The organism is Paenibacillus sp. sgz302115 (assembly GCF_056120445.1).
In genome coordinates, this window is sequence record NZ_JBVYOK010000018.1 from 1 (window position 1) to 57,671 (window position 57,671).

Here is a 57,671-nt window from a genome sequence, read left to right on the forward strand (position 1 = left end):
GATTGATGGTAACAGTCAATCAGCCTGGATAGCTATAGGCTCTGATCCAGGACGAGCTAATGAGCTAGCTCTTGACTTAGCAGTCTGCACAAAACAGAAATGGCTTGCGTGCGTTAACTAGCTAGGAATCCCACGGCTTTTGCCGTATTGGAGGCTCAATACTGCTATGTTCGATCGCATCCGATTGATACATGGAATAGTCCAACTGCAATCCTTTACGGCTCAGACGATAACCTGTGCGAGTTTGACGTAGTCTCTGCTTTCACGGACCGGTTCCATAGTGAACTGAACGTGATGGAGCATGGCGAACATTATTTTCACACCGAAGAGCAGCTGCAATTTTTTCAGGGAGTGGCTGCAGGAGCATATCATCTCAAATTAGGCAGAACGGGAAGCCGTGAGTCATCAGCTCACTGCTTCCCGTTCTTATATATAGTCCATAAGATATTCCCCGTAGTTTCATTTCTCTCATTTTGAATTTTTTCAACAAAATTGTATATATGAATTGACTTTTCCCTATACTAAAGCATATATTGTAACTGTAATTTGCAGTAAAACTGCAAAATGGAGGTGTAATTATGCTACTTGAGTTTAGAACTAAAAACTTTAAATCCTTTCAAGATACGCTTGTCTTCTCCATGACCCCTGCACCGAAGCAAAAAGGCTTGGATTACAGCTTGTTAAAGGAGAAAATCGGAACAAAAGAATACAAAGGATTGAGCTCGGCGGTTATTTATGGGCCCAATGCATCAGGCAAAACAAACATCATTGGCGCAATGGATGTCCTAAAAAATATTATTCTAAGAGGACATATCCGAAATGAGGATAAAAAGTCAAAATCCAATGCGGCAGCAAGTACACTGGAACTGATCCCCAATAATGAAGATAAGAATAATACTCCGGTCGATTTTGGTATTAAGTTTACTGACCGCGGGCTTGTGTTTGAGTATAAACTATCCCTCGATTTAGGGAGTTTCTTGGACGAAAACTATGTTCGTAAAGTACTGAGCGAAGTATTACTTGTAAACGAAAAGCTGATTTTTTCCAGAAATCCCTCCTTGGAATTAGGCGATACAAACCTTATCAGGAAGTATGCGATCAACGGGTTTGAGGAAAATGAAAATAGTCTGAGAAATTTAGCCAAAAAGAACTTAATCAATGACGAACTATTCTTAATGAACGGGTTCAAAGCCATGTTTAGTTCAAAGCTGGTCAACCTCATAACAGATTGGCTTGAGAATAAATTCATGGTTTTCTGCAGGGCGGACGCTCTTCAAGCAAGACCATCAACTTCTAAGAAAGACACGATTTACATCAACACAACCATCAACGATGCAGCCCACATTTTTGGAATCAATTCCAACGCTCTTGGCTATCATTCGTCGGATGAAGATTCAGAGCCGAAGTTATATTCGATTATGGATAAAAAAGGAATTGTTCAAGCGGACTCCTTTGAGTCCTTTGGGACCATTCGTTTTGTAAACATGTTCCCTGTTGTCATTGATGCCCTACTCAGCGGAGGTACATTGGTTATTGATGAATTCGACGCTTCCCTGCACCCCATGGCGTTAATGAGTATTGTCAACATATTCCATAATGATGACCTGAACAAAAAAAATGCACAGCTTATCTTTAACACACATAATCCTATTTTTCTTAATTCGAACCTGTTTCGACGTGATGAGATCAAGTTTGTGGAGCGCGATGAAGAAATGTTCAGCAGCACCCATTACTCCTTATCTGATTTTGGAACTTCTGGAGAAAAGGCCGTACGTCAGGGTGGGGATTATATGAAAAATTATTTCATTAGCCAGTATGGCGCTATCAAGGATGTAGACTTTACCCCTGTGTTTGAAAAATTACTGGAGGCCAGAGGGGAGCTGTAACTGAATGGCTGCTAGGAAGATCAATAAAAAGTACTATTTCACTGTAGAAGGAGAGACGGAAAAATGGTATTTAGATTGGATAAAGCAGTTAATTAATAGCGATTCCACAGCCATGCACACTGTGTCCATTGACAGCAAAAAAGAAAAAGATCCTATAAAACGCGCAAAGTCCTTAACTGTTCTCAGTGAAACAGTCATCACACATTGGTTTGATTATGAGAGTAGTGAAGCGGTTCATACAAAACAATTTAAAGAAACGTTAGATGCACTCAAAAAAACATCAACCTTTAAGAAACATATTAAATATAAATTGGGATACAGTAATTTCACTTTCGAGCTTTGGATGATCTTGCACAAAAGAGATTGTAATGCAGCACTTGCCCATAGGCGGCAATATCTTCAATGGGTAAACAGTGCTTTTGAAGAAAACTTTGCGGAACTCTCAGATTATAAAGAAGAAGCAAACTTCAAAAGAGTCCTCAGAAAAATATCATTAGATGATGTAAGAACGGCAATTGCCCGGGCTAATAGCATCATGCGGAGAAATGAAGAAGCTGGATTAACCTTGCATGAGTACAAAGGATATAGATATTACAAAGAGAATCCTTCGCTTCTTGTTCATGAATCTATTGAAAAAATACTGAAAGACTGTGGACTACTCTAACGATCCACTTAAATAAAGACGCCGGGGAACAATTCCCGCGCGTCTTTTTGGATTTCTACTTACTTTCCTTTTTTACATATATCCGAACAAATCAAAGCATACACCACCAAATCAACCACTCCCTTACCCTGCCAATACTGTGATTGCCGCATGATTCCTTCCTTAATGAAGCTGTTTTTCTGTAATACCTTTTGGGATTTCTCATTAGCTGGCATTACGAATGCTTGTATGCGGTTGATTCCAGCGGTGTTACAAAGATAATCTACCATTGCGCGGACTGCCTCCGTCGCAATCCCTTTGCCCCAATAGCGTTCGCTAAGCCGATAGCCTATTGTGATCATATTTACTTTAGCGTCATATTCAAACATTTCTGCTACGCCAACAATTTCATTTGGCGCTTCGGCTGAGCAAATTCCTAGAAATATTGCTTTTCTTTTAATAAAATCTCTTTCAAAATGACCTATCATATTACGTACAGTGTCTCTATTCTTCTTAATATCTCCGGGGATGTAAGTAAATACATTCTCATTGTTGTAGATCTCAAACAGCCCATCAATATCAGTTTCTACGATTCTTCGCAAAATAACTTTATCGGTAACTATGTGTGGGAACTCGGCATAAGGATCGCCCATCTCAAATCCCCCCCTGTTATATTTTTCTGCATGGCATATGCCAGTCAAGAATAACCTGCTGAGCGCCATTTTCAAGAGGATTGCAGAATCTGCTGACAGTGTAAACCTCCAGCCAGTAGAAATTGTCATAATCAAGTGTATAGCCGTTTTTCTCCACCATACTGGATATGAGAATATATGCGTTGTTGATAATTTCATCAAGATTCTTTGCACCAATCTGCGCCTTGGCAATGGTTCCACCCTTGATCATTCTGCCTGTCATGCCATCCGGGACCGGAGTGTTTACTCTAAAATACTTGCCAACAATATAGGTGTCCCCAAGACCGTTGTCATTAGTGAAGTCAGTCATGTAGCCGAGCCCAATACAGTCCTCCATCCCCATCTGATGCTCTTCAAGCTCTGCAAGCTTTTGGTCAAAACCCTGCCCCCAAAAAACATCCCACAGCTTGTTGGTTGTAACTCCATAGTCTTTACTACTAATGCCAATAAGAAGCATATCCTCTGTATTCTCATATTCGAGTTTCACAAGATCCGCCATAATTCTTCTTCCTTTCAAAACATAATATGAATCCTGATCTGTTAAGGAAAGCGGGAGGAACGCTTTTTCATGATAAATATCCTTTGTAATCAATGCGGGCGGGACAGAAAACTGCTCCTTGAACGCTCTTGAAAAAGATGAACTGCTCTCATAGCCGCATTCCATTGCTATTTCGGTTACATTTTTACTTCCCAACAGAAGCATTTCCGCAGACGAGGTAAGCTTTCTTTTTCGTACATATCCGGCTAAGGAAATATCACAGATATACGTGAAAATACGCTGATAGAGCCCCAACGGGATGCCTGTCAGTTTTTCGATTTTTTGATAATCTACGTTCATAATGTCCGCTTCAAGCGTATCAATAACCTGCTGTGTTTGATCGAGCGCCTCCATGCTCATCTCTCCTTTCAATTGTATTATGCAGCATATGATGTGATTCTGCTTTGCATTTTCTGTACAATTACGGCACAGTGAAGCTCCTTTGACAAAATGCACTCCACCTAACTATAATGTACTTATACGATAAGTACACCACAACACAATATAAAGGAGGGGTCATGTGGAAATCATCATCAGCAGTAATACGAGCAAGCCGATATATGAACAGATCACCTCACAGATTAAGGCAATGATTATGAGCGGAGAATTACAGACAGGTGACCCGATTCCGTCCATGCGTGCATTGGCCAAATCCATTCATGTGAGCGTCATTACCGTTCAAAAGGCTTACGAGGATTTGCAGCGGGATGGCTTTATTGAAACAACGGTTGGGCGGGGCAGCTTTGTATCGACGCAGAACAAGGATTTTTTCCAGGAAGAACAACAGCGGAAAGCAGAAGGACATTTGCAGGAGGCCGCAGATATTGCGCGAACTAGCGGCATACCACTCAGCAAGCTGGTTGAGCTTTTGACTATGTTTTACCAAGAGGAGGAATAACGATGGAGCCTATTTTGCAGGTGGAGAACCTGACCAAACAATATCCCGGTTTCAAGCTGGATCATGTTTCCTTTTCTATCCCGAGAGGCACGATTATGGGGCTGATTGGCGAGAATGGCGCCGGGAAAAGCACCACGATTAACGCCATTCTTGATCTCATCCGAAAGGATGGGGGTATCGTCACATTTTGGGGACAGGAGCTATCCTCTAACCCGAAGCAACTCAAAGAGGAAATAGGCGTTGTGTTTGACGGCATCAACTTCTATGAGACCCTCACCCCGGCCAAGGTTGGCAAAATTTCGGCGTCTGCCTATAAGCAGTGGGACGACGCCGTTTACAACGGTTATTTACATAAATTCCAGCTCCCTTCCGACAAGGAAATCAAAACATTTTCCAAAGGTATGAAGATGAAGCTTTGTATTGCTGTAGCGCTCTCCCATAAGCCAAAGCTCTTGATCCTGGACGAAGCGACCAGCGGACTTGATCCTATCATGCGTGACGATATGCTGGATGTTTTTCTGGATTTTATCCAGGACGAAAACCATTCTATCCTGATGTCTTCCCACATCACAACGGATTTGGAGAAAGTGGCTGATAACATCACCTTTATTCACAAGGGAAAGGTTCTGTTCTGCAAGGCAAAGGACGAACTGCGTTACAACTACGGCATTATTCGCTGCGGGGCGGCACTGTTTGAGGCGATTGATAAATCGGAGATCCTTGCCTACCGGAAATTCGACTATCAGTGGGATGTGCTGGTTGCCGATAAGGAAAAAGCGCGCCGCAAGTATAAGACGGCAGTAGTAGACGACGCTTCTATCGACGATATTCTTCTTCTCTATGTAAAGGGGGAACAGGTACAATGAAGAGCTTGATTCTAAAAGATTTGTATAACATTGGACACAACGCAAAATCCATGGTGTTTACGCTGTTGGTTTTCGCCGTGATTTTCATCCCTTTCAGCGGACCGGAAGCCTATATTATTGCAAGTGGAGTTCTATGCAGCATGATGGTTATGACTACGTTCAATTTTGACGACAACTCCAAGTGGATGAAATATGCTATGGTTACCCCGGTTACCAAAAAAGAATTGGTGGCCAGCAAATTTATCGTTCTGCTGATTTTCTCGGTTATCGGTGCTGTCAGCGGTCTAGTGATTGGTTGCATTGGCGGCATCATCGTCCGCAAAATTGATTACAGCAACATGAGCGAGGTCCTCACTCTGCCGGTTGTCGCTGTGGTTGGTTTAGTAATTGCGGAAATCTTGGGAAGTATGTCCATCCCGCTCTTATTTAAGTTCGGTACAGAAAAAGCCCGCACGTTATCACTTGTTTCCTTTATAGTTCCTGCTTTGATCTGCTTTGGTATCTATGAGCTTCTGATCTTCTTTGGTGTTTCTTTTACAGATCAGCTTATGGTTATCCTGCTGTGCTGCTCCCCGGTGATAGCGCTGGTGTGGAACCTGGTGATGTACAAAATCAGCTATGTGATTTTCTCAAAGAAGGAGCTTTTGTATTAAGTGGCTGCATTGAAGGCGGGGAATGGCTGCAATGTCTCTCATAATTTCGGGAAGCTATTCCCCGCCGACGTCAAAACTTGTTAACACACGATATTAGCATAGTATATTGACAATTATAAAAATAAGTTCATAATAATGATCGGGTGATTATTAATGCAGGTACTTAAAGAAGAACTTAGAACCTTGATTTTGAAAAAGGCAGAACAGGAATTTCTACAAAAAAAATTCGAGCATGCTTCCTTACGTAACATTGCAAAAGAAAGCGGCACGACCATCGGCAATATCTATCGCTACTTTTCAAACAAAGAAGCACTTTTTGATGAACTTGTCAAAAATGAATATAACGCTTTTCTTTATTTGATGGAGCATCATGAAAATGAAGAGATGCTAGATATCAATCACCAAAATGATAATAGTATCAACTGGCGTGATTATTTTCAGACTTATCTCACAAAGTTTATGCCCATCTTTACTAAACGTTTTCTACTACTCATTGATAGGAGTGAGAATACACAGTACCAATCTGCAAGGAGTATTGTTTTAAAGACCCTTGAGCAGCATTCCGATAAGCATTTTACTGAGTATGGTATTAGTACAACGCCAGGATTTACCCGTATTTTAGCTGAACAAATTCTCGCGGGTTTGCTTTTTATTATTGAGACCTGTGATGACAATGAAAGAAAACAACAACTCATCAGTGACATGTTTGCCTTTTTTATTGAGGGAACCTTGCATTTTTCATAGCTTTATTTTTTTGCCGAAATAATGATCATCCGATCATTATTATAAAAAACAGAAGGGAAATGTTTTTTGTATGGAAAATCTCAAAAAATTACCTCTTTGGAGATCCATCGTTCTATTTGCTTTCCCCAGCGCTTATTTCATTGCGTTAACAAAGTACTTCACGCCCTTTTTACATGAAAATCTGGGCTTACATCCTTCGCTGAGCTGGTACATAACAGGCCTTCTTGTGTTTATCCCACTGTTTGTTAGTGCTCTTTTATTCGTAAAAAGAGAAACAGGAACTCTCAATCTCCAAATATTACTTAGAAGATTGAGGTTGAAAAAACTGACAAAAAAAGATGTGATTTGGACGCTTTGCGCTACATTGTTGTCATTTACAGCCATGGGGCTCGTATGGTGGATTTCCACTCTGCTTACTCAATATTTTTCTGTTTCTCCACTGCAAACCACACCTGATTTTATGAGTTCACAGCCTCTGGAGGGCTTTCAAAAATTGTATTTGCTCGTCTGGTTGCCCATGTTTTTCTTTAATATTGTGGGGGAACAAATGCTGTGGCACGGCTATATTTTACCACGGCAGGAGCTAACCCATGGCAAATCGGCTTGGCTTGTTAACGCCTTCTGCTGGCTGCTATTTCACATTTGCTTTGGTGCCGATTTAATCATTCTTTTGCTGCCGTTGCTATTTATTGTACCTTACACAATACAAAAAACTAAGAACACCATGACCGGACTTATTGTTCATGCAATTGTAAATGGACCGATGGCAGTAGTCATCGCTTTAGGATTTTTAAAGTGAGATAGTGGTTCTAGAATTTGCTTATTGTATTGAATTCATTAACTCATAAAAATATTCAGATTCGTGAGTTTCATAGAGCTTATACCAAGCATCCAGTGTTTTTGGCGAGAATACATCCAGAGCTTTCAAGACATGTGCAGCAAATTCCAATGGAGCTACCCCCGAAGCCGTAATTAATTTTCCATCAGTAACAGCAGGCTCATTTTTGAAATACTCTTCACCCTTATAACCGGAACACACCATTTTGAGGTATCCCAAGTCATTGCTTGTATGCCAGCTTGAATCCAGCAATCCATTCTGAGCAAGCCTTATTGTAGCGCCACATATCGCTGCGACAACAATGTTCTCCTGTATACACTGCTCTGCCTTTTTTACTATTGGTTCGTGAATTGCTTCCATCCATGTATCTCCACCCGGTAAAATTAATGCATCCGTGCTCTCAATGCTGCACTCATCCAGTTTGATGTCAGGCAGTATTTTCAGTCCGCCCATTGTAGTTACAGGAGCCTTTTCAATTCCCACAGTAACTACTTTTGACGGGGCCAGCCCCTTTTTATAATATCTTCCTGAGTTCAATTCGGCAGTCAAATAGCCTATTTCCCAATCTGCCATTGTATCAAATACATAAAGATATACCGTACTGTTCATTCAAAATTCCTCCTAATTGATCAATCTTTATCACTATAATAAAACAGCTTCACTGACATCTACTGTCAGTGAAGCTGTTTTATTTGACAATATGCCCGGAAACTAGAAATCGTCTTAGCCTCGATTTGGAAATTTTCCTTGGACTATCATGCTGGCGATATCAAAAAATGAATCAATCCGGTCTCCACCTTCTGCTCCGTTCTGGATATGTTTATAGGCTTTTGCAATGGGAAAGACCACATTATTCTCTTTCTGCAGTCCAAATCCATGCTCCGTACTCTCCCACTTAAAATCACTAGCGTAATTTTTTCGAAGCACTTCTCCTACATAGATTCCGAAAATTGCTGAGTAGGTGCTGATACGCTCATGCATCTCTCCATCGCTTGTCTCATTAACATAAATCTCATGATAGTTATCTAATATGTCGCTAACCATCTTTATCGTTTCAGGCGTAAAATCTAAGTTATACTTATATGATTTATCCCCAATATTTATTGCTGCATTGCAATAATCGTTTATCGTCTTATCAATATCCATATACATCCATCCTTCTGTATTTATAGAGAATGCATCAATCCTTATACGGATCTAGCTCATCCGCTCCAGCCATGCAAACACCTATCGGTTTCAACACATGCATGACTTCAATTGTTTCAGCATGCGCATCCAGCACTTCCTGGAGCTTCCGATAAACGAAGGGGCTCTCATCCGTGCCTGCTCCGCGCAGTTCCACACCGAAATCCCGAACAGCCTTCATCATTTGTTCTGTGCTAATTTGACCGCCGCTGCGGGTACGGGTCTTCCAGTTCATTTTCCCTGCTGCTTGGGTCCGGCTCATGATTCGTCCCGCTCCATGAACGGTGCTGTAGTAAGAATCCCTGTTCTCTATGCTGTTCTTCCCTTTTACGATAACGGATATATCCCCCATACTGCCGCCGATGAAACCAACCTGTCCGGGTGCGGACGGGGTCGCTCCTTTACGGACGACAACGACCTCTTTCCTGTTGTGCGTCTCTTTCCAGGCATAGTTATGATGGTTATGCACTTCGAGGTCCGCTTCCGTTCCCAGAATAGCCAACACTTGCCGGATCACATAGTCCCTTCCGGCATAGGCGTAACGTCCGGCCAGCTTCATCGTTAGGTAATACATGTCGCCAAGCTCACTGCTCAGGTCAAGCAGTATAGGCGGCTGATCCATCTTCTCTCCGGGAGCGTTCGCGAGAAACTCTCTGCCGGCAGCCAAGTTAATAAAGCCGCTTGCTGTTTTATGTCCAAAGCCCCGGCTCCCGAAATGATTGGCGACCCATAAACGGCCGGTTCCCGCTTCTTCAAACAAATCCACGAAGTGATTGCCGCTGCCGACAGTGCCGAGCTGACTTTGCGCTAACGCCTTCAGCTTGTCGTGCTCTTGCTTGCCAACCGCCTTGTAAACAGCCCAATCGGGATCATCGAAAAGATCATGGTCGACCTTTTCATTATTAACCCGGCCTACCCCGAAGGAGATTTTGCGGGCGATCTCATCCATAATCTTCGCCAATCCTGGCTTTATGTCTTGGGCAAACAAATTGGTTCGCACTGCTTTATTCCCGCATGCAATATCATAACCAACGCCGGAAGGAGAGATTTGCCCGTCATATACTACCACCCCACCGATCGGTTGACTGTAGCCTTTATGGTGATCCGCCATCAGCAGGGTTTGAACCACATTGCCGGTTTCCGCGCACGTTTTTGCTTGAGCAAGCGCCCCATTGTCAGGACTTCCCCAGACACGCACGCCATCTATATTTTGATAAGCCATAAGATTATTCCACTCCTACATAAATGAATACATTTCCCGGGATTAGAGCCCTTTTGCTTCCCGCAGCTTATGAATCCGTTCTTTTACCGAGTCGTCAGGTTCAATCTGTGATAAATGAATAACTGCTTTGGCAAGCTGATCACCCCATGAGGTAATGTTCCAGCCCTCTAGCGCCTTAATCGCCATGTTCCGATTTCGAATCACAGGACTGTTCAGACCGGTGAGGATCAATTCCATACCCATTCCCTCATACTGATCCAGACTCTGCAAAATGGTATCCAAATTCCTATGTGCAGCATATTCTTTGCCAAGCCCCATCTCATTGCCGGGACCCGCAGCGATTTGCTGTAAAGGAAGCTGTTCGGTCGCAAATTGAACCAATTTTCGGATTCGGTTTGGATCATTTGATTTCATGAGCTGATAGAAATGAAAATTCTCCATCGGGTTGTCGGCAAGCTGATCATAGAGAGTATCCCAGATATCAATGCCGAGCTTTTCGGCACAAAATACGCCATAATAACGGTCCGACGAATCACCAGTACTAACAGCATCCATAACAATGCTTCCCCACTTGACGTCGGCAATAATCGATTGACAAGCATCTCTATTATCAGTTCTTAGCTGCCCGGTCCATCCGGCCGACATTCGGCCTGCCCACTCCTCCTCATCCTGAGACAAAAAGTTGAGAATATTAAATACGGCAGACAGGTGCTTTGCTGTTGAGCCCATCTCCCGGGTCAGCCTCATGTAATCGGATATTACCTGTGGACCATGCTCATAATCATCTATGTCCTCAGCCGGCCCGCCATTCAATAACGCTTCGATGATATCGGTCGCCCCATCAAACAATTCGCTATCTACCCGATCAGTCGAAAGCGCCTCCCGCAAATTACCATTTCTCGCACAAATACAAGCTAAATATTCGTTCATGACGCTGTTTAGGCACCCTTGGCGTAGCAACCAGTCTTTTATCTCCTGACTAGACGGCTCGAGTCTCTCAACGATATGAATTTTCCCCCAACCATGAACTTGCTTAGCTAATTCAAATAGTACCTGGTTACCGTCTTCCATTCCATTATAAATCGCAATCATAGCATATAGCGTAAATTCCTCATGTCTCCCTAGTGTCAGAAGCAGTTCTTTCACTTGCTCATTCTGAAAAAGGCCCAGTAGCGCAATTCCGAATTTGACGACATTTCGGTGTGCCGCATTCTCCACCATCCATGTCGCCTCATGGAATATTGCATCTGGTTGTATATTGGGGTGTTTGCGCACCTCATCCAAGCTTGCGTCAATCACACCGCTTATATCCGTCTTCACAAGCTTTGCATAAAGAGCCTTTCTTATTGAATTCTTCGGCTTCCTGGATTGCTTCGCCAGAAGCTGGACTAGCTCCTGTGCCTCATCCGCCATCTTACCGGGCGTCGCATGGTGTCCAAATGCTCCATCCAAACCGCCCGCTACCCACCTCATTGTACTGCCGGACCAGAATTCTTCGTCATCCGGCAGGGAACCGTCCACGGATTCGCCTTGCTTCTGAATATATGAATAAATGGAGGACTTGCCTTCCCAAAGAGGCCGTACAGCTTTATTGAAGAAAATAACCATCGTTTTCATCACCTTTTTCCCAAATTTCCTTCACCCGCTCTACCAACTGAGCTATTCCTCCACTGGGAGGAAGTTGGACCGTCACTTTATCGCGTCGGCCTTCTGTATCTATAATCGCTTATTTTTGGAGCAGCGAACATGGTGAAAGTATTACGACCGGTCATAAACTTTTCCATTTCACCCAATTCTCTCCCCTGTTACAATGTAAGAAGCTGTTTCATTTGAACGGGGGATTACTTTGGCTAAAGAAAGCTTCGATAAGGAAATTCAATTCCTGCGTATGCTCGTACTGACAAGCGGTGCCTTCAGCAGACAGCAGTTCGCAGAGCGGCTTGGCATTTCCGTACACACCTTTGATAAAACAATCCGGCGGCTCAAAGAAGTTGTGAGCTCCATGCACCAGCATTTGCCACAGGAACAAAGCAAGGAACTCTCTGAGACCATTCGGTTCAGCTATTACGATTCCACCGATCCTCTGCTCCTGTTTCTGTTCCGCGCCAAATCCGTCAAGGAATCCGAAAGCCAAAGAATCTCGCTGCTTTTAGCCGCGATGAATGAGCAGGCTTTGACTGCGATGGAACTACTCGATTTATGCTGCAGCAGTCTGTCTTCCGGGCTGCCTCTGCCTGACGAGAAAACCATTCGGTCGGACCTCAAGTATTTGGAGGAGGTTGGCGTCATTAAGAAGGAGCCAGGTCCCCGTCCCTACCGGTATCGCATTCAAGATGATTTGGTCCGAAGCTTATCGGATGAAGAACTTTTCGATTTGTATGATTTTGTGGATGTGATGGCGAACACTCAAGTCCCTTCCGTACAAGGCTATCTGCTGCGCGATGGACTCAAGAAGCAGCTTTTGCGCAATCAAGCCCGGCAGCATGCCGTCGAACCATTTTTATATAAATATCACTATTATTCGCGGATCTTGGATGAGGCGCATCTATTCACACTCCTTCATGCCATCCGTCACCACCGCAAAGTCCGTTTTCTGTACTTCTCTCCGAAGTCTGAAAAAAGCTACGCCTCCAAAAACACCAATCCCTTGTTTGAACGGGATACGGAGGGCAAAACTCAGAAGACACTACCGCTCAAGATCGTCTATGATCATCAATATGGCAGATGGTATCTGCTTTCCCACGGCCGGGAGGGGATTCGAAAATACCGCATGGAAGGAATCACGCAAATTGAAGAGGATGAATCCGTTGACGAGGTATGGTATGAGAACAAGAAAAGCGAGCTTGCCGAGAAAATACGGTACAGTTGGCTGATTGATACTGGTCAGCCAGTGACGGTGCGTGCCCGATTTTATACTCCTGAAAGATCTGAACGTAACTTCGTCAAAGAGCGGGTAATGCTGCAGGGGCAGTGGGGAGAGATTGTGTCCGAAGATGAACATTCATTTATTTACGAGATCACTGTAAACGGGACTACCGAAATCAAGCCGTGGCTGCGGAGTTTCGGTTCCAGTTGTGAGGTTCTCGAGCCGCTTCGGCTGCGCCGGGAAATGATTGCCGAATGGAAGGAGATTGCGTCTTACTATGAATCTGTTTGAGAAAATATTCAATCACCAGATCATCTCCCGGCTCGAGGATTCCGGTACCTTCATGGTCACTTCGCACGAACGGGCGTGGCTGAAAACAATGCTGGAACATCCCGCGGCGGCAGATGCCTTCAATGCGGACACTTTGGATAAGCTGCGGTCAGCCCTCGAGACGGATCAGGTTATGGATATATCCCTCCACTTGATTGAAAAAGCCCGTACGATGGAAAAGCAGGCCTACCACCCGCTCCTGCGGCCTTTGCGCAGGTACATCATGAATAAGACTGGCATCCGTATAACTTACGAGATTAAGAGCGGACGTGTGAACATGGAACAGTCTGGATTTCCGTATAAGCTGGAGTACTCCATGGTCAAACGGGAGTGGTATTTGCTCTGGTATCACACCCGGCGTCATGCCTTCATGAGCACCAGGCTGAATAATATCCATTCTGTCATGTCAGAACCTATCGAGCCATCAGTAGCGGAAAGCATCCTGAAGAAAATCGCACAAACTCTTGAATCGGGTAAAACTGAAGTGGTCATTGAAATTATCCGTGTTTATAACGAAGAGTTCTCCCGTATCCTGTACGCCTTTTCCAGCTTCGAAAAAAATGTGGAGTACGATTCGGAGAATGATACCTACCGAGTCAGGGTCTCTCTGCTTGGGGATGAAATGGAGTATTTGCTTTCCAAGATCCGTTTTCTCGGGAAGCGGGTTCGGGTAGCCCACGGCGATTATTTAAAAAGGCGCATGCTGGAAGCATCGACGAAGGCTTTGGAGCGATATGGGGTCATTACGGAAGATGAGGAATTGACATCATAGTAATAAAATTTGCCTTTGGAGGAGTAGTATGGAGGACAGTATAAAGGTCAATCAAACAATCATTTCCTTGCTTAAAGGAGACATTACGAAAATAACGGCCGACGTGATCGTTAATGCCGCGAATACAAGCTTATTAGGCGGCGGTGGCGTGGATGGTGCAATTCATAAAGCCGGCTGAAACAGCACTTGAGGCAGTATTAAATTATTTGAACTCTGAAAGTGCCGGGCAGGGGACGATAGAACAGATTTATTTTGTCTGCTTCGATGACGAGAATTTTGATATATATCGTAGTAAGCTCATTAAGCATTGAAAAAGAATCGTTTATCGAAGGAAGTGACCACCTTGTACAAGTATATAGGTGATATATATACGAAAGTTATTTTTATTTTTCGGGTAGAAAAATATCTTTTGGATTTAATTGATAGAATGTCGGCTGTTGATAATGCCAGAAGTTCGGATGAGTCCATAAGCTTCAAAGCCTACAGAGAAGCTGAAGCGCTAAACAATAAAAAATTTATTCCGTTACTCATTGAAATAATCAAAAGCCACCATGAATCAGACGATAAACACATTAGAAAGGGATCCTATTTTATCCTTTCAAAATTATTACAAAAACATGGTGATTTAAATGCACTACAATTCCTCATTAACCAATTACATCAAGAATCTGATAAATACGCTATCAGTCATTTACTTGATCAGATTTCGGATGTTGAGAAACCCAACATAATAGATGTTGAACCGATTTTTCGATATATTGAAAACCCTTCATGGAGTATACGTCATTCTTCAATAAGAGCACTCAAACACTCTTATAATCCAAGAGCTAGACAAGTGATATTGAATCTATTAAGTAATGCCATTAAAAACATTAAAAAAAATCAATATGACATTGTATATGCCGTATCTACGTTATCCGATATTGGAAATCCAACTGATTTGTTTGTACTAGAGGAATTAACTAAAGCTAAAATTCGTGATATAAGAGAGGCAGCAACATATGCAATTGATCGAATAAACGAACGAAATTAATAATCGTTGTAATATTGACTATTTTTTCTAAAACACTCTCGTCTAAGTTCATAGAAAACCTTTACCAACGGATGTTCATCATCATTTAGGGTTATTCCTTCAAATTTCCGTCTCCCTAGCCTTCTATCTATTAATGAAAATGCCTTATATATGGGATTATTTGAAGTCAGACTTTCTGAAAATGACGTATTAATATAATTATCCAGATTGATGAGTATATGACTTGTTTCATGAATCCCGTATCGCATTATTTCTTCAATATTTTTGGATTCAATATTTACCTTATAAAAATCATTGTGAAATCCATGTTGAAGTTGGAATGAGTTCAATAGTTCATTGGGAACAGGTGTCATATACCAATGATAATACCCGCCACCAAAAATCTTTTTTCCGTCTAATGTAATCCATATTTCACCATAACCATCGTGTGCATCATGATATCGAGTTAAATGTATATCAATTCTATTTCTTAGCTCTTCGGTAATAAAACTCTTTATTTTCACCCTTAATTTTGACCACATAATAAGAGCCCCTTTCTATTTAGTTACTAAGTACAGGAGTTGATTTGGGCGATGAAGAACATTAAAGTGCCCTCAAATACCGAAAAACTCCGCCGCTGTCTCTGTCGTTACTCTAGCGACCTCTTCTGCGGGTCTGCCGATACATCGTGCTACAGTTTGCAGGATATGCGGCAGGAAAGCAGGCTCGTTCCGTCCATCCGCTGGCTTTTCCTTTAAGTCCCGCGGAGTCAAGAACGGTGCGTCCGTCTCGATCATAAGCCGATTGGGCGGAATCATTCGCACAAGGTCCCTCAGATGTTTGCCTCTTCGTTCATCGCAAATCCAGCCGGTGATCCCGATGTGGAATCCCATTTCAAGGTATGCCTTAAGCTCAGAGTGAGTCCCTGTAAAACAATGGACCACCGCTTTTTGAACCGCATGTTCCTTAAGAATCGCAATAAAATCTGAAAATGCCTCCCGCTCATGCAGAAATAGCGGCATGTTTAGTTCAAGTGCCAATCGAATTTGCTCAGTGAACCATTTACGCTGCACGTCCCGCGGCGAGAAATCCCGGTTAAAGTCTAGACCGCATTCCCCGATGGCTACCACCTGTGGCCGTGCCGCCAATTCTTTTAGCTTCGTGATCGTCTCTTCGCTGCAGTTCTTCGCATCATGGGGATGTACTCCCGCAGTAGCATACAGCTTCCCCTCGTAACGTCCGGCATAGCGGGCAGCTTCTAGGCTGTTCCTCAAGCTTGTCCCTGTAATGATAAGGGGTGCAACATGGTTTGCAATTGCTCTTTCGACGACCTGCTCACGATCCTGGTGAAAGGAACGATGCATCAGATTGACGCCGATATCAACGATTGTGTGATTCATGATTCGAGTACTCCTTTTCCTTGTTCGTCCCATGATAGGGAATGGCCGGAGCATATTGAACTTGATCGAATTTTGGACCACCTGCTCAATATCTTCCGGTTTCACCCACGGCCACCTTATCAAAGGTTACAGACGCGGATCAATCTCCTGCTCCTGTGCCACCTCAAACAGCAGATTAGCCACGATCTCTTTATAGGCCTCATGCTCAGGCGCAATCTCATCAAATGGCACCGCCAGCATTTGCATCCCAAGCTGGTACTCCTTAAGCGAGGTACGAAGCTTTTGATTAACATTCTTTTGCTTGAGCAGCTTGCGGTATTTATGTGGAAACTTGTAATCATATCCGTAAATGATGGACAAATAATCGGGATTTCGCACCTTCATATAAGGCACCGTTTTTCCGTTCCATAGTTCCGGTTTAATTACGATTCCCTCCATATGTTTCTCCAGCGTAAGCTTAGAGAAGTAACGCTCAGCTTTCTCCAGGCAGTCTGGTTCGGACAGATCCAGCATAAGTGCCTCATCCTCCGACAGAAAAGCGTACATCTCTGAGGTCTTCCATTCCGCAACTTGTTCCTTCCCGTCCTCATACACAATTTTCAGAACGGTAAAAGGCTTATACTCCATGACCTCGTCTTCCGCATACAACTCTAGCTGTCTTCTGTACGTTTGATAGGCCTCTATGTGTTCAGATAAAGGACTATAGGTTTCCCGGATCTCATGGACATACTTATAGTTTTGGTACACACTGGGACCGTACTTGTCGCTCAAAGCAGATTTTGCGATATGATGCTGGTCTTTTTCGAACCCGCTCGCTTCATATTCGGCAATAAGCTTATTGCGGGCTTCTTCAAAACCTTTTTGCTGCAGAAACGCAAGCTCTGTCCCCAGCGCTTTTTCAATAGGCTTAAACTGCCTTTCGATCAGCCCATCGCCCAGCGCTTTCCACGGAAGAAGCTCACCATCCAGAATCAGCATGGCAATCTTCTGTTCTTGCATATAACCACCGAATTTCTTCAACAGCTTGTCGTAAATCCCCGTTAAGTCCACATGATTGATCTTATAGCCGTTGCGGCTGACTGCAAAGCACTGTTCCAGATCCTGATGCAAATAAACGTTGCACCTTGAGCCCATATACTTGGGCTGCAGAACAACCTGCTGAACACCACGTTCCTTGAAATATTCGAGACCGCGCTTCAACGACTCCAGTTCATTCGTCTCATCATTCTTGTCCGCCGGTGACATGGTACCTGAGATGAAATTGATTTTTTTTCGCGAGCAGTAGTGGAGTCTGCGAATGTCATCCTCCCCAAGGTCTTGAATGGATACCTTTCGTTCGGCCTTGAATAAGGTCTTCAGGTCCTCAGTGATTACCGCTTGGCGGGACTTCCGGGACTTCATAAACGGTCTATACGAGATACTGACGGATGTCAACAGGTTGCCGTGTACGCAGCCCGTGTCAATATGAATCTTATTCCCGATCCGGAAAGACTCCTTGGCCGCGACGTGCCCGAACACGTGGTATGGATGATTTTTGACCGCTTCCTCCTGCAGAAAAGCAAGCTGCCCCTCTAGCGGAGCTTCCCGGTCGATCCGGAAATTCCTTTGATGCCGAACAGAATTCGAATCCAGCTTGCCAATGTATTTATTCCGGCACGGGGCGTGAGTGATATAGAAAGACGACCCCCTAGCCCCCACATACCGCAAAAATGGTTTCGAAATCGAGACCAGGTGGCGAAATATCCCCAGCAGTTCTTGATCGTTCATTAAAACTTGAGTCGAGTCAAAATACGTATGTAGCAGCTCCTGATCTACACCGTTAATTTCACCCTTGATATACTTATCAATGAAATTTTCATGATTTCCAAGCACAAAGTAAAAGTGCTCCTGATTATCGTACAGAAACTGAACGATATCCTTCGTTTGTTTCCCCTTGTCAATCCAGTCTCCGACCAATATTAGCTTGGTTTGCTTCAGCTTATCTGTCACAACAAGCTTTCCCGCTTCGATCCTGTAGCCGTAATCGAGCAGCAGCCCCTTCAAATCGTCCACACATTCGTGTACGTCCCCGATAATGATGTACTGTTGATCCTGAGAGAGAATGGTCGCCAAGTAGGCATCCAAATCCTCAACTATTATCTTATAATCAGGATTCCCCATTCCCGCGTCCGCCACATAAAAATCTTTTGCACGCACTTTATGGATCTTGCCGTATCCCTCGCGGGGCAGCGTGCCGAGAACCTCCTTTTTCAGCCGGTTTATGTGAGTCGTGATCAGCTTCTTCGAACGGTCCGACGCGTAGTAATCTTCCCGCTTCCGGTAATCGAAGACGATGACCTCGAGATTGTAGTTGTTTTGAAACGCAATCTCCTTCACCTTGGCCCGAAAATCCTCGGATAACCCGGTTGTATCGACAACTACAAACTCCGCATTGACCGGAAAAGAAGTCACCATCTTCAATCTTTCAAACAGCAGGTGAAAAGCTTGCCCGCTGGACTCGAGCATCACCTGATCATACTTGTCGTATTCATATCCGAGGACCTCTTGGCGGATCTGATCGGAGGACAAATATTGAACGTTAGCCCTGACATTCCGGCTGGCATCCTCAAAACGCAGCCCGGGAATTAACACTTCCTTGGCAAACGTCGTTTTGCCGCATTCCGTAGACCCGATTAGCATAAAAATCGTGTGAACCTTCGTTTGGATATCCATTGTTACGCCCCCCTTTTCTTAAGAATGACGCCCTGCGTAGTCTGGATATTGTTAACGCCGTCTCCGACAGCTACGAATTCGGCTTGCAGATTCGTTTCCTTAATTACATCATGCATCCAACGTCGAAACGCTTCTTCCCCCATCTCCCACTTATGATCGTCATGCCGGAAATCGCTCAGCTCGTAGTAGTGGTTAAAGTCGGCGTTGGGTGTTGTAATGATGAGGTTGTCAAAATCGACATGTGTGCAAATTTGAAGAATCAGTTGCTTGGCCTCATCCTGACTCATATGCTCAATGACCTCTGTCAAAATCACATCAACCTGCTCCCCATTGTAGCTTTCCAGGAACTGATTAATCGAGCCGAATGTGGCGATGTTGTCGATCTCTTTGGACTCCGCTTTACGCAATACCTTCTCCAGCACCTCTTCATTGATGTCGACAGCATAGTAGCTGCCTTCGACCTTTCCCGCAAAAGAAATCGCATAAAAACCTTCTCCGCATCCCACATCCAAAATCGACTTGTCGAAGGCCAGAACGCTTCCGATATAATTTCTCCGCTGGAGAGCCGTGCCCCCGTAGGCGAATTTAATATCGTAGCGGTCAGTTTTCTCAAGCTCCGCTTTGTATTTTTGAAAACGGCCCTTGGTGGACAAGAAATTTCGCACAAAGAGGCTGCGAATATAAAACGGCGCATCAATCACATTCATGCTCTTGATGTACTTATCCAGTACGCTGTCCGAGATATCAATATATTCGTTTCCGAACATCGAGAGGAATAAGCACAATACACTAACGGCATGTAACAGATGATACAGGCTCCTCTGTGTCGTAACTGTTAGAGAGTAGCTCTTATGGGCTTGATGGGTGACTTCGAAAGTAAAATCCTTCAGGTGCTTCTCAAAAAACTCGATATACCGGACCAGCTCGATATGTATCATATTAATGAACAAGGTATGCTCGTAACCGTCAGTGTCCCGTTCGTCCTGGGCCTTAAGCGGCGTAGAGAAAAATTCGTTAATCGCATTCAGCGGAAATAAGGGCGTGTTGTACCTTGATACATTCAAATATTCGAAGTTCTCATTTTCGTGCTGTTTATAAGAGATCTCATTATCCGCATCTTTAAAATACACATTAAAGGTCTGCTCATCCGTATACCAGCCGTATGCCATGCCCCTGCGGATCGAGCGAAGCATCATGCCGGAGTTCGGATTTTTCTTAATTAAAAACGAAAACTGCGGGTTGGTGGATCTGACTTGAACGATTGCCATCTTCATCTACTCCTAAATTACAAATTGGGACCTTGAGCGGGTAACCATCCATGAGCCTCGATGATCACGACCTCTGATCATATTTTCGCTTACTTATATGCAATCGAACAGGGTAAAAGTATTACGAGCAGGGAATAGAAAAAGCCGCTCCTGCTGACACAGAAGACGGCTCGTTGTCTCTGATGGTACAGGAAGCGGCACAACTTCATTATGTATTAAAATCCAGTATGTAAAAGTATTATTACTTTTTCTTGGAAGGTCTCCATTTGAAGCCGCAGTTCATACAGCCGTTGATAATCTCACTTCTCCCCACGAGCCCGACTAAAATGCTAACTGGTAGTGCTAGAAAAAATGAAATCCCCCCCAAAGCAATGAAAATTTCGAGAAATGCTCTTGGAACATCGCCTACACTGTACGTTAAGGCAAGGCTGGTCAAGCCAACAGCCAATACGCCAATAAGAATCATAATAACAAGAGTTTTGAACATGTTAGCAAAGCTGTAACCTTTCTTGTTAGCTACTACTTGCTGTGACTTGCATTTGCGGCAAACAACCGCATTTACATTTTTTACAGTGTTCGATTGGCTTCCCGTTCCCCTTGCTTGACTGACAGTCCTGTTTGCTTGGGGACTAGCCGCCCTAGATTGACCGCTACCAGCCCTGTTAGCTTGGGCGGGCGTAGACCTATTGGCCTGATTGGATGTAGTTCTAGAATCACGTTGCACTTTTTTCGATTCCCTCCTGATAAATGTATATAGGTATGAAGAACTGTTCGACAAAGTTTTCCAAAATCCTCCTTACAACCTTTAAATTGTTTTTCGCACCTTATCCCTTTCTTTATTCTCCACGAACCTGGTATTTGAACCAATCAAAGCTGGCAGGATGCTCAGCTTTTTTTCCATTTCCTGTAGCATACAGGCCAAAATAAACTCCTGTAAACCCTCCTGCCACTTCAGTAGCCAGCAGGCTGCTTTCTGCATACCCCAAAGAGATCAACTGCTCTTCTTGCGAGTTACGATAAGAAAATATATATCCTTTCCGGGCAGCGCGGATTTCCAATATTATACTTCCCCCATCATAAGCTCGTTGATCTGCCACCATCCAAACAGAGCCTACTCTTTTACGAAATAAAACAGAACGCTGTCCATCAATATTCGTGAGTGCAATCTCATAATGATGGCGTTCATTCATATACACGGTAAGCCCTGCCTCCTCATTCCATCCGGGGTCAAATTCAAGCAAGGCCGAGATGGTGCAAGCAAAATGCTGTTGACGGCAGGCTACTAATGCCGGAGAGTCTATATCATTTAACGTTACTGCAGATCCATTCAATGTCAGCCATCCTGGACGTGACTGAAGAGACCAGTCCGAAGGATTGGGATTACGCAAGAAATTCCAGCGATCATGCAAATTTGGAGCAGTAAAATGATCAAACCTATCTCTATCAGGAAGCGATCCCGAATAAAAATCAGGGCCTTCCATTTCAGTCTGAAGCTGTGCATCTATCCCGATAACCGGCCAACCCTCTTGTGACCAGGTTACTTGCGCCAGACAGGTCTCTCTCCCCAGATGATGTCTTCTTGATACCGGGCGAATCCCCAGCATAACCGCCCACCAGCTTCCGTCATGAGCCTGTACCAAATCTGCATGTCCTGTTGCCTGGATCAGATGCCCGGTGCTGCGATGACTCAAAATGGGATTGTTAGGAGCACTTTCAAAAGGGCCAAACGGGTTGCTGCTGCGTGCAATAGTAACCATATGCCCATACTCCGTACCGCCTTCAGCAAGCATCAAATAGTAGCTGCCATTAATCCGGTATAAATGCGGGCCTTCCGGGGACTTCCCTCCTGTCCCTTTCCAGATCAATTGACGATAAGATAATAACTCCCCCGACTTCAAATCAATTTCCGCTTGATAAATACCTGCTTCTTCACTTGAAAACTCATTGGTTCCTGTTACATATACGCGCCCATCTTCATCAAAAAACAATGAAGGATCAATGCCCGGCCAATTCAGCAAGACAGGATCAGACCATGGTCCAGACGGATCACTCGCACGCACATAGAAATTTTGAATACCCCCGCCAGCCGTTCCATGAACAAGTGACGTAATCATATAAAAATAACCATCATGATAGCGGATCGTTGGGGCAAAAATCCCCATGGAGCTATCCAGCTTAGAGAGCTGCAGCTGCTCGGGACGTGTTAAGCAATGTCCGATCTGCCGCCAGTTCACCAAGTCACGGCTGTGAAAAACAGGAACACCGGGGAAGTAATGAAATGTGCTATTTACCAGATAATAATCTGCCCCCACTCTACAAATACTAGGATCAGGATAAAAACCCGGAATAATGGGATTCTCAAATTTCATAAAGACTCTCCTTGTTAGTAAGGCATCACCTGTAGTGCCTCTGCAAATTGATAACAAATAGAATAACCGAAAACGCAAAAATAAAAAACAGTGAAATGGTCAATGAAATGAAGGGATTTGGTCATTATGAAAACGTAATCATACCGCTACAATCTAAACTATCAATAGTTATTGATCTTGCAAACGTAGGGGGAAACAACATGACAACCAAACAAAATATAAAGGATTACAATAACCTTGCCAGAACGATTCTGGACAAAGTTGGTGGAGAGGAAAATATACAATCCCTGACCCACTGCATGACCAGACTTCGTTTTGTACTAAAAGATGAAGCAGTAGCAGAAACAGAACAGCTAAAGCAAACAGAAGGCGTTATCAATGTGTTGCAGGCCGGAGGACAATATCAGGTCGTTATTGGAACTCATGTAGAGCATGTTTTCAATGCTGTTGAGACGGTAAGGGAACACAACCACAAAACAGAAGAAACTGGGGAACAGAAGAGCGAGAAAAAAGGGCTGTCCTTAATCCTTGATACAATATCCAGCATCTTCCTTCCTGTTATGGCAGGTATGATGGGAACCGGTATCCTAAAGGGGATATTGGTGATGTGCACGACATTAGGCTGGATGTCAACCGAGGGTGGTACTTATGCTGTTTTATATGCCGCGGCAGATGCATTCTTTTATTTCCTGCCACTGATTTTAGCAGTTACCTCTGCCAGAAGATTTGGCGCAAACCAGTTTGTGGCAATGGCCGTTGCAGGTTCATTCCTTTATCCTAATTTAGTTTCTTTATATAATGCGGGAACGGCAATTTCCTTTGTAGGAATTCCGGTGAAATTGATTAATTATGGTTCATCCGTTATCCCTGTAATTGCTGCAGTCTATATTTTAGCCAAGCTGGAAAAGTTCTTAACAAAGATTATGCCTCAGCTTGTAAAAGGTATTTTTGTACCGTTGTTAAGCATCATAATTATGGTTCCTGCTTCTCTATTAGTCATTGGACCGTTAACAGGTATGCTTGGAGATGCTGTGGCAGCTGGCTACACCGCTATGTATGAATTTATGCCGCCTGTTGCAGGTCTGATTTTAGCCGTACTTTGGCCAATCCTTGTTATCTTCGGCGCGCACTGGGGACTTGTTCCAATTGTCATGAATAACTTCTCTGTATATGGCTATGATACTTTGCTTCCTGTTACAGTGGGTACTAATTTTGCAATGGGCGGAGCCGCTTTGGCAGTATGCTTAAAAACGAAAAATAAGTCATTAAAAGAACTGGCAGGTTCATCTGCATTTTCAGCGCTTGTAGGGGGCGTGACAGAGCCGGCAATTTATGGCGTTAACCTCAAATATAAAAAACCGTTCTATATTGCATGCGTCAGCGTAGGCCTGGGTGGAATTATTGTTGGATTGGCGGCGGCGCAGTATCCGGCAATGATGACGATTAGCTTATTAACCCTTCCGGCTGTTGGAGTTCTAAAAGGCGGTATTGCCATGCTTGCAGCAGCCGCCATCGGATTTGTTGGCGCATTTGTGGGAACCTACTTCTTCGGCTTCAATGATAATATGCTGGATAAATAATAAAGATACGAGGACAGGAGTATGAACGAAGCGCAATTATTGAACTTGATGAACACGCTCTCTATCGAAGAAAAGATTGGACAACTGATACAATTATCAGGAGATTTTTTCAATACAGGCGCAATGGCTGTTGGACCAGCGCAAAAGCTTGGCATAGACAAGGAAATGGTTCAATTCACCGGGTCTGTCTTAAATGTATTAGGCGCAGATAAGGTAATAGCAATACAAAGCGATTATTTGAAAAATAGCCGGCACAACATCCCTTTATTATTTATGGCAGATATTGTGTATGGCTATAAAACAGTGTTCCCTATCCCCTTGGCATTAGGCTGTAGCTGGAATCCTGAAATGGTAACCTTGTGCAATCAGATTACAGCAAAGGAAGCATGCGCCTCGGGTGCGCATGTTACCTTTGCACCGATGGTCGATGTTGTCCGTGATGCCAGATGGGGACGTTGTATGGAGTCCACGGGGGAAGATACTTACTTGAACAGCTTATTTGCAAAAGCTATGGTTCAAGGCTTTCAGGGAGATTTTACGCCGGGAGAAAGTCTGGCTTCCTGTGTCAAGCATTATGCTGCTTATGGGGCGCCTGAGGGAGGCCGTGAATACAATACGGTTGATATGTCGGAAAGAAGGCTGCGTGAAGAGTATTTACCGCCGTATAAAGCAGCAGTAGATGCAGGCTGTGAGTTGGTTATGACCTCCTTTAACACCGTTGATGGAATTCCTGCAACAGCAAACCAATGGCTGATGGATGAGGTGCTGCGCAAGGAATGGGGCTTCGAAGGCATTTTAATTACGGATTATGCCGCAATTGCAGAGCTGGTTGCTCATGGAGTAGCAGAAGATGACAAGGATGCCGCCAGACTTGCAATGGAAGCCGGTGTCGATATTGATATGAAGACATCCTGTTATTCCAACCAGCTCAAGCCGCTATTAGAGGAAGGCCGTATAAGCCTGCAAAAAATTGATGAAGCCGTGCTTAGAGTATTGAAGCTGAAAAATAAGCTGGGATTATTTGAAGATCCTTTCAGAGGCGCAAGTGTCGTTAAGGAAGAAGAAATGAATAACAGCTTTGAGAGCAAAAAACTTTCCAGACAAGCGGCAACTGAGTCATTAGTATTACTACAAAACCTGAACCATACTTTGCCGTTAACGAAGGAGCAGAAAATCGCGCTTATTGGACCCTATGCGGACAGCAAGGATTTGAACGGTTTGTGGGCGGTCTATGGAGATAAGAGCCGGGTTATTACGTTAAGGACGGCATTCGGGGAAATTTCAAATCCCGGTCACTTTAAGTTTACACAGGGCTGTGAATTGCTGGAGAGCTATGAGGGGTTAGGAGAATTTGGGGATTATGCAAAGGAAAAAGCACTGATTAATACTGAAGAAAAGAAAGAAAAAGAACTCCATCAAGCAATTGAGCTGGCCAAATGGGCAGATGTCGTTATTTTTGCTATGGGAGAGCATACTTTCCAGAGTGGAGAAGCCGGAAGTAGAACAGATTTAACTCTGCCCAGCATACAAACCGCATTTATGGAGCAAGTTCTTCCTTGGGTTAAGAAATCCGTACTCCTCCTTTTTAACGGCAGACCGTTGGTGTTAACGGACATTATAGGTAAGGTGGATGCGATATTAGAATGCTGGTATCCTGGCACAGAAGGCGGACATGCCATCGTAGATTTATTAATGGGATATTCCAACCCCTCGGGCAGATTAACGATGAGTTTTCCCTATGCAGTAGGTCAGATTCCGATTTATTATAATGCTTTTAACACAGGGCGTCCGCAAAAGACCTCCACACATAGCACCCGATTTACTTCCCGGTATTTGGATTGTCCGAATGAACCTTTGTATCCGTTCGGGTATGGATTGTCTTATCATACTGCTGAATACTCCAATTTGCAGCTAAGCGGCTCCGTGTTACGGTCAGGAGAACAATTGGAGGCAGAAATAGAGGTTCATAATAGAAGTGAAATGTGTGGAGAGGAAGTTGTACAGCTCTACATTCGTGATATGGTGGGCAGTGTTGTGCGGCCGGTAAAGGAACTGCGGGGCTTCCAAAAAATTCATCTATCGGCAGGAGAACGAAAAAAGGTACGCTTTAATATTACTGAGGATCTGTTGAAATTCCATACAAAGGAAATGAAATATGAAGCAGAGGAAGGACATTTTGAGGTTTATGTGGGAAATCATTCAGAGCATTATTTAACCACAGCTTTTCGATTTGAAAAGAACTAATTAAACTGTGCAACTGTTTTGTATATAAAAACAGTTGCTTTTTTTTGCAAACCAACAACACATTAATTTATAATTGGGAGCAACAATATTGCGGAGGAGAAGTACGATATGAATCCTCAAGATTTAGATAAATCTTTGCGTGAATTAACAGAAAATGAACTTTTATATCGTCAGGGAATCTCTTCTCCCAGCTCTAACCCGCTTGATTATGTTTATATGTTCAAGGACAGAAAAAGAGTTGCAAAATTATTTTTCCAGCATTATTCGCAATCCTCTATACGCTCCCCTAATATTATCGTGAAGAAGCATTCTCGCTTCCGGTCGTATCCTCTGCATTTTCATGACTGGATCGAGATTAACTATATGTACGATGGCTCTTGTACGCAAATCATTAACAATCATTTATATTCTCTGCACAAGGGGCAAATTCTGCTTGTTGACTCGGATACCGTTCATACGATTGAGCCGCTTGGAGAGTCAGATATTCTCATTAATATTGTGATCAGGAAGGAATACTTTAACAGCAACTTCTTTAACAGGCTTGCATCAGACAGTCCTCTTTCCAGCTTTTTTATTAATTCCATTACAGAAGGCACCTCCCATGACAGCTTTATTCTGTTTCGCTCGGAAAACAGCAGAAGGCTGCCAATTTTCATAAATGAATTTTTTTGCGAATGGTTTGATCCCTCCCTGCGTTCTGTTGAACTGCTGGACTCTTTGTTTTCACTAATCATGATGGAACTAATCAACGTATACGAGAACGATATTGCCAAAGAGGACAGCCGGCTCAAAAAAAATCCTATTGTCCCCATTCTGCGATATATCGAAGAAAATTACAGAACCTGTACGTTAAACTCCACCGCTGCTTTTTTTAATATTAATGCCAATTATCTGTCTTCACAGCTAAAAAAATATACAGGAATGACCTTTATTGCACTGCTTCATGAACAAAAAATACGCTTCGCAAAAACACTTCTAATTAACAGTAATATGAGTGTGACTGAAGTAGCGAATTACGTCGGTTATGAAAATGTCAGCTTTTTTTATAAAAAATTCAATTCCATCTGCGGCTGTTCGCCAAAGGAATATAGAAGCAGTTAGAGGACTACCGCCCCGATTATGGGGCTTTTGTTGTTTAGTCCAAACAAACCGCTAAATTGCGTCATAAAATGATTGGAGTGTACACTTTTTCGTTTTAAGGGGTGACAGTAATTAAAATGATGGAAACAAACAGAAATCAAATCAAACAGAAAAAAGTCATTGGGATAGGTGCGAGACGAATTGTATTTGATCTTGGTAACGGTAATGTAAAGAAAGTTGCGAAATCAAATGACGGGATAAAAAGCAATAAGAGGGAAGTAATCACATATCGTTCATCTTCGCCTTCTATAAGAAAGCATCTTGCCAAGATTATTGACTTCGAGAATGGATTTAAATGGGTAATAATGGTAAGGCATGATCGAAAGCTTCCGAAATCTAAAGAATATAAAAAGAAGCTTTATGGACTAAATGCGAAATTTAGAAAAAATGGTATTATTCCATATGAGACTCTAGCTCGTCAGGGCAGACCAAATTATCAAAATGTGCATTTGAAGCAAAATGGAGAAATTGTTGTAATTGATTATGGTAATTTTAGATTCCGGGGTAAAAAAGTATAGGTACTACAAGGGGCATAATCGTTAGCCCCTTTCTAATCCGTCAAGGTGCCCTTTGGACCATGTTTTAATTTCATTAATCTCACCCTTTGACAACCCCAGTGTTTCAAGGAAAATTGTATGCTCCGAGGGCGAAATCTGCTCAAAAAGCATATGCCATTTTTTTGATTGGTCTTCATCAAAACCGGATGAACGCATGAGCATCATCCATGTACTCATATTTATCAGTTCGGAGGTTCTTAGGAGATCATTATTCTTTAACATGCTTGCTATATAATTTTGCTGCGCTTTTAATTTTTCGATGTCATTATTGATTTGGTTAAATCTGTCCACAAGAATTTTATAATAGCCAATCTCTTCATATTCGAGTAAATGTTTAATTTCTTCCAACGATATTCCGGCTTGTCTGAAATTTAATATTCTCTCAAGCCGCAATGAATCACTGTCTGAATACAGTCGATAATTTGCTCCTGTTCTTTCCGCAGGTTTGAGTAATCCGATTGAATCATAATAGAGCAAGGTGCTCCTTGATATTTTGTACATTTTGCATAAATCACTTATTCTTAACAAATTGAAGCTCCTTTCAACAAAATTTTTATTGACCTGTTTATAGCTTCATAGTTTATTTTCAGTATATAAAATGAAAGGGGAGAATCAAATGAAAAACGCATTGCGAAAAAAGTTCACGCATACTATCCATGTAAAGGGGGATTGTCAGGCAGTCTTTAAAGCCTTTTGCCCTGAAGCGGAAAAGAAGTGGGTTCCTGACTGGGAGAGCACAATGCTTTATTCTAAATCGGGAATAGCTGAAAAGAATTGTGTATTTACAACCACGCAGCAAAATACGCCTGAAACCGTTTGGGTATGTTCCATTTACAACGTTGGCAGAGAGGTCGAATATGTAAGAATTACCCCCGGACATCTGGTATCAGTCATAAACATAACAACCAAACAATTAGGTGAAGATACTGAATGCACAGTGAAATATGTTCATACTGCGCTTACTGCGGTCGGGACCCAATACATATTGAGCCATCTCTCAGAAGAGCAATTTATAGCACAAATAGTATCATGGGAAACAGCGATTCCAATTTATTTAGGAAAATAGATTTGAAATACCATACCACCAAATGTGTGAACCTTCAGGGTGATATAAAATAAAATCAAACTGAAGGTTTTTTATATCTAAGAAAAATTATTTATGAAGTGGCCATGTTCAAATATTTTTGCAGCCCATCCTTTGCAATTGGGTTACTTGTCCAAGCATCTCGAACTCAAGACTTTGATAATTGGTCTTATAATCCACATCCTGAATACATATAAGGGCTCGATCTTCTGAATTGAGGTCATGTGTTGTACTATAAGGTACGTTAGCTGACTGCAAAAATAATCTTTGAAGTAAGAACTTTATGCCGGGATAAGTTGACAGCTTGATATCCCATATTTAATGGGGTGCTTTCCAATTCAAGTACAATTACCGTTTTTGAATTGAATTGCTTCGCCGATTCCTGTATCAACTCTAAAATTTCGTTAGTTTCGAGGTTCATGTCCGTCCTCCTTTAAAGAGAGCCTTTAATAAAGGCGGCGTAACTATTGTTGTCAGTATGACAACTATAATCACTGAAGTAAAATATTTTTGACTTAATAAGCCCGACTCTAAACCAATAGCCGCTATGATCAATGCAACTTCCCCGCGTGAAACCATACCTGCTCCAACAACAGTAGAGGAACGCCAGTTAAATCCAGTTACTTTTGCCCCGAGCCCTGCTCCTAACCATTTGGACAGAATAGCTACAATTGCTAATCCAATAATGATTAGTATTTGGGACATGAATCCTTCAAAGGTCACGGATAGTCCGATACTTACAAAAAACACGGGTACAAAGATGGCATAGGCGATGGGTTCGAGCTTCTGTTCAACTTCTTCTTTGAAATCAGTCCTGGAGATGGCAATACCTGCAGCAAAAGCGCCAATAATTCCTGCCACTCCGAAATATTCCGCCATGTAAGAAAAAAATAAGCAAATGACAATTCCAATACTGATGACCGATTCCGTAATTTTGAGCGGGGCAAGCTTACGCATAACCCACGGTACAACCTTCCAGCCAATGCCAATGACCAGTGCAAAGAATATTACCTTCTTTAACAACACCAAGCCCAGGTTAATCTCTTCCGTTGATACAAAACTCATAAATACCGCTAAAGCTACAACAACAAGAATATCATCGACCAGCGCCGCCCCTAGAACGGTTGTGCTCTCGCGGCTCTTTAATTTCCCCAGCTCCTTAAATGTCTGAACAGAGATGCTTACAGAAGTAGCAGACAATAATAAGCCAAGAAATATCGCGTGGGAGCTTTCCAGGCCAATAATGATTCCAGTAATGTACCCGAGCCCGAGAGGCAACAATATACCTCCAACAGCTACTGCTACAGATGAATTGCGGTTGTTATTTAATTCCTTAATATCTGTCTCCAATCCTGCAAAGAACATCAATAACAAAACACCGATATTGCTAAAAGAAGAAATTAACTCAGACGGCTGAATCCAGCCCAGTATAGCAGGACCGATTACAACACCAATAATCAGCTTCCCAAGTACCGACGGTTGCCCTAATCGTACTGCAACATCACCTGCAAGCTTAGTGCTCAAGATGATAACCAACAATTGTAAATAGAACTCCATTTTCTTTTACCACCCTCCCGCATGCCCGTAAAAACGCAGAAAGAGCCTGCTTTGAGCAGACTCCACCGATTCATGCAAGTATTTAATTGATGTTCGTAGTATACCACAATGATTGTAATTTGCCCATCCTCCGCTCAGAGCGAATAAACCTCACCTTAAGTTTTCTTGACAAAGTAATAGATCACGTTTAAAGTGTATTGCATCTAAACAGTATTGAAACTATACACTTTGGAGGGAAAATATGAGAGATTACACTTTAGTCTCAAAAACAATGGAACAGATCATTTATCTATATATGCAAACGGAGAAATTATCGAGGGATTACAACTCAGGTATCTTACTTACACAGGTAGAAATTCACACGATAGAAGACATTGGAAACAATGAAGGGATAAACATCACCCAATTGTCGCTTCTAAGGCACAAAACAAAAGGTGCAATATCACAAATGATATACAAGTTAGTTAATAAGGGACTAGTGATAAAAAGCATTTCTGATCATTCTGACTCTGAGGTGACGCTCAGATTAACCGAGCTTGGGAAAGTAGCATATGAAGGACATAAGCAATATCACAATACTGCTGATGATAAGATTTTCGAAAAGCTAAGGGATATGGAGGAAAGCTCATATAATGATTTGGTTGAAACCCTGCAGTTATTTGCCAGCTTCCTAAATGAAAGATTATCAAACGAAAAAAATATTTAAGAACATTTCACGAAAGAGGAATACATATGCATAACAAAAAAGTAGTAGCCGGTGCTATAGCTTGTATTATTATGATATCTGCGATATTGGGAATTTCAATTCATATGAACACAGGAAAAGATTATATTGATAAATTAGTTAAGCAATATAGCCCTCAAGGAGCTGCAGTTGTACTAATAAAAAATGGATCAATTTCTGAAATAAGAAATTATGGCTACGCTAATACGGATAATAAAATCCCAGTTACGGAAGCGACACGCTTTAAAGTTGCATCTATTTCCAAAACTATAACAGCATACGCTGCCATGAAATTAGTAGATGAGGGCAAATTAGACCTGGACAAACCAATAAATACATATTTGACCAGTTGGAAGTTACCTGATACTGAATATAACGAGGATAAGGTAACACTTAGAACGCTTATGTCTCATACCAGCGGTATTACCGGAAGTGACGAAAATGGCTATCAGCAGCCATTGCCTGTAATTGCTGAAGCGTTAAAGGAAAAAAACATTAAATTAAAACGAGAACCGGGAACAGTTTTTGAATACTCTGAGTTTGCAGGTTTTGGAATCTGTCAGTTAGCAATTGAAGAAGTCACAGGTACAAAGTTTGAAGATTATATGTCAAACAATATATTTCAACAATTAGGCATGAAAAATACAGATTATAAAAATGAAAACCTAGCCACTCCATATGCCGGATTTAGTAAAGGGATTGAAGTAACTCCAATTGTTATGAACGGTGGCGGAGGTGTTTCCACCACAGCACAGGATCTGGCCCGTTTTGTGATTGGATTGATGAATTACTATAACAGCGGGAATAAAGAAATGTTTAAACCGCAGGAAAACACAAGCAGTACGGCAGGTATCTATGCTTTGGGCATCATCCCCAGAGAACTGAAAAATGGATTAACAGTTTATGAGCATAATGGGACATTAACCGGTTGGAATGCACAATTTGCCTTTGAGCCATCTAGTCAGAATGGCATGGTAATACTTACAAATTCGGATAAGGCGTATTATTTGACGTATGGATTAATGGAACAATGGGGACAACATGTCATTGGCGAAAAGGTTATTGACCAACAAATGCAACAAATCAAACAGTTGGTTAATTATGTAACCCTCGCTTTACTTTTCGTCCTCATACTGCTTATTGTTGCATTCATTATTAAAATCAAAAAAGGAATTATTCGCTTGCGGAAAACGCGTAAAAAACGGTATATCTTATCTTCAATAATTATCTTTATCCTTGGGATCTTATATTATGTCTTCATGTATACTGAGTTGCCATTTAAGTTACTATTCCAAATGGATAATTATTATTTATTCACGTTCTTTCCTCTCAATTTTTTATGGGTAAATATTATGCTAGCACTAATCGCAGTATTTACTATTTTCAGAAGCGGATACGGGAAATAAACCCGGCTCCCTGTTTTCCAATAAGGCAAAAGCGCAAAAATAAAGACACTGCGGGGAGTGATTCCCGAGTGTCTTTTTACGCTGGCAATTATTTAGCTAACGAAAGCTCCATATTTATCTCCTTGCCCTGGCCATTATCATGGATACCAAGCTATTCTTCACTGAATGCGGCCGATTATAGAACAGAAATCAATAAAACATATGGCAGTAAAGCAGACAAGTTTCTCAGCATGTATGCAGCTACTGATAATGCACAGGCACTTCAATCCCAATTATCAAGCGGTACAATGCAATGGTTTGGTTGGCATATGTTTACTTGGGCTAATCTTCAAAGTCAGCTATGCTCTTCCAACGTATACCTCTATCATTTTTCCCATATTCAGCCGGGTAGCAATACCATGGAACAACTAGGTGCTTTTCATGGTTCTGAAATTGCTTATGCTTATGGAAATTTAGATAAAAACAAGCTGGCATATACGGATTATGATTATAAGTTATCTGACACCATGTTATCCTACTGGTATAACTTTGCTGCTACAGGCAATCCAAATGGTGTTGGTTTACCAACATGGGGTGCTTTTAATTCGGATAATGAAAAAACCACACTGAAACTCGGCGATCAAGTTGAAATGATATCTACACCTAACAAAGATAAAATCAACTTTTTTGATGAATATGAGGCCTCTATTCGATAACAAAAGCAATGCTTTTCTCATCGAGAGCATCTGATCATTCTGCTTGATCAGATGCTGGCACTGCCCTACAGCTTATCTATTAGAGTATTCCAGGTCAGCTCAAGAACCCCTGTCATGTTGTGTGGTTCATTTGAAATATAGGTAATAACGGCATTCTTATCTGGAAGCATGACAACATATTGACCATATAAACCGTCCATTCGATATGAATTAGGATAGGAGTTCATCCAGATTTGATATCCATATCCCTGCTGATGGTCAGCGGTTGCAAAGTCTGGGGTGAAATCTTTGGTTTGAATTTGGACAGATGTTGCCTGTTTGATATAACTTGAAGGAATAAGCTGCTCACCTTGCCAGACTCCTTGATCAAGAATTAATTGTCCGAATCTGGATAATTGCTCTGCCGTTAAATATAATCCTGCAAATCCCTGCGGGATTCCCTTTGGACAGGTATCCCATTTAGGTTTCGGTATATCCAATTGCTGAAATATTCTTTTATCTAAGTAATCATTTAAGTTACTCCCTGTAGTCAGGGTTATCATTTTTGAAAGCATGTACGTTGCAGCATTGTTATACGTAAAATGAGTCCCAGGCTCAAATACAACCGGTTCTTCAAAGAACAATTGAGAAATATCCCAACTTGTATCACTTCCCCAATCCGCCTTAAATACCGGGCATTCTGCGTGTCCAGTTCCCATGCATAGCAAATCATGTATAGTCATCTTTATTAAATATTCATTTAAATGTACATGTGGAAGATCAGGAAAAAAATCTATAACATAGTCATTCATCTTGAAGTAACCCTCACTGATGGCAATCCCAACTGCCATTGAAGTAAACGTTTTACTTACTGACCACAAAGGAGCAGGCTTTTCTTCTTCAAAATCATATTTGGCTATGATCTGACCCTCTTGCCTAACTAGAACATTTAGCACCCGAAGGTTTTGACTTTTTACGGACACTATCAAATCATTTAGCAATTCATTGTTCATTGTAATCATCTCCAAGTTATTTGCTACAGCTTCAGATATTGGTTATATCCTCCTGATTAATTTTATTGTATCAGCCGACCTTTATAATACATATCCCGACTTTATCTATATTCAATCAATACCAAATATAAGGAGGGCCCTGGAATTAACCAAGCCCTCCTCATATTCAAGCTCTAATATACAAACTGGAGACGGCATGTTGGAGCCACGGATGACTTCATCCGCCGTTTGTTAGCCTTCTTACTCTGTTACTGTATATTGGTTCTCATTCATGGTATTATACTGTACATTTAGGATCATTTATACAGGGCACTCTTTAAGGCTGCGTGGTATTCTTTTATAAATTTCCCGCTGATCGCGGCAGAAGGAAAGTACTCTTCGAAGCCATGAAAACATCCGGGGTACAAATGAAATTCTGTTGGCACACCGGCCTGCGTTAGCCTTAGTACATAATCAATGGTTTCATCGCGAAACGGATCCAAGTCACCTACACATGTGTACGTGGGTGGAAGCCCTGACAGATCGGTTGCACGTGCCGGAGCGGCATATTGGGATACTTCACCTGTTACTCCTAAATACATTTCCCAGCTCAACTCTGTTTTTGCTTTGCTCCATACTCTGTCATCCGTTATTTCATGGCTGGACTTGGTCATGCTCCGGTCATCCAGCATCGGATAAAGCGGCATTTGGAATAGAATAGAAGGACCGTTTCGATCTCTTGCCAAAAGGGAGAGAGCAGCTGTTAATCCACCGCCGGCACTGGGGCCCATTACTGCGATTCTGGATGAATCGGTCCCCAGCTCCTCAGCATTTTCGGAGAACCATTTGAGTGCTGCGTAACAATCTTCGAGCGGAGCCGGAAAAGGATGCTCTGGAGCCAGCCGATAATCCACGGATACGATGACGCATTCGAGTTCCGATACCAGCTGCTGCAAGGCAGGGTCCATCATATCCGCGGAACCAAGGATATAGCCGCCACCATGAATGTATAGAATGCCCGGAAGGGGTCCCTTCTTCACTCCCGGTTCGTATATCTTGATCCGGACCTCCGGGTCCCCAACTGCGCCGGGAACAACTCTCTCTGAGGTCAGAACCGTATCATTAACGGGCAACGATGCTGCCACACCGGCTACAAACTCATGCATCTCTCTCCTTTTGGCTGCTAGATTCTCCCGAGTGTACACAACCTCCGGTAAAGCGGAGAACATATCTTTAAGTTCTGGATGTAATCTATCTTCCATTTTCCAACCATCCTTTGTGATGCAGAGTCATCAATCGTCATTGAATGTCAGCCCTGGCTATTTCGCCACGCCGTTTGCCCCAGTAGATCCCGCATGGCTGCCATGTACTGTTCTTCAGACTGGGACCATCTCAGTTTTGCCGTTTCTTCCGCATCCGGACCTGCGAGATAGCGCAACCGATTAGAGAGATCGCACGCAGCGGCGTACACCTGATCTGCAACCTGGTTCTCATCCGCATTATCAAACGGATAGTTCATCATGGAGTTCATCATATGATCATAATAAGACTTGTACGCTTGTGGAATGGATACGTCTTGGGTGGCAGCCATGGTGTTCGACGTGAAATTCGTGGTTCGCATGGCTCCGGGTTCCACCAGCTTGACGGAGATATTTTGCGATTCCAGCTCGTACGACAGAGATTCCGACAGCCCCTCGATTGCATGCTTGGTCGCGACATAGACCGACAGGAGCGGATTAGATGCAAAGCCTACGTTCGAAGTGATATTGACGATGGTTCCACCGCCTTGTCCGCGAAAATATGGGGTAATCGCCTGGATGACGTTCATCACACCGAAGACATTGGTTTCGAAAATCCCGCGGACCACATTCATGGGTGTTGCTTCAAATATCGAGAGGATGCTGACTCCGGCGTTGTTCACGACGGCGTCGATCCGGCCGAATCTGGCAATCCCTGCCGTAATCGCCGCCTCGATGGTGGCGGGCTTAGTAACATCAAGCCCGGTTACGAAAATCCGCTCGGGATATTCCTCTGCCAAGGATCGGTCCGGCTTACGCATCGTAGCAACCACGTTCCATCCTTCATAGGCAAACTTCTTTGCTGCTGTATTTCCCAATCCTGTCGAACTCCCGGTGATCAACACCGTTTTGGTCATTGAATACCCTCCTCTTAATCTTTTTAGTTGTTTCTCAATTAGCTTACCGGGTTAAAGCGGCTCTAAGTCAACTCCAAAGTTCAATCCTTATAGGCAAAGGGGATTATGGACCGGAGGCGAGCTCAGATTGTAAAATAGATGAAAGTAACTCTAACACTCAGGTAGGCGGTGAGGGTATCTTATGGCTTATACGATTAAGGAAATTGTGAAAAAAACGGGCATTACCCCGTATACTTTGCGTTTTTATGAGAAGGAAGGCGTATTGCCTGCTGTTGACCGGGATGCTAACGGGGTCCGCAAATTCAGCGAACACTACGTCGATTGTGTTGAGATGGTTCAAGCCCTTCGTTCAACAGGCCTGCCTCTGGCAGAAATAAAACAATATGTTGAGTTGTACAAGAGCGGGGACCGTACACTGCACCTAAGAAAAACGATGCTGGTCAGCCAAAAAAACAAAGTGGAGGAACAAATTGCACGACTGATTAAAACGCTGGAAAAGCTCAATTACAAGCTGGCGTTAATTGATGCCCAAGACAATAAATTTGACAGGCTGCCCTGATATCATATTTCTTTGTGATGCTGATTTTGCCACTCTTTTTTTAACAAGGCATAGAGAAAGGTATTTTCATATTTGGGTGTTCCGTCTCCGTTTTTGGTAAAAGAAATAAATTCCAGCATGCAGCCTTCCTGGCGCATGCCCAGTTTTTGGCATAATTTCTGCGATCTGAAGTTGTCGTCTTCAACATACGCATACAGCCTTCTTGCTTCTTTTTGCATAAAGAGGTAGTCCAGCAACGCTTCTGCACTTTCACATGCAAATCCCATTCCCTCATATCTCACGTTGAAATTCCAACCGACACTGAACGTATCGGGTTCTTCTTTCATACAGAACAGGTCTCCGATGAGGGAGTCGTCCTCTTTAAGGCAGACTGCAATATAAGAATCATCGCCGCTTCTTTTTTCAGCCTCCAGGGAAGCCTCCTCCAGCGTACCCATTTTCCCATCAAGGAAGCAGTTCACTCTAGGATTCATGGAATACTCCAACAATCCCGGAGCGTCGGCCGCGCAGAAATTTCTTAATACCAGCCGGTTTGTTTCGATCTTTTGCATAAATTTTCTTCCTCTCTTAACCTTGAATTTAGAGTTGTACAGAAGCAATAGATGATAGTATAAACTGTATAACGGCTATACAGTCAACTCAATTTTCACGGGAGGTTGTCATGCATCATAACGACATGCTATCCATTAGCACTTTTTCCGAATTGTCCGATGTAACGCGCAAAACACTCATTTACTATGATCGTATCGGTCTGTTCAAGCCGGCCTTTGTTGCCGACAACGGATACCGCTATTACCATCGCAGTCAGCTGGATACGATTGGCGTGATTCATATCTTCAAGGAACTGGGCATGTCGCTTGAGAACATCCGGGAGCATCTGAACGGCCGCGCGCCTGCCAGTACGCTTGGGCTTCTGCGCAAGCAGGAAGAGATTCTTCAATTACAGATATTGAAGCTGGAGCAAGCGAAGCAGATGATCATTCGGCGGGCCGAGCATATCGAGCATTCAATGAATATTGATACAAGCCGGATGCACGTGATTTGGCAACCCCGCGTTCCGTTGCTGCTTAGCCGCCGGGTTCATGCTTCCAAGAAGCAATTTCCCGAAGAGCTCTGGGAAGATTTTCGACAACGCCTACAGAAGGAACATGCGCCGATTGGTTATCCCAACGGTGTGATCATCCCCAAAGAGGATTTGCTGCGCAGAGACGGAGATGCCGTCTCCCATATGTACAGCCGCATGACCACTCGTTATGTTGAGCAGGAATATATGCCGGAAGGCTTCTACTTCGTTTCTTATGCCAGAGCGAACTATGGAGATACCGAGAAGATCTACCCGCGAATCTTTGATGCCATTGAGCAAAATCAGTATGTAGTCATTGGCAATGCTTACGAGGAATATTTACAGGATGAGGTTGTCCTGCAACATGCAGAGGAATATCTGGTCAGAGTTATGGTGCCTATCGGGAATCCTGGCTGAAGCAGAACCAAGAGAATGGTTACTAATGGGGTTGATATTACGTTAAAAGGAACCGGGGATCAGTTGGTGCCCGCTATAAAGCCCTATTGTTCAAATTGAACAATAGGGCCAATAAGCACAGCATCATTGCCTACCCTTTATTCCGCAACTCTTTTCAGCTCAAATGCTGTTGCCTCTAATACCAAGATCAGTCTGTCATCGTTAACATCCAAAAACCTTACAGGTATAGCAAGTCCAGTAGAAGAGTCAGATACACCTAATGCTTTTACTTCATCATTTATCTTCAAATCTGGCAGATCCATTTTATCTACTCTATAAAAAGAATCTGTGTTATAGTGTATCTCTTCTATATGATAGAGCGGATTTTCCAGTTCATATTGATAAACAGCATAATTTTGTAACCCTTTTGATGAAAAGAAATCTTTATTGATGATAATTTCATCACCAATAACCTTTTGCCCTGTTGGATATTCAGACGCATCATTATATGAATTTGCGAATCCTAACAGTTTTTCAACCTTCCAAGTTCCATAGAAAAACTTCTTAGTTTCACTATCCAAATCCATCCTTCCTACAAAAGGTTCAGATGTATTCCTTGGAATACTATTGTCCTCTTCTTTTACAGCATTATTACATCCAACCAAACAGGAGGACAATATAAACATGATCAGTAATAATCCCAATTTCGTCTTCATCTTAGACTCTAAGCGAGCCACGGAATCCCCTGGCGCCATAGTAAGAATCCGCACCGTTATGATACACAAAGACATGTCCAAAACGGAAATCAGCAAAGATTGCACCGCCGAGCTTTCGGATATCGGAAGGTGTTTTTATCCAGCTTGATGTTTTCGTATCGAAGCTTCCAAGCTTCTGCAGCTCCCGATATTGTTCTTCGGTAAGCAGCTCAATGCCCATATCCGCCGACATTTGAGTGGCGCTGTTTTCCGGTTTATTTTGTTTCCTGGCGTTCAGGGCTTCGCCGTCGTAACAAATACTTCTGCGGCCTTTAGGGCTTTCTGCCGAGCAGTCATACAAAATGTATTCTCCCGCCTCTTCATCATAGCCAACCACATCCGGCTCACCGCCGGTTCTTTCCATCTCATGAATGGACCATAATTTGTCATGGTTAGCTTCCAGCTTTAGCTGCACTTTGGCCCATTCCAATCCCTCGTGGCGATTCATGTTTTTCTCAAAACGGGCTTTTAACACTCCCAGCAGAGCTTCATTTTGTTCTGGTGATAACTCCCTCTTTTCATTTACCACAACAAAACCTCCTTAATTCCTGTACCTTTATTCCCCTTATGCCAATGCTAACTACAACGTTTCCGTACTAAGCGTGAAGCCCTCGATCACGACTTCCTCGTCAACCTCAATCATGATGCAGCGTTTCCCTTGATAATTTACCTGCTTCACATATCTTAAATCTTGCGGGCTGATTGAGATGGTGGCCACCTTCGTATCTATCTTGATCGATTTTGTAGTATATTTCGGTATAACGCTGCTCGCCTTCATTTCGTAGAACTTATCGTCGATGACCGTTTCGAAAGCCAGCTCCACCTTTTCAGCCGTCACGTTCTCTACGCCGCTTGCTGCCAGGACGCGTTCCACATCTTTGTAATCCAGCCTGGGCGGTTCTTCCTCCCCTTCGCCACCTTCGATGACCTGCTGGATTTCCTCATACACCTGAGCAAGTGTGGTTGTATCAAGCTGTTCTCCCGCCACTTCCTTCACGATCTCTTCGAAGAAGCTTCTCTCTTCCAAGGCGGTTACAGATCTTTCCGCATTCAACACCTGCTCGATGAACTGCGGATCCGGATAATTCGATTTTCCCGTACAATATAGAATGCGGTTCACATCCGAATAGTTGTCCGTTACACTCGGATAAAAGAACCCCTGCTCCGGCGAACTCAATTTGACAATCGGATCGACGATAACATTGTACTTGAATTCCCTCTCCACATAATCGAACATGAGGTTCTTACGCTGCTGCTCCGTGGAATTTACGCTGCACAGAATGAACGGATGCGCGAACATCTCATCCTTCCCGCTCTCTTCGGTTTCTTCATTCCTGGCCTTAGTCGGCCGGTAATACTGCCCGCGAACGAAAGTGACTACCGTATCCTTCTCATACTTGGTATCTACCAGCATTTTATCCACCAGCATCAGCATCAGGTCCTGCCATTCTTCAGCATCACCTGTCACCAGGCCTTGGTGGAGCATTACCCGCGACGGCTCCTCCGCTTCCTCCTGAAACTTCAACTCGAACAGCTTATGGTCGAGCTCACCGGTGAGCAGTTTTTTGAAATTGCCCATATACAGCTCCTGCTTCTCTCTGTCCACGAGGCCAAACGGCAGGCGCTCCCAATGATAGATCTCGCTAGTCTCCTTCATAATATACACGTTAAGAATATCAAACAGCTTGAGCATTTCATGGTCCAGCTTGAATTGCTTGCGAATGTGCGCGACTTCTTTCTTATTCATAATCGGTTCTGCAGCTCCTTAGAAGTGTTATGCCTTATTAGTATAAACGATTGGGGCGGAAATTGGTTAGGCTGATTCCGTTCGAAGCATCCTCACACCAAGAAAAACAAACCATGCTGAGAACAACAACTGGGAAGCAAATACCACACCGGTTCCAATCCACCAGGGATAAGCGCCGATCAAGTCCATTATCCCTGTCACCAATCCTAGAATGGCTGCAGGCTTACCAAGCACGCTTTTTCTAATTACGAGACACAAGATGATGGTAGCCATACTCAGGATGATCGCTACAGCGTGCATGCCCCCATAGTATATACTGAGAACCAGCTTGTAGATATCAGGTGAGAGTTCAATATTATACACTGGATAGACCAATCGCCCCAGAATAATATCCAGGAAGATGTTGACGGGTATGACGACAGCCAACAGACCACACCCCAGCAAGGTTTTGACCTTATCCACCTTCACCAGAATCCGGTACAAAGCAACGATGGAAGGGATCAACAATAAAGTGGCAAAGAACAGCAACTCGTCCGCCATCGCGATATTGGACTTCCATTCCCGCAGCCATGCCATCAGATCTGCATCTGCTAGTGGAGGGCTAGGCATCGGCAGAACAAATAGATACTGGGTAAAAAAGAGAATAGCGGAAAGAATAAGTGTAATGCCGCCAAACTTAATCACACTGATTTTTGGTTTCATGAGGTCTAATCTCACTCCTTCTCTTCTTCTAATCAAGTGAACCCTATGTGCTGATCAAAAAGCATCGTTACTGTCGTAATCTATAAGGTTATCCTACCATTTACTCTGCTATTTACACATGTAATAAATTGGTATATATTGTAGGGGATAGGTATATAAACGCTTTCATGTGGAAGGAGGATGCTCTAATCCGTTTCGAAATCATTTTGAGAGGATGAGCAATCTATGAAAAAACGCAGCAGCATAGTCTTTACCTTGATCATGGGTCTATCTCTGTTGTTTGGCCTGACCGCTTGGGCTAATCCTGCCATCGTCAGCTATGGGGGCAGCTATCCCAATACGCTGACCGAAGGTCAAGGCTATGCTTACATTCTTCCCAACGCCAAGACGACCGGCACAAGCGTGAAAATCACGACTTCCGCAGTAAACGCACTTCGCCTACACTACTACTGGAGCTATAACAATACAACGATCGATCTGGGTACCGCTATCGTCAACAAAACCAATTACAACGGCGGTTCAGGCTACTACGAACCCGGTACACTGATCACAGTTGTAGAACGAGTGCCAGGATCGACTACGACATACCCTTCTGTATCCTACACAATTTCTTTCAATTAATTCGCTGGAAAATAAGTCCCCCGTTAATGACCGCCTTTCGCGGTCATTTTTTATGAGCAAAAGACGATTTCGTCATTTCCCCGGCGCTGGAGGCTTCTGTTCATAGAAAAAAACTGCCGACAATACCGTCGACAGTCTACGAAAGGGAATCTGCTCCCCTATTTAACTAAGTTAAATATTAACTACCCCAATATTGCCGGGCAATCTGTTGTCCTTGATTAATCTTCGCCCACTGTTCAGCTTCCGTTAATTCGTTGCCGCCGTCACAGGACGCAAAACCGCATTGATGAGAAAGTAATAATCGATCCTTATCAATAATTTTCGCAGCTTCATCAAGCATTTGAACTACACGAGCCTCATCGTCAAGCGTATTAGTCTTGGAAGACAACAAGCCAAGTACAATTTCCGTGTCAGGCTTATCTTTGAACACCGCAAGCGCCTCAAGCGAGCCTGCACGATCATCATCCCATTCGAGGAAAAAGCGGTCGTACTTCAGCTGCTTCAAGAACAGATTGGCAATTTTAGCATAGGAGCCGCCACCCATATTACGGGAATCATAGTTACCACGGCAGTTATGCGTCCACATTTTCAAGCCTAAGCTATGTCCGTAATCAATCAATGTATTGTTAATTTCAATAAATTCTGTAGCCAGAGCCTGTACTTCCTCTTGGTTGATGTTCTCGCCAGTATATGGGGAGTTCGGGTTATCATCTGCGAAGAGCTCCCATAAGCAATCATCGAATTGCAGGATTTGTCCTCCGGCAGCAGCGAATTCCTCCACAAAATCCTTATAAGCCTTCACAAGACCGTCTTTAAGCTCTTGTCTGTTCTTATACACGGCCTCTGTGCCGCCAATATTATCCGACCAGGATAACTCACCAAAAATATGAGATGGCGAAGGTACACACAGCTTGGTCTCCCGGTCGCCGGCAAGGGCTTGAAGCTTCTTATAGGCATGAATAAAATGATGGTTCTTCCCGCTCAATTCACCTGTAATGCGCAGACCAATATCTTTTCTAGTCTCGTATTTGGAGGTTCCATCGGTATCTCTGAAAAAATACCCATGATCCGCGATATAGCGGCTAATCCCTTGGAAACCCCAGACAAAGTCCAGATGCCACATCGATTTGGAATACTCTCCATCCGTAAGAATGGACAGACCATTGTTAATTTCTTGATCAACTACAGCCTGAATCGCATCCGATTCACACTGCTCATACCCTTGAAAGTCTTGGTAAAAAGGATACTGGATATCATCACGATGTTCAATCTGCTGTTTATATTCTAATAAATTCGACGGACGCAACAGGCTGCCTACGATTTGAAATCTATTGCACATAAGAAATCCTCCTCAATCTAACTCATCTTTTGCTGGAATGCTTTGATTCTAGCATGGAGGAATCTTATCTACATAACACTTAAAATGTATATCTGGTTAAAGGTAAAAGCTATAATAAAAATGCACTGAAATAAAACTCCAGCGCTTCCTGCGAATAACCGTCATCCCCCTGCCATTCCGCCATAGAGTCATAATCAGAACTTCCGCCTCTGCGCTTTCGGGGTGTTTCACCCGGTACCAGCAATCCGGCATATCCCCAAATCTCCATCATTACATCACGTTCATTTTTACTGGAAGGAACCACTTCCTTCCAACGTTTCTCTAGCATCCGTGCACTCTCATGATCCGCACAATTCTGAACCGCTTCAAAACTCCCATTCCATCAGATCTCATTCTCGAGGAGATGAAGATATCTAATACGCAAGCTTCTTGTTCTCTGGTAAAGACGCACAATTGACTTAGCCGAAACACTGTCCAGCGTTCATTATCTCTTTCCACAAAAAGAAATAGACCGCCAAGTAGCGGTCTATTTCTGGACACCGATGAGCGAGCTTAACCGCTCGAGCAGATCGCCGCCACCCGTAACAGAGATGGAACCGATTCTGTCGCATATCTTTTCGAGGAATTCCAGCTCCTTCAGACGGAACAGCGTCTGATTCTCATCCATCAGCTTCGCCGTATTGAGCAGGCTTCGCGTCGAAGCCGTCTCTTCCCGGCGGGTGATCAGGTTCGCCTGCGCCTTTTTCTCTGCGAGCAGAACGGTGTTAAGGATGTCTTTCATTTCCCCTGGCAGAATTACATCCTTTACCCCCGCCCCGAGGAAAAGCACCCCGAATTCTTCTCCCTTCGCCTGGATACGGGATAGGATGAATGATGCGACATCCTCCTTACGTTTCAGAAGATCATCTAATTTCAGCGTCCCTACATATTCCCGAAGCAAGAGCTGAAGCTGGATGTGTATCTGCTCGTCGAAGGCTTTCATTTCCAGAACGCGATGCGGATTCACGATCTTATACTGGCATACAAAGTTCAGGCGCAGCGTAACCTTATCTTCTGTCATCATCTCCTGGCCGATCAAATCCATCTGCTGCTGTCTTAGATCGACCGTCTTCGTCAGCACTGAGACAGGGCCTTTCCAGAAGTAATACTTACCAGGCGCAAGCTCCCGCTGGAGGATATGATCATAGAACAGAAATCCCTGCTCGTAGCTCGCGATTTCACAGCACTGCACATACGGGGTAAGCTTCGCTATAATGGAGCGGTCGATCCCGGCAGGGAGTTCCGGCTGCCTGATATCCGTATGTACAAAGGTATGCTTTTTCAGGAGGTTCCAATAGGCATATACCCCCGGCTTCAGCAGCTGCACGAATTGTCCGTCCTCGTAGTGCAAGACAATCTCATGATCCTGTACACTTACGACATCGAGCTCCCGCAGGAGGTCTTCATCCTGTAAGAACAGCTGCAAATCTTTACCTTCGACTACGAACGGTTTGGCAATATTCAGCACAACTGCCGTATGCTGTGACCACGATAAGTAGCGGTAGGTTCCCGGAAGAAGACGTTTCACATAACTTCCCTTATGAAAGAGCAGACCGCGCTGGTCCGCTTGAATCGTTATTTGCTTTAACATATATTTACCCCCTTCATGTTTGACCAATGGATGGCAGAATCCCCCCGCGGGTTCAGACGGAATCACGTTTAAGACAGGCAGTCTGCCGGGAGGCTCGGGAGAACATGTGAATCCGCAGGTTGCCCCTACTTCAGCCAGCCTTCGTTTCCCTCTGTCCTTGCCAAAGGCCTCCCCGCTCCCGCACCATCGGTATCCACGGATTGCAAAGCCCTTCCGCAGTGCGCTATATTAGCCGCCGGGATTCTGTCCATTGGTTTCCTTACTCTGAATTTGCTTCAATTGTCGCTCGATGGAAATCGAGTACTCTACCAGAAATCGCTCCCAAGGCGATTGGGGATTCGAACCCCAATGGTGGACTCTTACCGAAACGGACCGTACAGGATACCGTAACATACATGCCGGCACTGCGGGATCACCTGAGATCCCCGCCTCGTTACGCCCGCCCGGATAAGAACCTAATGTATGATGAACGCCGCTTGGCGTTATCAACTTGCGAAGATGTAAAGATGTTTCTTACAGGTTCTATCATCGCTGAGATCGGACTGAATGAACATGGCGTAAGTATTACGACGGAAGCATAAATTTCCAGAGTGTATCCTTAGTTAGAAATGTTCCAGGAACATTTGCGGCCAGAAGTGATTGACGACAGGGAGAAGAGCTATAGAAAAAAAGCTCCAAGGCAGGGAGGGGACCTGCGCTTGAGCTTTTTTCTGTATCCTATATATTCCGAACCTCCACAACCCTACCTAAATCCACATATTCATCATGATCCAGCTTCACCTGCACTCTGCCCTTGCGGCGCTTCTCACGCCATTCGCGGATATCCTCCTCCGTTTCTACACGGAGCTCGGCAATCTCTAAGGCCCGGTCCAGGATGTATTTGCTTGTGAAGAGCAGCGTATAGATTCCCTGGCCGCCTAGAGCAATGTGAGGCTGTAAAGGTATCCATTCTTCCACTTCAAATCTAACGTAATCCCACTCTTTCTTATAAGGCTCGGGAGGGATTTCCTTTATTTCTTTACGTTTTAACACCTTCCAACCTGTCACTTTACCTACCCAATGAATCCCTGTCTTAGCAGGATCAAAAAATTTCTTTCTGGACTGGCACATCGCTACATATTCAATTTGGGTGAGAATCTTTGCATCCGAAAGGTTCCTTAGCGGCACATGATAAAAAGAATGCCGCCTCGCCACTTCAACTTGCTCAGGGCCTGTAACAGAACCGACAAGCACATTCTTGCCTGCAAGCTGATCGGCATAATATTCTCTCGTCCCACGTGGACGTGTGGAGCGCTCAAAAGCTTTTTCCGGACTATCCTGAATAATCTCATCTAAGAATTGCTCCACCAAGCTTGTGGAATTGGGCAGGAACGGCAAGGCGCCAATATTTAAAAGCTCAATACTCTTATAAAATCGGTGTGCCTTAAATCGCTCCTCATCCGGATACGGAAATAACACATACGCCCCGAACATGCTTCGTTCATATTCCCCTGAGCCTTTTTCCTGATACACAATAGCGTCCCGATAGCGGTGCATCGTGTTGATGTCATCCTCTTCTGGCCCAGGCTGTCTATATTTCTCATGATAGGAAGTGCCCTCATAGGCCGGATTCAAGCGGTATTTCGCGTCGAAGACATACTTGTACTCTTTGATTTTGCCAGCGTCTTTCTTCTTCAGAGTAAGTACATTATCCGGACGCTGACTGAGCGTCGGGGTCTTATCCGAGCCTGGAATCGCATTATAATACAGGATGAACTGCTCTCCGTTAACCAGATTCTCATAGACCATCTTGGCGCTCTGCGAGCGATCCAGAGTAACAAAAATACCGTTCCGATTCACCTTAATAATATCCTGCTTCACCAGCTTGTACTTCTGCCCCAGGAGCTGATTCAGCTTGAGGAAGCACCAGTATTCATAGAGCTGAGCAACGTCCTTCATGGATAAGCGGAGCAGGTCACCTTGAATAGACAGACCTTTTAGCAGCATCAAATAACAGCGGTAGACTTCGCGGTACCCTGGGGCCATCTGGAGCACAAGCGTAACAGACATCTGCTTCAGAACTCCGACCTCACGCAAGAAATCCATCTTGAGCACTCGCTCTAATTGGGTGAGCATTGCGTCGATTCTTTTGATGAGTAATGGATCTGGAGTTCGGCTCTGCTTTTTCCAGCGACCCTTAAGCTCCTTTAGCTTGCCATGAATACGTTCCAGCATCCAGCGGATGAAACGGTTCTCATTCGTATCATAAGCGAGGCGTCTGCGTGTCTCCACTAAGTGCGTTGCTGTGTAATTCCGGGTACCGATTTTTAAGAATCCATGGTTCATGTCTTCCCTCAATCGTTCAGGATGCTTCGCGAGCTCGCGGATGTTCTCTCTTCCGGCTTTCTTAACCCGATTGGCATCCATTAGTCGGCGATCTTGGAGCAGAGCATAATTGGGATTCCTGTTAATCCGCTCAATAGCGTCCAAGAGCTGTCTAAATACATGTTGAAGGATGGTGAAGAACTCCGTCAGGCTCTGATGCTGCGTCTCCCGTAGGCCTGTTAGCTGGTAGGTTCGGCGCAGGAAATCAAAGGCCAAATTATAAATCTGCTCATTCACTTCATGCAAAATATTCTGGTAATCCAGCTTGTAATCCATCTTCGAGGGGAAAATCTCCATCTCGACCCGCAGCAATGTCTGCCCATTACTACGGATTTCCCATTCCGTCAGACCAACCTCATTCCCGAAATTCAGAACACCCGCAAGGATAGAATCACCCAGAGGCTTAATTGCCTGACGGAGCAACACATTTTCATGGTAAAAAGAAAGGCTACTCCCGCTCTTATTCTGAATAACCATTTCATACGACTGGGTCTCATAAAAGCAAGGAAAGGAAGACTCCCCCGGCTGCCAGTCTACCATCCCGTAAGCTTCAGGCGAGAACACTTGTATCTGTACTTCACCAAGCCGTTCGGAGCACACAAGCCCAAGGTGAGCATTCACCCATTCCTGGTCCGAAGAGCGATGAAGCTGCAAAGTCTCTACAGTAGGATGATAAGGCCGTCCTTGAAGAAAAAGAGTAAAAAGCTCCGTTTCTACACGGAGCAACTGAACCGTCTGATTAAGAGAGCCAGAATGAGGTGAATCCATCTTCCTCCAGCCTCCTAAGCATAAAAGCCAATTTACGAGCACTTTGCGGATGTTTAGCCGCAGGCGGAGTTTGCCCAGCAGCCCATTTCATATAGAGTGGAGAGGCATCTTGCATGAGATCCTCAATATTTACCGTCACGCCAGTACCACTACCTATCGCACCCTTAATCAAGTTCAACAGGACTCGACGTACCGAGGAGTGACTCCCTTGGATACGCGGTAAAATCTTTTGCAGGAGCTGCCAATCAAACGCCTCTTCCTCACTCATCAGGTTGAAACGGTCGTTATAAATCATATAGAAGCAAATTGCATCCCGTACCCGGAAGCCCACATGGGCGTGAATATCCTCAAGCAGAGTATTGATCTTAACCAATCTTTCCGTTGTCCGGACAACGAGTTCTTGATGAGCATCATAAGCATTAACTAGCTGCAAATAATCCGAGCGCAGAAAAAGATGATTCAGTTCAGCAAGATCAGCGACGTCACTCGCCTCCTGCTCATTTCCTTCCGGATACTGCTGCAGATTGATGTAATTGAACTCTAGCGTGTTGGCGCGGTCGAGTACTTTTTTGCTAAAAGGATGCGTTGTCTCATCCATATTCACGGTCCCGATTAAGAACACATTCTCTGGAATACCAAGGCTGCCATACACCTCTTGGTCCTCAGGCGTATCCAGCATGGTAGGAGAGATAAGACCCTGCGTCCGAATCTTTCCCTCCTGCCACTCCTGTGTTTCCAGCACACTTAACATATCACTGAAATAATGCTCCACCCGTGCCAAATTCATCTCATCCAGGCAGATAAAATAAGGCTTATGCTGATTCTCCAGCTTCCGCGCTTCCACGAACACCTTCGTAATCGGACCCGGTTGGAAGCTTCCCGAAAGGTCCTTATACCCCAGCAGATCCGCAGGATCGCTCCAATCCGGCCGGACTGGAATCAAGGTAAACCGGCCGTTATACCTAGTCGCTCCAAGGGCTTCCGCAAATAGCTTCACCAGCCGCGTCTTCCCCGTGCCCGATATACCCGCCAGGATAACAAAAGGCTTGGCCTTCAGCGAGAGGTAGAAGTTCTCGATAAGATGCTCTGGGAAGAAGAAACCTTGGCGGCGGATGTGGGATTGGATTTGGTGGAGGATAGTGGGGATTCGGGCGTCTTCTATTGGCTCAGGTGCCGGGTACTCCATCACTGGCTCTACCTCCAAAGTGCTTGCCGTTTCGTTAAGAACGTGATCTTCAACATACATCCGATAATTCTCCATTACGTTCTGCAAGTCCTGCACCAATTGCTCGTCTGACGGCACCTTGCCACGTTCATACCTCACGTAAGCAACCGTCGATACCTGATAATCTTGTCCTAAGCCACGGCCCATAAGCTGAATGTTCTCGTCCTTGTTCATGTTCGCCAGCGGAATAAACTCACGAATCTCTTTGGTTTTATTGCGAAGATAAGCGTACGCTTCCTTACGACCCTTCTCTTTCGATGGAACAGTCACTCCCTGAGCAAGCGTTAGATACACTGCACTCATGTCTTCGGCAAAAAGATAGACGACATATTCGCCGCTTTGAGTGGTGCTTGTGATTCGTTTATCCAGGATAGCAAGCCAAGGCACATCTGCCCAATTCCCCTGTCCAATGGAGCCTTGCACCTTATAGTGCTCTTCATTCAGAAAAGGCAACGCCTTTAGCTCAGAAGGAATCGTTTGCCGCAGTAAAGTGCCTAACGCATGACCTGCAAAGGTCTCTTTTTTAGCCTGAACATATTGGGACATGATGCTCTCTAGATGATCCTTCAGAGAGAATTGTTGCATCGCAGTATTATACTCATTCAGTTCTTCTCTTGCTAGGTTCTCCAATTTAAGTAATCCTTCTTCCCCTAGTTGGCTCTTGATCTCAGGATAAAAACCTATTGTATTGTCTTCTGTATTAACAAACACAATGTCTGAGAGGACCTTAATAGGGGTCGCTAAAATAGTATTGAGCTGCCCCTTCGTTATCTGACTCCATCGAGCATGATAGCGAATAGGCGTCTCATCAACTCTATGCCCAAGCTCTTCTTGCTGCATATAGTAACTGAGGAAACGATTTTTCACCTTGTCGAATGAAGCTCGCTCCTGATTAGTGGCCTTTAGCTCTTCAATTAAAGATAAGATGAACACCATCTTGTACGATTTTTGTTTTCTCCTGAAAATTTGAGAAATGGATTCTGGTAATGGCATGATGATCCTCCCAAATAGGAATTAAAAGTTTATCATATTTACTGAAAAGATTAATCACTCTACTACTTCAACCAGAAAAATACGATCCTTAAATCCTCCGCGTTCCTCGGCTTTCTTAGCACGTATCTTCTCTACATCCCCTGGAAGGACTTTATGTATTTGAGCGAGAGCATGGACCACTTCGAGAATATCCGCTAGTTCTTCAAGCCCCTCTTCATCATTAGCTGCTCGGGTATACTCTTCCACCTCTTCTCGAAGCTTCCTTTTTAGTTCTGTAATATACGTTTCTTCCTCTAACGCTAAGCAACTACAGCTCTTCCCGGAGCTTCTGATGATTTCAGGGATTTTGTCACGAACAAGCTTATTATAGATCGGCATTAGGATCAGCTCCTGTTCTTGATTTTGTCCACATGAAGCTTACGAATCTCGCTATCTATGATATTAGCCTGGAGCAGATGCTCATATATGGCTTGCGTCTGTGCAGGAGAAATAGAAGGTTCGGGAGTCTCTGCCTTCAGGCGAAGCAGCTTTCTAGAGATGAACTCGCTTAATTCAACATCGTAGATCACCAGCTCGTCCGACTGGATTTTCCGAAGCTCGGGGTCAATGCTGAAGCGGCATCTCATCGTGAACGACACCATAGAAATAAACTTCACTTCAGCTATGTCCTGTAACAGACTCTCAACCGCTTTAATATGGCCATAGTTCTGCTTGAGCGGATTGTACATCTTGTAACGGTTGCTTACTGTCCATTGCTGATCCTGACGCCCGCCTTTAATCTCACCCTGATAATTCTTCGTCTCAATCACGAATAGGCCGTACGGAGAAATAACGAGATGATCCACCTGAGAATAGCCTGTTCGCGACTTAGGATTTGGAATCAGTAAATCGCTCAGCGCTTTGCATTCTTTAGGAAGCTGATCCAGCTGAAGATTTATTTTGTGCTCGCCCAGCTCACCGATTCGGGTCGGCGCTACCTTTGGTTTCGGCTTGGGAGTTGGTGCCTTACGCACCGCCTGTGGCGGCTTAGTGTCGGATTTTTTGAAGAGAGACAATAGCGATTTAAACATAGCAAAACCTCGTCTAATCTAGATTTACATTATGTATGGTTATTCGACAATATGGGAAGATATCCCTTCCAAAACAAACACACAAGAAAAAGACTGTCGCATGGACAGTCCAAAATAAAGTATAAGTTTACCTTTTGGGTTCAAATCTATGTACTTTTGCGGCAGACTCCCCAGGGCATGGCTTAATCCGAGAGAACTGAAGGAGCAGCAAAGGCGTTTGCAAGCTGTACGCCATCCTTAAGTCCTTGTAAATATAAGCGTTCATAAAGAACGGCTTGCTTCAATTGAAGCTTATTCTCCCAATACTCAAACTCTGGCATATGTGCAATGTCTATAGAGTCATACAACGCTTGAAAGGCCTTGCTCTCTTCTTCAAAAGCATGTCTAGGCTCGGATTGATGTTCGATCTGTGCGGTCACCTCATCCAATCGACCTTGAATCGTCTGTAAAAACCATGCTGGAAAGCTCACCACATCTCCTCCAAGACAGAAGTTTAAACGAAAAGTCTCTGCATGTCCGTTTTTTTCTTGGTACATCTGATTAATGAGTTCGTCCACCCTGCGACTCTGGGCCTGAACCGCCTCATTGCTGCTCAACGGAATTCCCTGCTCCAGTGATTTCTGTCCGAGTTCATTCAGCTTGCGCTTCTCCTCCTCATATTTGCGCATCAGATATTGCATTACACCCCCTCCTCCTTGGAAAAGCTATATCTGTAGACGATGTACAGAGTTTTTAATGCGTTTATCGGTTTATTTTATTTTAATTCGATATTCGCATTAAAACAATACTTACCTCGCATACAATTTGGTTAATATTGTGAGGTGACACCGAAATGAAGCATCGCAAAGAGCCACCGGGTGATAAGAATATCATTGGAACCCGAGTGGTAGCCATTCGAAAAGCTAAGCGAATGAAACAAAAAGATTTCCTTGCAAAGCTGCAAACCTTCGGTTTAGATATCAGCCCGACCAGTTTATCGCGATTGGAAGGTCAACATAGGCTCGTGCAGGATTATGAAGTGGTTGCTGTTGCGAAAGCTCTGGATGTTTCTGTTGGGGAGTTGTTGGGGGAGGGTGGATAATATAGTCGAGGGTAAGAATAAAAATGGAAATTGAAAAACTTCAATTTTCTACTTTGATGCTATTTATGATACGGTTCACCGTTTCATTTGTAGAGCGAAATTTAAGGGGCCCCTAAAAAGGTGCTGCTTCGGAGAAAGGAGCTCGCTGCGGCGAACTATGGCTGTGTATACCACAATTCGCCGAAATTAGAATGCTTTGCTACTCAATGCTAATGTTAAATACCAACGATATTTAACTCTTCTCATTCAGAAAACTAAATCCGTGCAACCTCTCTTTCGTTTTCAAACACTTGCATATCGCCGTCCTCCGAAACCTTTAAACCAAGACCATAATAAGAGGCTGATAATGCCGCTAACGTTCTTGCGCCTCTATAGTCTTTACCCGATTTATTAGCCCTTGAACTGATCATTTCCCCAAATGATAGCATATTTAAACTATAGTCCATTATTATTGCTCCGTCTACAGAACCAACCAACTCAAATAAATACGGATCACAACTCCTAATGTTAATAGGGTGCCCCTTCTCAGTTTGAATAATCGATCTATACTTTTCTGTGGATAGTTCCCCTTTTTGTAGCATATATTTAAAAATAGTCTGATTTCTTTGCGGGGTATTCTTCATGATACAAATAAGTGAACCAATATTCTTATCCGACAAGTTTTTAACGATATTATAAAGATCCAAGACTCTTGGGATAGAGTAATCAATTTTATCAATTATATAGGATATGTTTGAAAGCGAATATTGAGACATTACAAACCTCGTGAGAATACTCCTTAGCACAAAGAAATTTCTAAGTCTCCATTGTCCATTTGTAAAAGAAATAATATATTCGTAGGAGGAACTCCATATAATTTGTTTATTTTTAAAATACACAAAATCAACTTTCTTTAAATCCATTTCATTCTGTACATCATGAACCCTTTCTTCAATGATTTCATTGAGATATTCCTGTGAGGTTTCTTTCTGTTTTTTTATGTCTATTCGATTATTTAAAATTTCTATTTCTTTCCACTGTAATGACGCATAAATCCTCAAATGTTTTAAAAATAAATTTTCTTGTTCCTCTGTAAGTTCCATGCTAATCACTTGTTCTATTAAAACTTTAATATCCATTTCACTACTACTAATCTTGTAATCTCTCTTGATATTATTTAATGTTTCTGTTTGAAGCTCATTCAATTTCGTGAGGGACTCTGAAAGAGAAGAAATATCCGGTATTTGTGATGCAACATAATAATTATGTGCAAGCATTTTTATGTCCCGTTCCTCAAGAAATCTATGTCTGTTCATCATTAAATCTTTAATACTCTGCTTACCTTTTATCTTTTGAGCAAGTCCAATGACTTGGTATTCGGTATTTATTACAAAACAAATCGATTTCGAATCATTAATTTTTAAAGTCTGTTTTTCTTCTATATAAGCCACTAACTCCTGTGGAGCAGAGAAAGGTATGTATTTTAACTCACGCTTCTGAAAAAACTTATGAATATCAATACTATCATCTTTAAGAATAACAAACCCCATTTGAGTGCATTCCGATTCATAAGTTTTAATCGATAGTTGCTTTAGATGTTCAATAAACTCTGAGAAAGCCTTATTGATCTGTGGGTAAGACTTATCTATAAAGCTGTACGCCAGTTCTTCTATTAGTAATTGCCTGTATACTGGGCGAAATGCTAAATTGAAATGGTTATCATAAAAATTGATTAAAACACGTTTTACAGAACTAGTTATGGCCTCTAGATTCTCCTTATTTACTTCGTATAAATCTTTTTCAATATTTTCAATCCCTATATTAAGTAATTTATTCTCGTTATCATAAATAAATGAAACAGGTAGGCCTATAAAACTACTTACTGTATTTTCATAATCTTTTAAAAACATTCTATGGGTCATCATCAAATCTTCCTTCTCATATTTGTGGTGGTTTCTATTTAGGCTACTATAACCGTAAGTTTTCTTTCCAATTTCGACTGGTGAATACCAATCAATATCTCTGTCTCAGTATTCTTCGTTGCTTCCACCGCCAATAATATCTGCAACTTCTCCCAACTCACACTGTTCCCAAGAAAAAGTCTAAAAAGAGTCAAGAAATAATATCTTCGACTCTTTCCATCAATTTCTACACAATAATCCCCAAGATTCTCAACTGCTCATTGATCTTAGCCTCAAGATCAGCGATTTCTTGTTTGTCCTGCTCTAACAGCTTAATCACTTCATCCAGGTCAATGGCTTCTTCTTCTTCAGACGTATTCACGTAACGAGGGATATTTAAGTTAAACTCGTTTTCTTTGATTTCTTCAAGGGATGCCACATGAGCGTATTTATCAACATTCACACGATTTCGGTACGTTTCAATAATCTTGGTGATGTTGTTATCCGTAAGTTTATTTTGATTCTTGCCTTTTTCAAATTCTTTGCTGGCATCGATAAACAAGATGTCTTTTGTTTTACGATTTTTCTTGAATACTAGAATCGTAGTCGGGATGCTCACACCGTAAAACAAGTTCGCAGGCAAACCTATAACGGTATCAAGATAGTTCTTCTCAATGATGGTTTGGCGAATCGCACCTTCTGCCGCACCACGGAACAAGACACCGTGCGGCAATACAATCGCCATGGTTCCCGTATCATTCAGATGATACAAGCTGTGTAAAATGAATGCATAATCGGCCTTGGTTCTAGGAGCGAGTTTACCGTATTCGCTAAAACGTGGATCTTTCAGTTTCGTTTCGCTGTTGTCCCAATGAGCAGAATAAGGAGGATTCGCAACCACAGCATCAAAAGAGCGCGGGTGGTCAATTCCTTTCGCATCCGGTCCATCAGGCCAATCGCTTTCAAGCGTGTCCGCATTAGATAGCGTCATGTTGTTAAATGAAACGCCATGCATCATCAGGTTCATACGGGCCAAGTTGTAGGTTGTCGTATTTTTCTCTTGACCAAAGAATTTAATCGCCCCTGGTTTATCACCATTAGGCAACTCACCTTGGACCGTTAACAGCAATGATCCAGATCCACAAGTCGGGTCATACACCGCAAAAGTCTTATCCAATTCTTCTACACCGTCCGTTACGATTTTAGCCAAAATTATAGAAACTTCATGCGGCGTGTAGAACTCTCCACCTTTCTTACCTGCGCTTGCTGCAAACTGACCGATTAGATATTCATAGATTGCGCCAAGAATATCTTTGCCATCTTCACCCTTGTAATTAATACCATCAACCAGCTTTACAATTCGGTTTAGTGATTTTGCACGTTCATTGGTGGAGGAACCCAGTCGCGAGTCTCCAAGATTGACATCGTTAAATACGCCACGGAAATCCTTCGCAGCTTCTTGGTTTAATTCAGCGTTGCGATTAAAGTTATCAAAAACCGTTTGATAATCACTTGGAATCACCATGCTGTTATCAATCTTCTGAACTAATGATTCCCAAGTATCAAGCGGTGCAATCGCATAGCCTAAACTTGAAGAAATATCTTCTAGGTAGTCATTCAAGTCGTCAGCATTCGCTTGATCTAAATAGGCTTTATTAATCGATTCGCCGGCAGCAACATCAATAACATTATTCTCAACTAAATATCGTTCTTGATGTTCGGACAGATAACGATAGAACATAAAGGCTAATATGTAGTTCTTGTATTCTGCGGCGTCCATGTTTCCACGAAGCTCATTTGCCATCGCCCACAGTTTCGTTGTAATAGTTTGTAGATTATTACTCATGTTGTTATTGTCCTCCCTTAGACAAACATTTGTTGTAGTAGTGCTTTCTTCTGTTCTTGCAAGTGTTCTAACTTACGCTGATGAAGGGTGATGTGATGATCAAGGTTTTCTAAAAAGTTTCCAATTTTCTCTTGTTCCACAGGACTAGGAACAAAAACTTTAAACTCTGAGAATTTTGAAATCCAATGACGTTCATGACTTTGTGGAATATAATTTAATTTTTTTATTAAATTATATACAAAATAATAATTATCATTTTGATGTTTTAAAGTTAAAAGTTTCATTGCTGAACTCTTGACTTTAAAAGGGAAATCAACGTAATGTGATGAAGTTGTAAAGTCATCAAATATTATTACTGGGTTATCAAAATCAGCATTATAAATTCCAACAGTTTCCTTTGTATATCCCAACACAAAGCTTTGCCCGGCGGTTAATACAGGTGTTTGATATGCATCATCATAATCTGTGCTTTTGACAATATATTTTGTTGGTTGCTCGTATTTCAGCACTTCTCCCAACTTTCGCTGTTCCCAAGCGTCAGTGAATCCAGGGAAACGAACTTCAGGAAAATATTCATCATTTTCTGGAAACATTTTTTGAAGCAACCCTGCCTTCAGATTTCTCA

General features: G+C 43.2%; 56 protein-coding genes and 3 pseudogenes (1 of these 59 running past the window's edge). 25 read left to right on the forward strand and 34 right to left on the reverse strand.

The genetic code is table 11. The features are described from left to right. Positions 1-159: 159 nt before the first annotated feature. The 3 genes and pseudogenes from AC0LWN_RS25085 to AC0LWN_RS25095 all read left to right on the forward strand — a co-directional run. Positions 160-382, forward strand: a pseudogene (locus tag AC0LWN_RS25085) (alpha/beta hydrolase); the annotation flags it as partial. 196 nt (positions 383-578) lie between these two features. After that, positions 579-1,886, forward strand: coding sequence for an AAA family ATPase (locus AC0LWN_RS25090; RefSeq protein WP_474670199.1), 1,308 nt, complete (start codon positions 579-581; stop codon positions 1,884-1,886). Between the two features lie 4 nt (positions 1,887-1,890). Beyond that, positions 1,891-2,550, forward strand: coding sequence for an RloB domain-containing protein (locus AC0LWN_RS25095; protein ID WP_474670201.1), 660 nt, complete (start codon positions 1,891-1,893; stop codon positions 2,548-2,550). A gap of 59 nt (positions 2,551-2,609) precedes the next feature. Here the strand turns inward: AC0LWN_RS25095 and AC0LWN_RS25100 are convergent, their stop codons facing one another. Together AC0LWN_RS25100 and AC0LWN_RS25105 are read right to left on the reverse strand one after the other, a co-directional pair. Beyond that, positions 2,610-3,182, reverse strand: coding sequence for a GNAT family N-acetyltransferase (locus tag AC0LWN_RS25100; protein ID WP_474670203.1), 573 nt, complete (start codon positions 3,180-3,182; stop codon positions 2,610-2,612). Positions 3,183-3,198: 16 nt separating this feature from the next. Then, on the reverse strand, positions 3,199-4,059 hold the full coding sequence (locus AC0LWN_RS25105) for a helix-turn-helix domain-containing protein (protein ID WP_474670205.1): 861 nt from the start codon (positions 4,057-4,059) through the stop codon (positions 3,199-3,201). 220 nt (positions 4,060-4,279) lie between these two features. On the opposite strand from AC0LWN_RS25105, the gene AC0LWN_RS25110 reads away from it, so the two are divergent. The 5 genes from AC0LWN_RS25110 to AC0LWN_RS25130 all read left to right on the forward strand — a co-directional run bounded on the left by AC0LWN_RS25110 (position 4,280) and on the right by AC0LWN_RS25130 (position 7,719). Further along, positions 4,280-4,657, forward strand: a complete 378-nt coding sequence (locus AC0LWN_RS25110; protein WP_474670207.1) for a GntR family transcriptional regulator — start codon at positions 4,280-4,282, stop codon at positions 4,655-4,657. Between the two features lie 2 nt (positions 4,658-4,659). After that, positions 4,660-5,523: an ABC transporter ATP-binding protein gene (locus AC0LWN_RS25115; RefSeq protein WP_474670209.1), complete on the forward strand. Its 864-nt coding sequence runs from the start codon at positions 4,660-4,662 to the stop codon at positions 5,521-5,523. Continuing rightward, on the forward strand, positions 5,520-6,176 hold the full coding sequence (locus AC0LWN_RS25120) for an ABC-2 transporter permease (protein ID WP_474670211.1): 657 nt from the start codon (positions 5,520-5,522) through the stop codon (positions 6,174-6,176). Before AC0LWN_RS25115 ends, AC0LWN_RS25120 begins: the two co-directional genes overlap by 4 nt. 153 nt (positions 6,177-6,329) lie before the next feature. Continuing rightward, positions 6,330-6,920, forward strand: coding sequence for a TetR/AcrR family transcriptional regulator (locus tag AC0LWN_RS25125; RefSeq protein ID WP_458966979.1), 591 nt, complete (start codon positions 6,330-6,332; stop codon positions 6,918-6,920). Positions 6,921-6,990: 70 nt separating this feature from the next. Next, positions 6,991-7,719, forward strand: coding sequence for a CPBP family intramembrane glutamic endopeptidase (locus AC0LWN_RS25130; RefSeq protein ID WP_474670214.1), 729 nt, complete (start codon positions 6,991-6,993; stop codon positions 7,717-7,719). A gap of 21 nt (positions 7,720-7,740) precedes the next feature. On the opposite strand, the gene AC0LWN_RS25135 is transcribed toward AC0LWN_RS25130, so the two are convergent. From AC0LWN_RS25135 to AC0LWN_RS25150, 4 genes are all read right to left on the reverse strand, one after another. Continuing rightward, entirely contained in the window at positions 7,741-8,367 is a 627-nt protein-coding gene (locus AC0LWN_RS25135; protein WP_474670216.1) for a type 1 glutamine amidotransferase family protein, read from the reverse strand. A gap of 114 nt (positions 8,368-8,481) precedes the next feature. After that, positions 8,482-8,904: a hypothetical protein gene (locus AC0LWN_RS25140; protein ID WP_474670218.1), complete on the reverse strand. Its 423-nt coding sequence runs from the start codon at positions 8,902-8,904 to the stop codon at positions 8,482-8,484. Positions 8,905-8,938: 34 nt separating this feature from the next. Beyond that, on the reverse strand, positions 8,939-10,165 hold the full coding sequence (locus tag AC0LWN_RS25145) for an RtcB family protein (protein WP_474670220.1): 1,227 nt from the start codon (positions 10,163-10,165) through the stop codon (positions 8,939-8,941). 42 nt (positions 10,166-10,207) lie between these two features. Continuing rightward, the gene (locus tag AC0LWN_RS25150) at positions 10,208-11,782 is read right to left on the reverse strand and encodes a limonene hydroxylase (protein WP_474670222.1); all 1,575 of its coding nucleotides are present in this window, start codon (positions 11,780-11,782) and stop codon (positions 10,208-10,210) included. Positions 11,783-12,011: 229 nt separating this feature from the next. On the opposite strand from AC0LWN_RS25150, the gene AC0LWN_RS25155 reads away from it, so the two are divergent. The 4 genes and pseudogenes from AC0LWN_RS25155 (at position 12,012) to AC0LWN_RS25170 (ending at position 15,166) form a co-directional block, all read left to right on the forward strand. Continuing rightward, complete coding sequence (locus tag AC0LWN_RS25155; RefSeq protein WP_474670224.1) at positions 12,012-13,322, forward strand: helix-turn-helix transcriptional regulator; 1,311 nt, start codon at positions 12,012-12,014, stop codon at positions 13,320-13,322. Next, positions 13,309-14,133, forward strand: coding sequence for a WYL domain-containing protein (locus tag AC0LWN_RS25160; protein ID WP_474670226.1), 825 nt, complete (start codon positions 13,309-13,311; stop codon positions 14,131-14,133). The genes AC0LWN_RS25155 and AC0LWN_RS25160 overlap by 14 nt, the downstream gene beginning before the upstream one ends. 28 nt (positions 14,134-14,161) lie before the next feature. After that, positions 14,162-14,308: pseudogene (locus tag AC0LWN_RS25165) on the forward strand (macro domain-containing protein); the annotation flags it as partial. A gap of 168 nt (positions 14,309-14,476) precedes the next feature. Further along, positions 14,477-15,166, forward strand: coding sequence for a HEAT repeat domain-containing protein (locus tag AC0LWN_RS25170; RefSeq protein ID WP_474670228.1), 690 nt, complete (start codon positions 14,477-14,479; stop codon positions 15,164-15,166). Here the strand turns inward: AC0LWN_RS25170 and AC0LWN_RS25175 are convergent. From AC0LWN_RS25175 to AC0LWN_RS25200, 6 genes are all read right to left on the reverse strand, one after another. Beyond that, positions 15,163-15,687, reverse strand: a complete 525-nt coding sequence (locus AC0LWN_RS25175) for an SF0329 family protein (protein WP_474670230.1) — start codon at positions 15,685-15,687, stop codon at positions 15,163-15,165. The two genes, AC0LWN_RS25170 and AC0LWN_RS25175, sit on opposite strands and share 4 nt — an antisense overlap. Before the next feature lie 72 nt (positions 15,688-15,759). Then, positions 15,760-16,545: a TatD family hydrolase gene (locus tag AC0LWN_RS25180; RefSeq protein WP_474670232.1), complete on the reverse strand. Its 786-nt coding sequence runs from the start codon at positions 16,543-16,545 to the stop codon at positions 15,760-15,762. Between the two features lie 126 nt (positions 16,546-16,671). Continuing rightward, a complete protein-coding gene (locus tag AC0LWN_RS25185; protein WP_474670234.1) occupies positions 16,672-19,257 on the reverse strand; it encodes a metallophosphoesterase in 2,586 nt (861 codons plus the stop codon). 2 nt (positions 19,258-19,259) lie between these two features. Then, positions 19,260-20,525 carry a class I SAM-dependent methyltransferase gene (locus AC0LWN_RS25190; RefSeq protein WP_474670236.1) on the reverse strand — a complete coding sequence of 422 codons (1,266 nt, stop codon included), beginning with the start codon at positions 20,523-20,525 and terminating at the stop codon, positions 19,260-19,262. 241 nt (positions 20,526-20,766) lie between these two features. Beyond that, on the reverse strand, positions 20,767-21,249 hold the full coding sequence (locus AC0LWN_RS25195) for a hypothetical protein (protein WP_474670238.1): 483 nt from the start codon (positions 21,247-21,249) through the stop codon (positions 20,767-20,769). A gap of 112 nt (positions 21,250-21,361) precedes the next feature. Then, positions 21,362-22,894, reverse strand: coding sequence for a glycoside hydrolase family 43 protein (locus tag AC0LWN_RS25200; protein ID WP_474670240.1), 1,533 nt, complete (start codon positions 22,892-22,894; stop codon positions 21,362-21,364). A 200-nt stretch (positions 22,895-23,094) separates the two neighbouring features. Between AC0LWN_RS25200 and AC0LWN_RS25205 the strand changes: the two genes are divergently transcribed. From AC0LWN_RS25205 to AC0LWN_RS25225, 5 genes are all read left to right on the forward strand, one after another. Beyond that, a complete protein-coding gene (locus tag AC0LWN_RS25205; RefSeq protein WP_474670242.1) occupies positions 23,095-24,474 on the forward strand; it encodes a PTS transporter subunit EIIC in 1,380 nt (459 codons plus the stop codon). Positions 24,475-24,495: 21 nt separating this feature from the next. After that, positions 24,496-26,718 (forward strand): beta-glucosidase BglX, encoded by a 2,223-nt coding sequence (gene bglX, locus AC0LWN_RS25210; RefSeq protein ID WP_474670244.1) that lies wholly within the window; start codon positions 24,496-24,498, stop codon positions 26,716-26,718. A 108-nt stretch (positions 26,719-26,826) separates the two neighbouring features. Continuing rightward, positions 26,827-27,819, forward strand: a complete 993-nt coding sequence (locus tag AC0LWN_RS25215; RefSeq protein WP_474670246.1) for an AraC family transcriptional regulator — start codon at positions 26,827-26,829, stop codon at positions 27,817-27,819. Beyond that, the gene (locus tag AC0LWN_RS25220; RefSeq protein ID WP_474670398.1) at positions 27,776-27,874 is read left to right on the forward strand and encodes a hypothetical protein; all 99 of its coding nucleotides are present in this window, start codon (positions 27,776-27,778) and stop codon (positions 27,872-27,874) included. Before AC0LWN_RS25215 ends, AC0LWN_RS25220 begins: the two co-directional genes overlap by 44 nt. A gap of 61 nt (positions 27,875-27,935) precedes the next feature. Next, positions 27,936-28,376, forward strand: a complete 441-nt coding sequence (locus AC0LWN_RS25225) for a hypothetical protein (protein ID WP_474670248.1) — start codon at positions 27,936-27,938, stop codon at positions 28,374-28,376. 21 nt (positions 28,377-28,397) lie between these two features. Here the strand turns inward: AC0LWN_RS25225 and AC0LWN_RS25230 are convergent, their stop codons facing one another. Then, on the reverse strand, positions 28,398-28,943 hold the full coding sequence (locus tag AC0LWN_RS25230; RefSeq protein WP_474670250.1) for a MerR family transcriptional regulator: 546 nt from the start codon (positions 28,941-28,943) through the stop codon (positions 28,398-28,400). 88 nt (positions 28,944-29,031) lie between these two features. Between AC0LWN_RS25230 and AC0LWN_RS25235 the strand changes: the two genes are divergently transcribed. Further along, complete coding sequence (locus AC0LWN_RS25235; protein ID WP_474670252.1) at positions 29,032-29,481, forward strand: hypothetical protein; 450 nt, start codon at positions 29,032-29,034, stop codon at positions 29,479-29,481. A 262-nt stretch (positions 29,482-29,743) separates the two neighbouring features. Here AC0LWN_RS25235 and AC0LWN_RS25240 read toward each other — a convergent pair whose 3' ends face one another. Further along, positions 29,744-29,920, reverse strand: coding sequence for a hypothetical protein (locus tag AC0LWN_RS25240; RefSeq protein ID WP_474670254.1), 177 nt, complete (start codon positions 29,918-29,920; stop codon positions 29,744-29,746). Beyond that, on the reverse strand, positions 29,917-31,056 hold the full coding sequence (locus AC0LWN_RS25245; RefSeq protein ID WP_474670256.1) for a cation:proton antiporter: 1,140 nt from the start codon (positions 31,054-31,056) through the stop codon (positions 29,917-29,919). Before AC0LWN_RS25245 ends, AC0LWN_RS25240 begins: the two co-directional genes overlap by 4 nt. Before the next feature lie 241 nt (positions 31,057-31,297). On the opposite strand from AC0LWN_RS25245, the gene AC0LWN_RS25250 reads away from it, so the two are divergent. The 3 genes from AC0LWN_RS25250 to AC0LWN_RS25260 all read left to right on the forward strand — a co-directional run bounded on the left by AC0LWN_RS25250 (position 31,298) and on the right by AC0LWN_RS25260 (position 33,881). Next, positions 31,298-31,762, forward strand: a complete 465-nt coding sequence (locus AC0LWN_RS25250) for a hypothetical protein (RefSeq protein ID WP_474670258.1) — start codon at positions 31,298-31,300, stop codon at positions 31,760-31,762. A 26-nt stretch (positions 31,763-31,788) separates the two neighbouring features. Next, positions 31,789-33,186 carry a serine hydrolase domain-containing protein gene (locus AC0LWN_RS25255; protein ID WP_474670260.1) on the forward strand — a complete coding sequence of 466 codons (1,398 nt, stop codon included), beginning with the start codon at positions 31,789-31,791 and terminating at the stop codon, positions 33,184-33,186. A 68-nt stretch (positions 33,187-33,254) separates the two neighbouring features. Beyond that, on the forward strand, positions 33,255-33,881 hold the full coding sequence (locus tag AC0LWN_RS25260) for a carboxylesterase family protein (RefSeq protein ID WP_474670262.1): 627 nt from the start codon (positions 33,255-33,257) through the stop codon (positions 33,879-33,881). 65 nt (positions 33,882-33,946) lie between these two features. On the opposite strand, the gene AC0LWN_RS25265 is transcribed toward AC0LWN_RS25260, so the two are convergent. The 3 genes from AC0LWN_RS25265 to AC0LWN_RS25275 form a co-directional block, all read right to left on the reverse strand. Beyond that, positions 33,947-34,873, reverse strand: a complete 927-nt coding sequence (locus tag AC0LWN_RS25265) for a serine hydrolase domain-containing protein (RefSeq protein ID WP_474670264.1) — start codon at positions 34,871-34,873, stop codon at positions 33,947-33,949. Positions 34,874-35,169: 296 nt separating this feature from the next. Next, entirely contained in the window at positions 35,170-36,114 is a 945-nt protein-coding gene (locus tag AC0LWN_RS25270) for an alpha/beta hydrolase (protein WP_474670266.1), read from the reverse strand. Between the two features lie 47 nt (positions 36,115-36,161). Beyond that, positions 36,162-37,007 carry an SDR family oxidoreductase gene (locus AC0LWN_RS25275; protein WP_474670268.1) on the reverse strand — a complete coding sequence of 282 codons (846 nt, stop codon included), beginning with the start codon at positions 37,005-37,007 and terminating at the stop codon, positions 36,162-36,164. A 181-nt stretch (positions 37,008-37,188) separates the two neighbouring features. Between AC0LWN_RS25275 and AC0LWN_RS25280 the strand changes: the two genes are divergently transcribed. Beyond that, positions 37,189-37,566, forward strand: a complete 378-nt coding sequence (locus AC0LWN_RS25280) for a MerR family transcriptional regulator (RefSeq protein WP_474670270.1) — start codon at positions 37,189-37,191, stop codon at positions 37,564-37,566. Positions 37,567-37,568: 2 nt separating this feature from the next. On the opposite strand, the gene AC0LWN_RS25285 is transcribed toward AC0LWN_RS25280, so the two are convergent. Beyond that, entirely contained in the window at positions 37,569-38,117 is a 549-nt protein-coding gene (locus tag AC0LWN_RS25285) for a GNAT family N-acetyltransferase (RefSeq protein WP_474670272.1), read from the reverse strand. A gap of 110 nt (positions 38,118-38,227) precedes the next feature. Between AC0LWN_RS25285 and AC0LWN_RS25290 the strand changes: the two genes are divergently transcribed. Beyond that, the gene (locus AC0LWN_RS25290; RefSeq protein WP_474670274.1) at positions 38,228-39,046 is read left to right on the forward strand and encodes a MerR family transcriptional regulator; all 819 of its coding nucleotides are present in this window, start codon (positions 38,228-38,230) and stop codon (positions 39,044-39,046) included. A 137-nt stretch (positions 39,047-39,183) separates the two neighbouring features. Here AC0LWN_RS25290 and AC0LWN_RS25295 read toward each other — a convergent pair whose 3' ends face one another. The 4 genes from AC0LWN_RS25295 to AC0LWN_RS25310 form a co-directional block, all read right to left on the reverse strand. Then, complete coding sequence (locus AC0LWN_RS25295; RefSeq protein ID WP_474670276.1) at positions 39,184-39,741, reverse strand: hypothetical protein; 558 nt, start codon at positions 39,739-39,741, stop codon at positions 39,184-39,186. Between the two features lies 1 nt (position 39,742). Beyond that, entirely contained in the window at positions 39,743-40,309 is a 567-nt protein-coding gene (locus tag AC0LWN_RS25300) for a DUF4256 domain-containing protein (RefSeq protein ID WP_474670278.1), read from the reverse strand. Between the two features lie 51 nt (positions 40,310-40,360). After that, on the reverse strand, positions 40,361-41,527 hold the full coding sequence (locus tag AC0LWN_RS25305; protein WP_474670280.1) for a DUF4317 domain-containing protein: 1,167 nt from the start codon (positions 41,525-41,527) through the stop codon (positions 40,361-40,363). Positions 41,528-41,593: 66 nt separating this feature from the next. After that, entirely contained in the window at positions 41,594-42,229 is a 636-nt protein-coding gene (locus tag AC0LWN_RS25310) for a hypothetical protein (protein WP_474670282.1), read from the reverse strand. Between the two features lie 261 nt (positions 42,230-42,490). On the opposite strand from AC0LWN_RS25310, the gene AC0LWN_RS25315 reads away from it, so the two are divergent. Then, complete coding sequence (locus AC0LWN_RS25315) at positions 42,491-42,850, forward strand: hypothetical protein (RefSeq protein ID WP_474670400.1); 360 nt, start codon at positions 42,491-42,493, stop codon at positions 42,848-42,850. 178 nt (positions 42,851-43,028) lie between these two features. On the opposite strand, the gene AC0LWN_RS25320 is transcribed toward AC0LWN_RS25315, so the two are convergent. The 8 genes and pseudogenes from AC0LWN_RS25320 to AC0LWN_RS25355 all read right to left on the reverse strand — a co-directional run bounded on the left by AC0LWN_RS25320 (position 43,029) and on the right by AC0LWN_RS25355 (position 52,919). Continuing rightward, positions 43,029-44,189, reverse strand: coding sequence for a cobalamin-independent methionine synthase II family protein (locus AC0LWN_RS25320; protein WP_474670283.1), 1,161 nt, complete (start codon positions 44,187-44,189; stop codon positions 43,029-43,031). Between the two features lie 109 nt (positions 44,190-44,298). After that, positions 44,299-44,556: pseudogene (locus AC0LWN_RS25325) on the reverse strand (hypothetical protein); the annotation flags it as partial. Between the two features lie 159 nt (positions 44,557-44,715). Then, the gene (locus AC0LWN_RS25330) at positions 44,716-45,819 is read right to left on the reverse strand and encodes a slipin family protein (protein WP_474670285.1); all 1,104 of its coding nucleotides are present in this window, start codon (positions 45,817-45,819) and stop codon (positions 44,716-44,718) included. 717 nt (positions 45,820-46,536) lie between these two features. Next, on the reverse strand, positions 46,537-48,951 hold the full coding sequence (locus tag AC0LWN_RS25335) for a DUF2357 domain-containing protein (RefSeq protein ID WP_474670287.1): 2,415 nt from the start codon (positions 48,949-48,951) through the stop codon (positions 46,537-46,539). Further along, the gene (locus tag AC0LWN_RS25340; protein ID WP_474670289.1) at positions 48,923-51,169 is read right to left on the reverse strand and encodes an MrcB family domain-containing protein; all 2,247 of its coding nucleotides are present in this window, start codon (positions 51,167-51,169) and stop codon (positions 48,923-48,925) included. Before AC0LWN_RS25340 ends, AC0LWN_RS25335 begins: the two co-directional genes overlap by 29 nt. Positions 51,170-51,223: 54 nt before the next feature. Further along, complete coding sequence (locus AC0LWN_RS25345) at positions 51,224-51,547, reverse strand: nucleoside triphosphate pyrophosphohydrolase (protein ID WP_474670291.1); 324 nt, start codon at positions 51,545-51,547, stop codon at positions 51,224-51,226. Positions 51,548-51,552: 5 nt separating this feature from the next. Next, on the reverse strand, positions 51,553-52,239 hold the full coding sequence (locus AC0LWN_RS25350; protein ID WP_474670293.1) for a nuclease-related domain-containing protein: 687 nt from the start codon (positions 52,237-52,239) through the stop codon (positions 51,553-51,555). A 182-nt stretch (positions 52,240-52,421) separates the two neighbouring features. After that, complete coding sequence (locus tag AC0LWN_RS25355) at positions 52,422-52,919, reverse strand: hypothetical protein (RefSeq protein ID WP_474670295.1); 498 nt, start codon at positions 52,917-52,919, stop codon at positions 52,422-52,424. 152 nt (positions 52,920-53,071) lie between these two features. Here AC0LWN_RS25355 and AC0LWN_RS25360 point away from each other — a divergent pair, with 152 nt between their 5' ends. Beyond that, the gene (locus AC0LWN_RS25360; protein ID WP_474670297.1) at positions 53,072-53,320 is read left to right on the forward strand and encodes a helix-turn-helix domain-containing protein; all 249 of its coding nucleotides are present in this window, start codon (positions 53,072-53,074) and stop codon (positions 53,318-53,320) included. A gap of 254 nt (positions 53,321-53,574) precedes the next feature. Here the strand turns inward: AC0LWN_RS25360 and AC0LWN_RS25365 are convergent, their stop codons facing one another. The 3 genes from AC0LWN_RS25365 to AC0LWN_RS25375 form a co-directional block, all read right to left on the reverse strand. Beyond that, positions 53,575-55,224 (reverse strand): hypothetical protein, encoded by a 1,650-nt coding sequence (locus tag AC0LWN_RS25365; protein ID WP_474670299.1) that lies wholly within the window; start codon positions 55,222-55,224, stop codon positions 53,575-53,577. 223 nt (positions 55,225-55,447) lie between these two features. Continuing rightward, the gene (locus tag AC0LWN_RS25370; protein WP_474670301.1) at positions 55,448-57,046 is read right to left on the reverse strand and encodes a type I restriction-modification system subunit M; all 1,599 of its coding nucleotides are present in this window, start codon (positions 57,044-57,046) and stop codon (positions 55,448-55,450) included. 17 nt (positions 57,047-57,063) lie between these two features. Next, positions 57,064-57,671 carry the 3' portion of a restriction endonuclease subunit S gene (locus tag AC0LWN_RS25375; RefSeq protein ID WP_474670303.1) on the reverse strand. The gene runs 568 nt beyond the window's last position, so only the last 608 of its 1,176 coding nucleotides appear in the window; the start codon falls outside the window, past its right edge; the stop codon is at positions 57,064-57,066.

Bases quoted from the DNA above. Each gene is read 5' to 3' on its own strand.
- AC0LWN_RS25160 (WP_474670226.1), top strand. From the start codon at position 13,309: ATGAATCTGTTTGAGAAAATATTCAATCACCAGATCATCTCCCGGCTC.
- AC0LWN_RS25185 (WP_474670234.1), bottom strand. From the start codon at position 19,257: ATGGATATCCAAACGAAGGTTCACACGATTTTTATGCTAATCGGGTCT.
- AC0LWN_RS25125 (WP_458966979.1), top strand. From the start codon at position 6,330: ATGCAGGTACTTAAAGAAGAACTTAGAACCTTGATTTTGAAAAAGGCA.
- AC0LWN_RS25290 (WP_474670274.1), top strand. From the start codon at position 38,228: ATGCATCATAACGACATGCTATCCATTAGCACTTTTTCCGAATTGTCC.
- AC0LWN_RS25180 (WP_474670232.1), bottom strand. From the start codon at position 16,545: ATGAATCACACAATCGTTGATATCGGCGTCAATCTGATGCATCGTTCC.
- AC0LWN_RS25140 (WP_474670218.1), bottom strand. From the start codon at position 8,904: ATGGATATTGATAAGACGATAAACGATTATTGCAATGCAGCAATAAAT.
- AC0LWN_RS25320 (WP_474670283.1), bottom strand. From the start codon at position 44,189: ATGTGCAATAGATTTCAAATCGTAGGCAGCCTGTTGCGTCCGTCGAAT.
- AC0LWN_RS25255 (WP_474670260.1), top strand. From the start codon at position 31,789: ATGCATAACAAAAAAGTAGTAGCCGGTGCTATAGCTTGTATTATTATG.
- AC0LWN_RS25115 (WP_474670209.1), top strand. From the start codon at position 4,660: ATGGAGCCTATTTTGCAGGTGGAGAACCTGACCAAACAATATCCCGGT.
- AC0LWN_RS25310 (WP_474670282.1), bottom strand. From the start codon at position 42,229: ATGAAACCAAAAATCAGTGTGATTAAGTTTGGCGGCATTACACTTATT.
- AC0LWN_RS25270 (WP_474670266.1), bottom strand. From the start codon at position 36,114: ATGGAAGATAGATTACATCCAGAACTTAAAGATATGTTCTCCGCTTTA.
- AC0LWN_RS25305 (WP_474670280.1), bottom strand. From the start codon at position 41,527: ATGAATAAGAAAGAAGTCGCGCACATTCGCAAGCAATTCAAGCTGGAC.
- AC0LWN_RS25100 (WP_474670203.1), bottom strand. From the start codon at position 3,182: ATGGGCGATCCTTATGCCGAGTTCCCACACATAGTTACCGATAAAGTT.
- AC0LWN_RS25295 (WP_474670276.1), bottom strand. From the start codon at position 39,741: ATGAAGACGAAATTGGGATTATTACTGATCATGTTTATATTGTCCTCC.
- bglX (WP_474670244.1), top strand. From the start codon at position 24,496: ATGAACGAAGCGCAATTATTGAACTTGATGAACACGCTCTCTATCGAA.
- AC0LWN_RS25250 (WP_474670258.1), top strand. From the start codon at position 31,298: ATGAGAGATTACACTTTAGTCTCAAAAACAATGGAACAGATCATTTAT.
- AC0LWN_RS25245 (WP_474670256.1), bottom strand. From the start codon at position 31,056: ATGGAGTTCTATTTACAATTGTTGGTTATCATCTTGAGCACTAAGCTT.
- AC0LWN_RS25315 (WP_474670400.1), top strand. From the start codon at position 42,491: ATGGGTCTATCTCTGTTGTTTGGCCTGACCGCTTGGGCTAATCCTGCC.
- AC0LWN_RS25235 (WP_474670252.1), top strand. From the start codon at position 29,032: ATGAAAAACGCATTGCGAAAAAAGTTCACGCATACTATCCATGTAAAG.
- AC0LWN_RS25215 (WP_474670246.1), top strand. From the start codon at position 26,827: ATGAATCCTCAAGATTTAGATAAATCTTTGCGTGAATTAACAGAAAAT.
- AC0LWN_RS25120 (WP_474670211.1), top strand. From the start codon at position 5,520: ATGAAGAGCTTGATTCTAAAAGATTTGTATAACATTGGACACAACGCA.
- AC0LWN_RS25275 (WP_474670268.1), bottom strand. From the start codon at position 37,007: ATGACCAAAACGGTGTTGATCACCGGGAGTTCGACAGGATTGGGAAAT.
- AC0LWN_RS25200 (WP_474670240.1), bottom strand. From the start codon at position 22,894: ATGAAATTTGAGAATCCCATTATTCCGGGTTTTTATCCTGATCCTAGT.
- AC0LWN_RS25345 (WP_474670291.1), bottom strand. From the start codon at position 51,547: ATGCCGATCTATAATAAGCTTGTTCGTGACAAAATCCCTGAAATCATC.
- AC0LWN_RS25150 (WP_474670222.1), bottom strand. From the start codon at position 11,782: ATGAAAACGATGGTTATTTTCTTCAATAAAGCTGTACGGCCTCTTTGG.
- AC0LWN_RS25280 (WP_474670270.1), top strand. From the start codon at position 37,189: ATGGCTTATACGATTAAGGAAATTGTGAAAAAAACGGGCATTACCCCG.
- AC0LWN_RS25095 (WP_474670201.1), top strand. From the start codon at position 1,891: ATGGCTGCTAGGAAGATCAATAAAAAGTACTATTTCACTGTAGAAGGA.
- AC0LWN_RS25190 (WP_474670236.1), bottom strand. From the start codon at position 20,525: ATGGCAATCGTTCAAGTCAGATCCACCAACCCGCAGTTTTCGTTTTTA.
- AC0LWN_RS25240 (WP_474670254.1), bottom strand. From the start codon at position 29,920: ATGAACCTCGAAACTAACGAAATTTTAGAGTTGATACAGGAATCGGCG.
- AC0LWN_RS25330 (WP_474670285.1), bottom strand. From the start codon at position 45,819: ATGTTAAAGCAAATAACGATTCAAGCGGACCAGCGCGGTCTGCTCTTT.
- AC0LWN_RS25090 (WP_474670199.1), top strand. From the start codon at position 579: ATGCTACTTGAGTTTAGAACTAAAAACTTTAAATCCTTTCAAGATACG.
- AC0LWN_RS25370 (WP_474670301.1), bottom strand. From the start codon at position 57,046: ATGAGTAATAATCTACAAACTATTACAACGAAACTGTGGGCGATGGCA.
- AC0LWN_RS25225 (WP_474670248.1), top strand. From the start codon at position 27,936: ATGATGGAAACAAACAGAAATCAAATCAAACAGAAAAAAGTCATTGGG.
- AC0LWN_RS25340 (WP_474670289.1), bottom strand. From the start codon at position 51,169: ATGCCATTACCAGAATCCATTTCTCAAATTTTCAGGAGAAAACAAAAA.
- AC0LWN_RS25175 (WP_474670230.1), bottom strand. From the start codon at position 15,687: ATGTGGTCAAAATTAAGGGTGAAAATAAAGAGTTTTATTACCGAAGAG.
- AC0LWN_RS25285 (WP_474670272.1), bottom strand. From the start codon at position 38,117: ATGCAAAAGATCGAAACAAACCGGCTGGTATTAAGAAATTTCTGCGCG.
- AC0LWN_RS25355 (WP_474670295.1), bottom strand. From the start codon at position 52,919: ATGCAATATCTGATGCGCAAATATGAGGAGGAGAAGCGCAAGCTGAAT.
- AC0LWN_RS25335 (WP_474670287.1), bottom strand. From the start codon at position 48,951: ATGGATTCACCTCATTCTGGCTCTCTTAATCAGACGGTTCAGTTGCTC.
- AC0LWN_RS25130 (WP_474670214.1), top strand. From the start codon at position 6,991: ATGGAAAATCTCAAAAAATTACCTCTTTGGAGATCCATCGTTCTATTT.
- AC0LWN_RS25135 (WP_474670216.1), bottom strand. From the start codon at position 8,367: ATGAACAGTACGGTATATCTTTATGTATTTGATACAATGGCAGATTGG.
- AC0LWN_RS25145 (WP_474670220.1), bottom strand. From the start codon at position 10,165: ATGGCTTATCAAAATATAGATGGCGTGCGTGTCTGGGGAAGTCCTGAC.
- AC0LWN_RS25265 (WP_474670264.1), bottom strand. From the start codon at position 34,873: ATGAACAATGAATTGCTAAATGATTTGATAGTGTCCGTAAAAAGTCAA.
- AC0LWN_RS25365 (WP_474670299.1), bottom strand. From the start codon at position 55,224: ATGATGACCCATAGAATGTTTTTAAAAGATTATGAAAATACAGTAAGT.
- AC0LWN_RS25205 (WP_474670242.1), top strand. From the start codon at position 23,095: ATGACAACCAAACAAAATATAAAGGATTACAATAACCTTGCCAGAACG.
- AC0LWN_RS25360 (WP_474670297.1), top strand. From the start codon at position 53,072: ATGAAGCATCGCAAAGAGCCACCGGGTGATAAGAATATCATTGGAACC.
- AC0LWN_RS25105 (WP_474670205.1), bottom strand. From the start codon at position 4,059: ATGAACGTAGATTATCAAAAAATCGAAAAACTGACAGGCATCCCGTTG.
- AC0LWN_RS25350 (WP_474670293.1), bottom strand. From the start codon at position 52,239: ATGTTTAAATCGCTATTGTCTCTCTTCAAAAAATCCGACACTAAGCCG.